Annotated in this window: 55 protein-coding genes and 2 pseudogenes (1 of these 57 running past the window's edge); 15 read left to right on the forward strand and 42 right to left on the reverse strand. The window is 39.9% G+C overall.

What is annotated here, in order from left to right; genetic code table 11:
- The coding region (locus QSJ37_RS17170; RefSeq protein WP_285756421.1) for a SprT family protein at positions 1 to 346 on the reverse strand (346 nt) is incomplete at its 3' end.
- A gap of 88 nt (positions 347 to 434) precedes the next feature.
- Between QSJ37_RS17170 and cmpA the strand changes: the two genes are divergently transcribed.
- Positions 435 to 548 carry a cortex morphogenetic protein CmpA gene (gene cmpA, locus QSJ37_RS17175; protein WP_012748966.1) on the forward strand — a complete coding sequence of 38 codons (114 nt, stop codon included), beginning with the start codon at positions 435 to 437 and terminating at the stop codon, positions 546 to 548.
- Here cmpA and QSJ37_RS17180 read toward each other — a convergent pair.
- The 6 genes from QSJ37_RS17180 to acpS all read right to left on the reverse strand — a co-directional run bounded on the left by QSJ37_RS17180 (position 543) and on the right by acpS (position 6,647).
- Positions 543 to 2,708, reverse strand: a complete 2,166-nt coding sequence (locus tag QSJ37_RS17180; RefSeq protein ID WP_483313624.1) for a Tex family protein — start codon at positions 2,706 to 2,708, stop codon at positions 543 to 545. The two genes, cmpA and QSJ37_RS17180, sit on opposite strands and share 6 nt — an antisense overlap.
- Positions 2,709 to 3,040: 332 nt before the next feature.
- Positions 3,041 to 3,391, reverse strand: coding sequence for a type II toxin-antitoxin system endoribonuclease NdoA (gene ndoA / locus QSJ37_RS17185; RefSeq protein WP_003253417.1), 351 nt, complete (start codon positions 3,389 to 3,391; stop codon positions 3,041 to 3,043).
- Between the two features lie 4 nt (positions 3,392 to 3,395).
- The gene (locus tag QSJ37_RS17190; protein ID WP_003253419.1) at positions 3,396 to 3,677 is read right to left on the reverse strand and encodes a CopG family ribbon-helix-helix protein; all 282 of its coding nucleotides are present in this window, start codon (positions 3,675 to 3,677) and stop codon (positions 3,396 to 3,398) included.
- Between the two features lie 128 nt (positions 3,678 to 3,805).
- On the reverse strand, positions 3,806 to 4,969 hold the full coding sequence (gene alr / locus QSJ37_RS17195; RefSeq protein ID WP_285756432.1) for an alanine racemase: 1,164 nt from the start codon (positions 4,967 to 4,969) through the stop codon (positions 3,806 to 3,808).
- Positions 4,970 to 5,192: 223 nt separating this feature from the next.
- Positions 5,193 to 6,206 carry a LolA family protein gene (locus QSJ37_RS17200; RefSeq protein WP_285756433.1) on the reverse strand — a complete coding sequence of 338 codons (1,014 nt, stop codon included), beginning with the start codon at positions 6,204 to 6,206 and terminating at the stop codon, positions 5,193 to 5,195.
- 81 nt (positions 6,207 to 6,287) lie between these two features.
- Positions 6,288 to 6,647 carry a holo-ACP synthase gene (gene acpS / locus QSJ37_RS17205; RefSeq protein ID WP_285756434.1) on the reverse strand — a complete coding sequence of 120 codons (360 nt, stop codon included), beginning with the start codon at positions 6,645 to 6,647 and terminating at the stop codon, positions 6,288 to 6,290.
- 59 nt (positions 6,648 to 6,706) lie between these two features.
- Between acpS and QSJ37_RS17210 the strand changes: the two genes are divergently transcribed.
- Positions 6,707 to 7,324 (forward strand): rhomboid family intramembrane serine protease, encoded by a 618-nt coding sequence (locus QSJ37_RS17210; protein ID WP_285756435.1) that lies wholly within the window; start codon positions 6,707 to 6,709, stop codon positions 7,322 to 7,324.
- A gap of 38 nt (positions 7,325 to 7,362) precedes the next feature.
- Here the strand turns inward: QSJ37_RS17210 and uvsE are convergent, their stop codons facing one another.
- The 8 genes from uvsE to QSJ37_RS17250 form a co-directional block, all read right to left on the reverse strand.
- Positions 7,363 to 8,331: a UV DNA damage repair endonuclease UvsE gene (gene uvsE / locus QSJ37_RS17215; protein WP_285756436.1), complete on the reverse strand. Its 969-nt coding sequence runs from the start codon at positions 8,329 to 8,331 to the stop codon at positions 7,363 to 7,365.
- Between the two features lie 129 nt (positions 8,332 to 8,460).
- Positions 8,461 to 9,861, reverse strand: coding sequence for a degradosome RNA helicase CshA (cshA, locus tag QSJ37_RS17220; protein WP_012748960.1), 1,401 nt, complete (start codon positions 9,859 to 9,861; stop codon positions 8,461 to 8,463).
- 91 nt (positions 9,862 to 9,952) lie between these two features.
- A complete protein-coding gene (locus tag QSJ37_RS17225) occupies positions 9,953 to 10,663 on the reverse strand; it encodes an alpha/beta hydrolase (protein ID WP_171699450.1) in 711 nt (236 codons plus the stop codon).
- Positions 10,664 to 10,757: 94 nt separating this feature from the next.
- On the reverse strand, positions 10,758 to 12,134 hold the full coding sequence (locus QSJ37_RS17230; RefSeq protein WP_285756437.1) for a UDP-N-acetylmuramoyl-tripeptide--D-alanyl-D-alanine ligase: 1,377 nt from the start codon (positions 12,132 to 12,134) through the stop codon (positions 10,758 to 10,760).
- An 18-nt stretch (positions 12,135 to 12,152) separates the two neighbouring features.
- Positions 12,153 to 13,247 (reverse strand): D-alanine--D-alanine ligase, encoded by a 1,095-nt coding sequence (locus QSJ37_RS17235; RefSeq protein ID WP_285756438.1) that lies wholly within the window; start codon positions 13,245 to 13,247, stop codon positions 12,153 to 12,155.
- 149 nt (positions 13,248 to 13,396) lie between these two features.
- On the reverse strand, positions 13,397 to 14,536 hold the full coding sequence (locus tag QSJ37_RS17240; protein ID WP_012748956.1) for an MGDG synthase family glycosyltransferase: 1,140 nt from the start codon (positions 14,534 to 14,536) through the stop codon (positions 13,397 to 13,399).
- 12 nt (positions 14,537 to 14,548) lie between these two features.
- On the reverse strand, positions 14,549 to 15,145 hold the full coding sequence (locus tag QSJ37_RS17245; protein WP_285756439.1) for a DedA family protein: 597 nt from the start codon (positions 15,143 to 15,145) through the stop codon (positions 14,549 to 14,551).
- 11 nt (positions 15,146 to 15,156) lie between these two features.
- Positions 15,157 to 15,879 (reverse strand): polysaccharide deacetylase family protein, encoded by a 723-nt coding sequence (locus QSJ37_RS17250; RefSeq protein ID WP_285756440.1) that lies wholly within the window; start codon positions 15,877 to 15,879, stop codon positions 15,157 to 15,159.
- Positions 15,880 to 16,226: 347 nt separating this feature from the next.
- Here QSJ37_RS17250 and QSJ37_RS17255 point away from each other — a divergent pair, with 347 nt between their 5' ends.
- Positions 16,227 to 17,300 carry an undecaprenyldiphospho-muramoylpentapeptide beta-N-acetylglucosaminyltransferase gene (locus tag QSJ37_RS17255; RefSeq protein WP_143416207.1) on the forward strand — a complete coding sequence of 358 codons (1,074 nt, stop codon included), beginning with the start codon at positions 16,227 to 16,229 and terminating at the stop codon, positions 17,298 to 17,300.
- A 541-nt stretch (positions 17,301 to 17,841) separates the two neighbouring features.
- Positions 17,842 to 17,925 carry a putative holin-like toxin gene (locus tag QSJ37_RS18005; protein WP_223812257.1) on the forward strand — a complete coding sequence of 28 codons (84 nt, stop codon included), beginning with the start codon at positions 17,842 to 17,844 and terminating at the stop codon, positions 17,923 to 17,925.
- Between the two features lie 370 nt (positions 17,926 to 18,295).
- Here QSJ37_RS18005 and QSJ37_RS17260 read toward each other — a convergent pair whose 3' ends face one another.
- From QSJ37_RS17260 to QSJ37_RS17275, 4 genes are all read right to left on the reverse strand, one after another.
- Positions 18,296 to 18,922 carry a hypothetical protein gene (locus tag QSJ37_RS17260; RefSeq protein ID WP_285756442.1) on the reverse strand — a complete coding sequence of 209 codons (627 nt, stop codon included), beginning with the start codon at positions 18,920 to 18,922 and terminating at the stop codon, positions 18,296 to 18,298.
- Complete coding sequence (locus tag QSJ37_RS17265; protein WP_285756443.1) at positions 18,915 to 19,784, reverse strand: ATP-binding cassette domain-containing protein; 870 nt, start codon at positions 19,782 to 19,784, stop codon at positions 18,915 to 18,917. Before QSJ37_RS17265 ends, QSJ37_RS17260 begins: the two co-directional genes overlap by 8 nt.
- On the reverse strand, positions 19,768 to 21,789 hold the full coding sequence (locus tag QSJ37_RS17270; RefSeq protein WP_285756444.1) for an ABC transporter permease: 2,022 nt from the start codon (positions 21,787 to 21,789) through the stop codon (positions 19,768 to 19,770). The genes QSJ37_RS17265 and QSJ37_RS17270 overlap by 17 nt, the downstream gene beginning before the upstream one ends.
- A gap of 817 nt (positions 21,790 to 22,606) precedes the next feature.
- The gene (locus tag QSJ37_RS17275; RefSeq protein ID WP_143416208.1) at positions 22,607 to 23,200 is read right to left on the reverse strand and encodes a hypothetical protein; all 594 of its coding nucleotides are present in this window, start codon (positions 23,198 to 23,200) and stop codon (positions 22,607 to 22,609) included.
- 513 nt (positions 23,201 to 23,713) lie between these two features.
- On the opposite strand from QSJ37_RS17275, the gene QSJ37_RS17280 reads away from it, so the two are divergent.
- Together QSJ37_RS17280 and QSJ37_RS17285 are read left to right on the forward strand one after the other, a co-directional pair.
- Positions 23,714 to 23,992 (forward strand): transposase family protein, encoded by a 279-nt coding sequence (locus QSJ37_RS17280; RefSeq protein ID WP_285756445.1) that lies wholly within the window; start codon positions 23,714 to 23,716, stop codon positions 23,990 to 23,992.
- Positions 23,993 to 24,170: 178 nt separating this feature from the next.
- Positions 24,171 to 25,232, forward strand: a complete 1,062-nt coding sequence (locus tag QSJ37_RS17285; RefSeq protein ID WP_285756475.1) for a transposase — start codon at positions 24,171 to 24,173, stop codon at positions 25,230 to 25,232.
- 66 nt (positions 25,233 to 25,298) lie between these two features.
- Here QSJ37_RS17285 and QSJ37_RS17290 read toward each other — a convergent pair.
- The 6 genes and pseudogenes from QSJ37_RS17290 to QSJ37_RS17315 form a co-directional block, all read right to left on the reverse strand.
- Positions 25,299 to 26,008, reverse strand: a pseudogene (locus QSJ37_RS17290) (transposase); the annotation flags it as partial.
- A gap of 152 nt (positions 26,009 to 26,160) precedes the next feature.
- Complete coding sequence (locus QSJ37_RS17295; RefSeq protein WP_049624427.1) at positions 26,161 to 27,102, reverse strand: ABC transporter ATP-binding protein; 942 nt, start codon at positions 27,100 to 27,102, stop codon at positions 26,161 to 26,163.
- Positions 27,102 to 27,785, reverse strand: a complete 684-nt coding sequence (locus QSJ37_RS17300) for an ABC transporter permease (protein ID WP_064213618.1) — start codon at positions 27,783 to 27,785, stop codon at positions 27,102 to 27,104. The genes QSJ37_RS17295 and QSJ37_RS17300 overlap by 1 nt, the downstream gene beginning before the upstream one ends.
- Positions 27,786 to 27,928: 143 nt before the next feature.
- Positions 27,929 to 29,254 carry a hypothetical protein gene (locus tag QSJ37_RS17305; RefSeq protein WP_049624429.1) on the reverse strand — a complete coding sequence of 442 codons (1,326 nt, stop codon included), beginning with the start codon at positions 29,252 to 29,254 and terminating at the stop codon, positions 27,929 to 27,931.
- Between the two features lie 6 nt (positions 29,255 to 29,260).
- The gene (locus tag QSJ37_RS17310; protein WP_049624430.1) at positions 29,261 to 29,944 is read right to left on the reverse strand and encodes an ATP-binding cassette domain-containing protein; all 684 of its coding nucleotides are present in this window, start codon (positions 29,942 to 29,944) and stop codon (positions 29,261 to 29,263) included.
- A 172-nt stretch (positions 29,945 to 30,116) separates the two neighbouring features.
- Positions 30,117 to 30,320 (reverse strand): hypothetical protein, encoded by a 204-nt coding sequence (locus QSJ37_RS17315; protein ID WP_049624431.1) that lies wholly within the window; start codon positions 30,318 to 30,320, stop codon positions 30,117 to 30,119.
- 183 nt (positions 30,321 to 30,503) lie between these two features.
- Between QSJ37_RS17315 and QSJ37_RS17320 the strand changes: the two genes are divergently transcribed.
- The 4 genes from QSJ37_RS17320 to QSJ37_RS17335 are packed head-to-tail and all read left to right on the forward strand — an operon-like array spanning position 30,504 to position 34,285.
- Positions 30,504 to 30,668 (forward strand): hypothetical protein, encoded by a 165-nt coding sequence (locus QSJ37_RS17320; RefSeq protein ID WP_167359665.1) that lies wholly within the window; start codon positions 30,504 to 30,506, stop codon positions 30,666 to 30,668.
- Positions 30,669 to 30,674: 6 nt separating this feature from the next.
- Positions 30,675 to 31,625: a polyprenyl synthetase family protein gene (locus QSJ37_RS17325; RefSeq protein ID WP_285756446.1), complete on the forward strand. Its 951-nt coding sequence runs from the start codon at positions 30,675 to 30,677 to the stop codon at positions 31,623 to 31,625.
- Positions 31,626 to 31,632: 7 nt separating this feature from the next.
- Entirely contained in the window at positions 31,633 to 33,696 is a 2,064-nt protein-coding gene (locus tag QSJ37_RS17330) for a sensor histidine kinase (protein ID WP_285756447.1), read from the forward strand.
- Positions 33,686 to 34,285, forward strand: a complete 600-nt coding sequence (locus tag QSJ37_RS17335; RefSeq protein WP_285756448.1) for a response regulator transcription factor — start codon at positions 33,686 to 33,688, stop codon at positions 34,283 to 34,285. The genes QSJ37_RS17330 and QSJ37_RS17335 overlap by 11 nt, the downstream gene beginning before the upstream one ends.
- A 61-nt stretch (positions 34,286 to 34,346) precedes the next feature.
- On the opposite strand, the gene QSJ37_RS17340 is transcribed toward QSJ37_RS17335, so the two are convergent.
- The 5 genes from QSJ37_RS17340 to QSJ37_RS17360 all read right to left on the reverse strand — a co-directional run bounded on the left by QSJ37_RS17340 (position 34,347) and on the right by QSJ37_RS17360 (position 39,082).
- Complete coding sequence (locus tag QSJ37_RS17340) at positions 34,347 to 35,168, reverse strand: undecaprenyl-diphosphate phosphatase (protein WP_285756449.1); 822 nt, start codon at positions 35,166 to 35,168, stop codon at positions 34,347 to 34,349.
- Between the two features lie 475 nt (positions 35,169 to 35,643).
- Entirely contained in the window at positions 35,644 to 36,264 is a 621-nt protein-coding gene (locus QSJ37_RS17345; protein WP_285756450.1) for an SGNH/GDSL hydrolase family protein, read from the reverse strand.
- Positions 36,265 to 36,391: 127 nt separating this feature from the next.
- The gene (locus tag QSJ37_RS17350) at positions 36,392 to 37,348 is read right to left on the reverse strand and encodes a sporulation protein (RefSeq protein WP_285756451.1); all 957 of its coding nucleotides are present in this window, start codon (positions 37,346 to 37,348) and stop codon (positions 36,392 to 36,394) included.
- A 107-nt stretch (positions 37,349 to 37,455) separates the two neighbouring features.
- Positions 37,456 to 38,124 (reverse strand): sporulation membrane protein YtaF, encoded by a 669-nt coding sequence (gene ytaF, locus QSJ37_RS17355; protein WP_285756452.1) that lies wholly within the window; start codon positions 38,122 to 38,124, stop codon positions 37,456 to 37,458.
- Positions 38,125 to 38,233: 109 nt separating this feature from the next.
- A complete protein-coding gene (locus tag QSJ37_RS17360; protein ID WP_352177416.1) occupies positions 38,234 to 39,082 on the reverse strand; it encodes an amino acid permease in 849 nt (282 codons plus the stop codon).
- A gap of 707 nt (positions 39,083 to 39,789) precedes the next feature.
- Between QSJ37_RS17360 and ltaS the strand changes: the two genes are divergently transcribed.
- Positions 39,790 to 41,751: a lipoteichoic acid synthase gene (ltaS, locus tag QSJ37_RS17365; protein WP_285756454.1), complete on the forward strand. Its 1,962-nt coding sequence runs from the start codon at positions 39,790 to 39,792 to the stop codon at positions 41,749 to 41,751.
- Positions 41,752 to 41,769: 18 nt separating this feature from the next.
- Here ltaS and QSJ37_RS17370 read toward each other — a convergent pair whose 3' ends face one another.
- The 3 genes and pseudogenes from QSJ37_RS17370 to QSJ37_RS17380 all read right to left on the reverse strand — a co-directional run bounded on the left by QSJ37_RS17370 (position 41,770) and on the right by QSJ37_RS17380 (position 44,227).
- Complete coding sequence (locus tag QSJ37_RS17370; protein WP_285756455.1) at positions 41,770 to 43,095, reverse strand: S8 family peptidase; 1,326 nt, start codon at positions 43,093 to 43,095, stop codon at positions 41,770 to 41,772.
- A gap of 135 nt (positions 43,096 to 43,230) precedes the next feature.
- Positions 43,231 to 43,917, reverse strand: a complete 687-nt coding sequence (locus QSJ37_RS17375; RefSeq protein ID WP_285756456.1) for an N-acetylmuramoyl-L-alanine amidase family protein — start codon at positions 43,915 to 43,917, stop codon at positions 43,231 to 43,233.
- A gap of 110 nt (positions 43,918 to 44,027) precedes the next feature.
- Positions 44,028 to 44,227, reverse strand: a pseudogene (locus QSJ37_RS17380) (DUF3949 domain-containing protein).
- A 328-nt stretch (positions 44,228 to 44,555) separates the two neighbouring features.
- Between QSJ37_RS17380 and QSJ37_RS17385 the strand changes: the two are divergent.
- Positions 44,556 to 45,020 (forward strand): DinB family protein, encoded by a 465-nt coding sequence (locus QSJ37_RS17385; RefSeq protein ID WP_062679282.1) that lies wholly within the window; start codon positions 44,556 to 44,558, stop codon positions 45,018 to 45,020.
- Between the two features lie 61 nt (positions 45,021 to 45,081).
- On the opposite strand, the gene QSJ37_RS17390 is transcribed toward QSJ37_RS17385, so the two are convergent.
- The 6 genes from QSJ37_RS17390 to QSJ37_RS17415 form a co-directional block, all read right to left on the reverse strand.
- Positions 45,082 to 45,792 carry a DsbA family oxidoreductase gene (locus QSJ37_RS17390; protein ID WP_285756457.1) on the reverse strand — a complete coding sequence of 237 codons (711 nt, stop codon included), beginning with the start codon at positions 45,790 to 45,792 and terminating at the stop codon, positions 45,082 to 45,084.
- A gap of 142 nt (positions 45,793 to 45,934) precedes the next feature.
- Positions 45,935 to 46,627 carry a DUF1129 family protein gene (locus tag QSJ37_RS17395; protein WP_285756458.1) on the reverse strand — a complete coding sequence of 231 codons (693 nt, stop codon included), beginning with the start codon at positions 46,625 to 46,627 and terminating at the stop codon, positions 45,935 to 45,937.
- Positions 46,624 to 46,956: a PadR family transcriptional regulator gene (locus tag QSJ37_RS17400; RefSeq protein WP_285756459.1), complete on the reverse strand. Its 333-nt coding sequence runs from the start codon at positions 46,954 to 46,956 to the stop codon at positions 46,624 to 46,626. The genes QSJ37_RS17395 and QSJ37_RS17400 overlap by 4 nt, the downstream gene beginning before the upstream one ends.
- A gap of 755 nt (positions 46,957 to 47,711) precedes the next feature.
- Positions 47,712 to 48,938, reverse strand: a complete 1,227-nt coding sequence (locus tag QSJ37_RS17405) for a threonine synthase (protein WP_285756460.1) — start codon at positions 48,936 to 48,938, stop codon at positions 47,712 to 47,714.
- A 458-nt stretch (positions 48,939 to 49,396) separates the two neighbouring features.
- Positions 49,397 to 49,846, reverse strand: a complete 450-nt coding sequence (locus tag QSJ37_RS17410; protein ID WP_285756461.1) for an SgcJ/EcaC family oxidoreductase — start codon at positions 49,844 to 49,846, stop codon at positions 49,397 to 49,399.
- A gap of 290 nt (positions 49,847 to 50,136) precedes the next feature.
- Positions 50,137 to 51,342, reverse strand: coding sequence for a trans-sulfuration enzyme family protein (locus QSJ37_RS17415; RefSeq protein ID WP_285756462.1), 1,206 nt, complete (start codon positions 51,340 to 51,342; stop codon positions 50,137 to 50,139).
- A 406-nt stretch (positions 51,343 to 51,748) separates the two neighbouring features.
- On the opposite strand from QSJ37_RS17415, the gene QSJ37_RS17420 reads away from it, so the two are divergent.
- The gene (locus QSJ37_RS17420; RefSeq protein WP_285756463.1) at positions 51,749 to 52,204 is read left to right on the forward strand and encodes a DUF2269 family protein; all 456 of its coding nucleotides are present in this window, start codon (positions 51,749 to 51,751) and stop codon (positions 52,202 to 52,204) included.
- Positions 52,205 to 52,329: 125 nt separating this feature from the next.
- Here the strand turns inward: QSJ37_RS17420 and QSJ37_RS17425 are convergent, their stop codons facing one another.
- The gene (locus tag QSJ37_RS17425; RefSeq protein WP_285756464.1) at positions 52,330 to 53,079 is read right to left on the reverse strand and encodes a MerR family transcriptional regulator; all 750 of its coding nucleotides are present in this window, start codon (positions 53,077 to 53,079) and stop codon (positions 52,330 to 52,332) included.
- Between the two features lie 608 nt (positions 53,080 to 53,687).
- On the opposite strand from QSJ37_RS17425, the gene QSJ37_RS17430 reads away from it, so the two are divergent.
- On the forward strand, positions 53,688 to 54,158 hold the full coding sequence (locus tag QSJ37_RS17430; protein ID WP_285756465.1) for a DUF2975 domain-containing protein: 471 nt from the start codon (positions 53,688 to 53,690) through the stop codon (positions 54,156 to 54,158).
- Between the two features lie 10 nt (positions 54,159 to 54,168).
- Positions 54,169 to 54,390, forward strand: a complete 222-nt coding sequence (locus QSJ37_RS17435) for a helix-turn-helix domain-containing protein (protein WP_181538765.1) — start codon at positions 54,169 to 54,171, stop codon at positions 54,388 to 54,390.
- 297 nt (positions 54,391 to 54,687) lie between these two features.
- Here QSJ37_RS17435 and glmS read toward each other — a convergent pair whose 3' ends face one another.
- Both glmS and glmM read right to left on the reverse strand, forming a co-directional pair.
- Positions 54,688 to 56,490, reverse strand: a complete 1,803-nt coding sequence (gene glmS, locus QSJ37_RS17440) for a glutamine--fructose-6-phosphate transaminase (isomerizing) (RefSeq protein ID WP_285756466.1) — start codon at positions 56,488 to 56,490, stop codon at positions 54,688 to 54,690.
- A gap of 476 nt (positions 56,491 to 56,966) precedes the next feature.
- Positions 56,967 to 57,671: the 3' portion of a phosphoglucosamine mutase gene (gene glmM / locus QSJ37_RS17445; RefSeq protein ID WP_285756467.1), read on the reverse strand. The gene runs 642 nt beyond the window's last position; the window shows 705 of its 1,347 coding nt (coding positions 643–1,347); its start codon lies beyond the right edge, outside the window; its stop codon occupies positions 56,967 to 56,969.

Here is a 57,671-nt window from a genome sequence, read left to right on the forward strand (position 1 = left end):
AAACTTTTTTTGTTCTTTGTTGTGCTTGTTGGGGGAGTGGACGACAATAGCGGGGAGCCTGAACTTGTCGTAATAAATCACGAAAGTCTTGGTCACGATGACGATATCCTTTTCCTTCTAAATGAAGATGATAATGGCATAATTCATGCTTAATAATGGCAATAAGCTCTTCTTCTCCGAACGCTTCGTAATATTTTTTATTTAGTTCAATGTTATGAGTTTGTAATATGTAACGTCCTCCTGTTGTTCGAAGTCTTGGATTGAATGTCGCTGTATGTTTGAACGGTTTTTTGAAAAATTGTAAAGACACTCTTTCGACAAGCCGTTGCAAATCACTTTGTTTCATTTTCGTTACTCCTTACTTTTTTGACACAGGACAGACCAACCATACATACATTATATACTAACCTTTCTGTTACAGGAGGTCGACTGTTATGCCAACATGGTTAAAAAATCAAATGAGACGAGCCTATTATGAAAAAAATCGTTACCAAATCAAATTGCTAAATCAATGCTGGTTTTTTTATCAGAAAAAACACTGCTCATGAAAGCAGTGTTTTTTCTGATTCTTCCGGTGGAATCATAGATAAAGAAATTCTTCCTTTATCGAGATCTACATTGTCAACCCAAACTTTTACCACATCGCCTACTGATACAACGTCAAGCGGATGACGTACATATTGCTTGCTTAATTTTGAAATGTGAACAAGCCCATCTTGCTTAACCCCAATATCCACAAACGCTCCGAAATCGACGACGTTCCGCACCGTACCTTCTAACTCCATTCCCCTTTTTAAATCTTCCATTTTTAAAATGTCTTTTCGTAATAACGGCTTTGGCAGCTCATCGCGAGGATCACGTTCTGGACGAATTAAAGCGTCGATAATGTCTTGTAATGTCAATTCTCCGATGCCAAGTTCAGCAGCCGTGTCAGGAATGGAAAGAGATTGCAATGCCTGACGAAGCTCTTCACTTCCGATATGTTCAGTTGTAAAACCAATTTGGTGCAACAGCCTTTTCACTTCTTCATACCGCTCAGGATGAATCGGCGTACGGTCGAGCGGTTCGTCTCCATCAATAATGCGTAAAAATCCGATACACTGTTCATATGTTTTAGCACCAAGTCGCGGTATCGATTTTAATTCCTCGCGGTTTTTAAATTTTCCTTGTTCCTCACGGCGTTTTACGATATTTTCCGATACTGTTTTCGTAAGCCCTGATACGTATTGCAATAAAGAGACGGAGGCAGTGTTGACGTTGACGCCAACTTGGTTAACAACGGTTTCCACGACAAACTGCAATGATTGCGCTAATTTTTTTTGTGAAACGTCGTGCTGATATTGGCCAACTCCTACTGATTTTGGATCAATTTTCACCAGTTCGGCAAGCGGGTCTTGTACACGCCTTGCGATCGAAACTGCGCTCCGTTCTTCTACCTGTAAATCTGGAAACTCTTGACGGGCAAGGTCAGAGGCGGAATAGACGCTCGCTCCCGCTTCATTGACAATAAGGTAAAAAATTTCTTTGTCTACTTGTTTTAAGGTGTCCGCCACAAATTGCTCCGTTTCCCTTGATGCAGTTCCGTTCCCAATGGCAATCATTTCGACATGATATTCTTCGATAATGCGGATTAACTTTTCTCTCGCTTCTTCTATCTGTTGCTGCGGGGAATGAGGGTAAATGACATCGATTTTCAGCAATTTGCCTGTTTCGTCGACCACCGCCAGCTTGCATCCCGTTCGATAGGCAGGGTCTATACCAAGAACAATCTTCCCTTTTAACGGCGGCTGAAGCAATAGCTTGCGTAAGTTCTCCGCAAAAATATGAATCGCCCGCTCTTCCGCTTTTTCGGTTAATTCATTGCGAATATCCCGCTCGATTGACGGTTCAATAAGCCTTTTGTAGCCGTCCTCAATCGCTTCAGAAAGGAGGGAAGCGGCGGGAGATTGCGGATTTGTAATAATGTGCTTTTGTAAGTATGTCATAATATCTTCTACCGGCGCCTGAATGGAAACACGCAACACTCCTTCTTTTTCGCCGCGATTGAGCGCTAATACACGATGCGGAACAATCCTATGTACTGGCTCTTCATATTCGTAATACATTTCATATACTTTTTTCTCATCATTTTCCGACTCTTTGACAGTCGATATGATCACGCCTTTTTTCCATGTGTGCTGGCGAATCCATTGGCGAAATTGTGCATCATCCGATACCTTTTCAGCGATGATGTCTTTCGCACCTTGAAGCGCCTCTTCGACGGTACGTACTTCTTTTTCTGGTTGAATAAACTCTTGCGCTTTTTCTTCCGGCCGCGGCCTCATTGGACACGTCCATAACCATTCCGCAAGAGGCTCTAACCCTTTTTCCTTGGCAATGGTGGCTTTTGTACGTCGTTTTTGTCTATAAGGACGATACAAATCTTCCACTTGCTGCAGTTTCGTAGCATTGATGATCGCGTTTTTTAGATCATCCGTTAGTTTTCCTTGTTCATCAATAAGGCGAAGGACTTCTTCTTTCCGCTGTTCTAAGTTTTGTAGGTAATTCCATTTCTCCAAAATATCACGAATTTGCACTTCATCTAAGGCGCCTGTCATCTCTTTCCGATAGCGGGCAATAAACGGCACCGTATTTCCTTCCTCAGAAAGAGAAATCACATTGCTAACTTGCTTTGTGGATAAATGTAATTCATTCGCTATCAGGTCCATCAACGCTTCTCTATTTAACAAATCCTTACCCCTCCATGACTAAAAATAAAAATAGCTACAATGATGCAGCTATTCCTAACGAGTCGTATATGAATAAAATAGTTGGACAGATCGATTGTTTGCGACCTGCCCTTTTTTGCGCATAGCAAACTACTCACCACTTTTTATGAAACGGAGGCGATAGGTGGCTCAGTGCATTCTCTCATGGTGAATGAAACTTATATATCCTGAAGGCCGTTTCCGTCTATACTCTTGCTGCAAAAACGGAGTGGGGGTCTCACGAAACAAGTTTTGTTTCGGAGGAAGCAAGTTTACATTTCGAGCGCTACTGTTTAAAAATCTATAAGTCCTAAACTAATTTGCAGCGCTTCGTCCACCTTATCCATCATTTCATCGTCCAAGTGAGTAATTTTGTCTGTTAGCCGCTGTTTATCAATCGTCCGAATTTGCTCTAACAGAATGACAGAATCCCGCTCAAACCCGTAACGTTTTGCATCAATTTCAACATGCGTTGGCAGCTTCGCTTTTTGGATTTGCGCTGTAATTGCCGCCACAATCACCGTCGGACTAAATCGATTTCCGATATCATTTTGAATGACTAATACCGGACGAACGCCTCCTTGCTCTGAGCCCACTACCGGGGAAAGGTCCGCAAAATAAACGTCGCCACGCTTAACAATCAAAGCATTACCCCCCGCTAACTAAACGTTCAACGGTGTGGTCGGCCTCGTATTCTGCAAGAAACGCTTCTGAAGCAATGGATAAATTGATTTTGGCCATTTCCATATAACCGCGTCTCATTGCTTCACGGATTTGACGTTTTTTTCGCTCGCGAATATACATTTTAGTCGCTTGATAAATAAGGTCATTGCGGTTGCCGTTTTCCTGTTTCACAAGCACATCTAATTCGGTTACCAATGCTTGAGGTAAACGAACGACGATTTCTGTTGTTGCGCTAGATTCCGACACGAACATACACCTCCACAAACTGCAGCCGATTCATTACTTCCATTTCATAATACCACTAAATAAAAGCACTGCAAAGTCATTTCTGCTTTTTCTACCTATTATCTTCTGAAAAGTTTTTCAGTTTATACTTAATCATTGCCATCCAAAACAAAATTTCTCACTTCCATTATACTCTTATTTCTGAAAAAAATACGGGGAACGCGATAACTTATTGTACAAGGAACCTCATAGCTAATCGTTCCAAGATGTTGAGCCACGTCATCAACAGAAATATATTCGTCGCCTTGCCGCCCAATCAGCGTCACTTTCATTCCAACCGGCAATTGCTTCGGCAGACGGACCATCAATTGATCCATGCAAATTCTTCCGATAATTGGCGCTTTTTCTCCGTTCACAAGTACATGAAAATTTTGCAGTTTACGCAACCAACCATCTGCATATCCAATCGGGACCGTTCCAACCCACTGCTCCGTTTCCGCCGTATATGTCGCTCCATAACTCACCTTTTCTCCGGGCTTTAACTTTTTCACATGAACGAGGCGGCTATGCAACGAAAAAGCTTCTTTTAGCTCATACGGCAAATATTGTTTGATTTCCGGTGAAGGAGATAGACCATACATTGAAATGCCAAAGCGCACCATATTAAAGACTTTATCCGGAAAACGTAAAGCTGTCGCACTGTTTCCGCAGTGGATAATAGGTGGTTTATATGGAAGCCATTCAAGCATTTGCAAAAAATTATTGTATTGAAAAGAAAAATAATCCGTGTTTATTTCATCAGCTGTGGCAAAATGAGTATATGCTCCTTCCAATGAAAAATACGGATGTCGGTCAATTTGTTCAATGACGCGCTTTGTTTCCGTTTCCTCTCTGACACCTAACCGTCCCATTCCTGTATCCATTTTTAAATGAAATAAAACGGGAACCGTTTCACTGTATACGTTTGCCGCTTGTTCTATCCATTCCGGCTGAAACACAGTGAGCGTAATCCGATGCTTTGCAGCAATATTAATATCGCTAGGCCGGCAAGCCCCTAGCACAAGAATAGGTGCAGTAACTCCTTTTTTCCTTAGCGCAATCGCTTCGTCTAAAAACGCCACTGCTAAATAAGAAGCACCTGCTTCAAGCGCTGTTTTTGCCACTTGTACATCACCGTGGCCGTATGCGTTTGCCTTCACTACCGCCATAATGCGGATGTCGTTTTGCAAAAAGTTTTTTAATTGTGAAACGTTGTAGTAAATGGCATCTAAATCAATTTCTGCCCAAGTATCGCGGTAAAACAAATTGCTCATATCTCGCTACACTTCCTTGTCTATCAAATGAATGCAAATACATTGAAAGATATTTACTCCAACTTTATCTTCCTATCTCGATAAAAGGAAGCATTCCATCTTTTTTTAGTTTACCATTTGCAAAGCAATGAAGGAATATGTACTTATCGTCAATATTTAAGTTCCCCAGATTTTTTAGCAAACAAAAAAAGGCCCAGCAACTGCTGGCCCGTGTCAATAACGGTTATTTCATTGCTTTTCCTTGTACAGAACGAGCAACCATTACCATTTCTTCTGGCGTTAAGTCCTTCGAAGCGAGCGTAAATTCGACTCCTTTATACGACCATGTAAGAGTCTGATCTGTCAACGCGCCGATCGCAAAGCCTAAATCAACCGGTTCGCCATTGACAAGTGTCGGAGTGCTTGTTGCCGGCAATACTCTCGCTTTCTCTTGGACTAACGTGAATGATTTTTCGCCTCCAAATGTCATAATAATTCGCTTCCCATCTTCGGCAGCAACTTCTTTTTCATCTATTTGTTTTACCCCTTCCGGTAAATTGGCCGGATACATTACTTCAATCGCTTTGTCTTCCGCTTTTGCCATCGTTGGTACTTCTAAGCGTGCTCCTGTCATGTTTTTAGAGGTATCAAACGCATCATCATCAAACTTTTTATTAAACTCGACTTTTGAAAATTGTACGGTCAACAAAGCGTTCCGGTCTGTATCCATCACTTTGACGGATACCGGCGATAAATCTTTTTTGTTTAACGTAATTTCTTGCTTTGGAATCATGTTGCTGTTCGGATAGTTTGTTTTCGTTTCAAATACGTAATGATTTTTCGTCGCTTTAAAACCCGCTTTCGGATCGCTTAAAATGTCTTTGACCAGTGACTCATACAAATACGCTTGACTGCTGTTTTTCGGCCAATCACTTTGGAAACGGAAGCTTTTGTTTAGCGCCGGAGTAAAAACAAAAACCCCTTCATCGTTGCGTAAAATCATCTGGCTTTGACCTTTGTCGGCATTTTTTAAGCTGACACGGTAGTACGAAGGCTGCTTATACCAAATTTCGACGTGGTATACTTGTGGCTTAGATCCTGTTTGAAAGGTCATTTTCGCCTCTGCTTGGTAACTTGTCATCTCATCCATCTTTTCATCCAGCGCTTTCATCACGTCTTCTTGTGATTTTGCCCAGCAGCCAGTTAAAGCGACAAGCAGTATGATGCCCATAAATACACTAAACACTTTTCTCCTCATCGTTTCAACCCCTTTGTCTCATATCGATTTCCATCTGTGCATTACAATATATGAGACAACTTAGGGGAATATGCAGACTAGCTATGACAAGCGCTCAATAATGACTTGAGCAATCGCATAATCGCGGCTATGAGAGATCGAAACGTGAATGCGGCAATCCTTCACATTTGAAACAACGATCGGTTTTCCGTTATCGTCGTTCATAATTTGGATATCATGAAATGATACATTCTTTCCGATTCCTGTTCCGATCGCTTTTGCATATGCCTCTTTTGCCGCAAACCGCCCTGCCACAAATTCTACTTTTCGTTTCGGTGATAATTGAAAAAAAATCCCTTTTTCTTCCTCCGTTAAAATTCGATCAATAAATTTTTCATTTTTCATCATTAGTTGTTCAATCCGTTCCAATTCTACAATATCGATGCCAATCCCGATAATCATCGTTCTTCTACCCTCTCTATGTACATACATTTTAATAAACGAATAAAGGAGCGAAGTTTATGTTTGCGCGCATGGAAAATGCCCATACATTTTTTCGGTTTTACCCTGTCGTTTCCATCCTTGTCGCCCTTCACGTAGTGATTTGGTTCACGTTTTTTTTACGCATTCCTATAGCCGAGCCATTATGGGAAAAAATGATTGGTTTTAATGCCGCTGTACAGAAGGGGGAGTATTGGCGGTTAGTAAGCCCGCTTGTTTTGCATGTACGGTTTGAACATATGATCATCAACTCCATTTCCCTTATTTTATTCGGACCTGCTTTGGAAAAAATGTTAGGGAAAAGCAAGTTTCTGATTCTTTATATTGGCAGTGGAATATGTGCCAACATTGCAACATTTTTTGTTCTGCCAGCGATGTATAGTCACGCTGGAGCTTCTGGAGCCATTTTCGGTCTGTTCGGCATGTATGGATACTTGATCGTATTTCGCCGCGATATAATCGAAACACAACACGCGCGACTTCTTTTTGCCGTCATATGTATTAGCCTATTTATCTCATTTACTGCCCCTAATGTAAATATGGTCGCTCACCTGTTTGGTTTTTTAGGCGGTGGGATCATTGCTCCTTTCATTTCTTCCCATCTGCATCCACATCAGCCTTTTCTTCTTCATCGCTAAGATCCCGCTTTCCTCATTCATGAAAGTGGGATCATATATTACCGAATAAGAAAACTTGCGCCATCGATCCATTCGATTTCAGGAAATGACCGCAAATTACTAACAAGATGAAATAATGCTTCATCTTTTTGTTTCGCCTCAATCATACAGTCGAGCTGCTCCACCGTTCCTTTTATTTCATGTAAAAAAGAAAGAAAAAGCTGAGCGTCCACAAAATCATGATGCGCTCGGAACTCTTTGTCGCTTTTTGGGCTAGATATATGCATTTTCATCGGTAAAGGAGAATATTTCCACGTATTTACGACACGATCCCACTCTTTTCTCCAATCTTTCTCTTCTCCGTGATTAGCGAAATGATGATGAAGGTCAAAAACAAATGGTATTCCTAATTTCTCACATAAGTATAATGTATCACGAACCGTAAAAACCTTATCATCATTTTCTAACATAATCATTCGTTGCAGTTCGTTCGAGATATATCCCCAATTATAAATAAACTGTTCAAGTGCTTTTTCTTTATCGTTATACCCTCCACCAACGTGGAGGACACAGCGATGTTGAGGATTTACCTTCATTCCTTTTAACAAAGCCTCATGCATGCGCAACGTTTTTAGCGATGTTTCAAAAATATTACGGTCGGTCGTATTTAAAATGACAAAATGATCTGGGTGAAAATCGATGCGCATCGGGTACATTTGCAAAAACTGGGCTATATCAGCAAGTGGTTGCTCGAGCATCCTCATATAATCCCAATCGTCTAACGCCTCGTGATTTGCTAATGGAATTAAACGGGAACTGAAGCGAAAAAAACGAATATCATGCATTTTGTTATGTTTCAACAACCGTAAACAATTATGCAAATTAGAAATGGCAATCCGTTCTAGTTTTTTTATCGCTTCATCCCGATCATGTATTTTTTGAAATTGCGCAAATGTCATCGTTTGGGAAGGAGAACAATTTTGTAAATGTACACTCATCGCTACATAACCAAGCCGGACAATTGTCATACGAATCACCTTTCATCTATCAGCATATTGTATATTCATAATGTCTACTGTCCGGCTGTCGTTCATGCATACGGATTTTCCCGCTTTATTGGATCGCTCAAATAAAAAACGGCGCTTATGCGCCGTTTTTTAACGGGCAACGCGCCGTTTTTTTGTACGCTCTTTCGGTTGACTGCCTTGACGGTTCCCGCGCTTTTTCTCCCGTTTTACCGGAAGCGGCGGCTCTTCCGTTAATTGCACTGGCGTTGTATCAGGCTCTTTTGTCAACATTTTAATGCACGCGGCGACAAGCGACACGGAATCATGTTCTTCCAATAACTCTTCGGCAGCTCGTTTATAAAAAGAAAGATTTTCCGATTCGACAGTCGCAACCAGCTTTTCCACAGCGATACGCTGTTGGCCTTCTAGCGCCTCATCAAGCGTCGGCGGCTTCATCCGTTCCATTTTTCGTTTTGTCGTGCGCTCAATATTATGAAGCTGTCCAATTTCCCGTGGCGTAACAAACGTCATCGCTACACCTGTTTTTCCAGCGCGCCCGGTGCGGCCGATACGGTGAACGTAGCTTTCCGGATCTTGCGGGATATCAAAATTGTAAACGTGCGTCACGCCGGAAATATCCAGTCCACGTGCCGCTACATCCGTAGCGACTAAAATTTCAATCGAACCTTCTTTAAATTTACGAAGAACCGATAACCGTTTCGCTTGGCTCAAATCGCCATGAATTCCTTCGGCAGCGTACCCACGCAAGTTGAGCGCTTCTGCTAATTCATCCACGCGCCGTTTTGTACGCCCGAAAACAATGGCTAACTCCGGCGCTTGAATATCTAATAAACGCGTTAAAATATCGAATTTCTTCTTTTCTTGCACTTCTAAATAATATTGTTGAATATTTGGAACCGTCATTTCCTTCGCCTTTACTTTCACAATGTGCGGCTCATTCATAAACCGTTCGGCGATGCGGCGGATTGGCTCAGGCATCGTTGCGGAAAATAATAATGTCTGCCGTTTTTCAGGAACATTGCTTAAAATCGCTTCGATATCGTCGATAAACCCCATATTAAGCATCTCATCCGCTTCATCAAGCACAACGGTGTGCACGTTGTCTAACCGAAGCGTCTTACGGTTGATATGATCAATAATTCGGCCCGGTGTTCCTACAATGATGTGCGGGCGTTTTTTTAACGCGCGAATTTGCCGCTCAATATCTTGCCCTCCGTAAATCGGCAACACTCGAACGCGCTTGACTGCTCCAATTTTATAAAGTTCTTCCGATACTTGAATCGCCAGCTCCCGCGTTGGTGCCACGACAAGGCCTTGAATTGCTTCGTTTTTGACATCTACTTTTTCAATGAGCGGAATACCAAAAGCAGCCGTTTTACCGGTGCCAGTTTGCGCCTGCCCAATGACGTCTTTATTTTGTAGACTTAACGGAATCGTTTCCGCTTGAATCGGGGTTGTTTCCTCAAATCCCATCCGGCGAATCGCCTTCATTAATTCATTGCTTAATCCTAATTCATGAAACGTTGTCAATGTTATTCAAACTCCTTTAAATTTCCTTACTATCCGAAATGAATCGAATAAAAATATTTAAGAGTTATCATACCATTTTCACGTTCTGTTTTCAATAAATACCATTTTCTAACTTATTTTCCCGTAAAAATTTTTCTACTTCGCAAAACAATAGATATCGGTCAGGGCCGTGGCAGACGTGATGATATGATTCTCGTAACAATAACAGCTTTTTTTGCGATGAACCGATCTTATTATATAAATAATGGGCGCTTTTTACCGGAACGATGCCATCTTTTTCACCTTGAACAATCAGCGCCGGAATATGTACATTAGGCAAACGCGGCCGGACTTCATTGACTAATTTTCGGAACTCTAATACGGCTGTAAGCGGCGTTGCTAAAATTTTATTTTTGTAACGGATAAAAAGCGGATTTTCGCGAAGACGCCGCCTCCATCCATCACGAACGATTTCATGGATATCTTTTATTAATTGACGCGGATTGACATAATAAAAAGCGGCGCTTAATAGCACAAGCTTGTCAATCTTATATTTTTCCGCCAAATATACCGCGATTACTCCACCCATCGAAAAACCGATGACATAAACCGTTTCGCATATTTCCATTAATGCTTGCAATTCCCTTTCTGCCGCTTGAAACCATTGATCATAAGTAATTCCTTTTAGTTGCAGCCGCTTTCCATGTCCGGGAAGTGTCGGCGTTTTGATCACCCAGTCCGTTCGTTTTTGTAAATATTCCGCCAGCGGAGCTACTTCATCAGGGCTTCCCGTAAATCCGTGTATACATAGACACCCAATCATCATCATCACCATTTTCCAAAAAAAATCAAAAGCGGCAGTTAGAAACGCCGCTTTTATTTTTTCGTGGTTGTTTTCATTTTACACAATGATGTGGTTATTGCAAATCAGGAAGCAACTCTTCTAGCTTCATTCCTCGTGAAGCCTTCAGCAAAATCACATCGCCAGAGGAAACAACCGCAAGCAAGTCTTTTGCCAAAGACTGCTTATCTTCATATGCTTTCACGCGCCCATCTGGAAAAAACGGCTTTGCCGCGAGCGCAATATGGTGTGCTAACGCTCCATACGTAAATACATAATCAACCATTTCCGGCCGCAGCATTGCGCCGATTTCCCGATGAAACTCCACTTCTTGATCGCCAAGCTCCAGCATGTCTCCTAATACAGCAACCTTTTTCTCATATCCCGTCAATTCGTGAAGCAATTGTAACGCCGCTTTCATCGATGTTGGGTTAGCGTTATACGCGTCATTAATAATCGTCCAGCCTTTCTTTGTTTCGATTAATTCCATGCGCATACGCGTCACTTGCAATTGTGAAAATGCTTCTTGAATCTTCTCCCAGCTTACGTGAAAAAAGCGAGCTACAGCGATAGCAGCCAACGCGTTATATACATGATGCTTCCCTAAAATCGGAAGGAAAAAGGAGCGATTTGGCGCTTGATGAACGGTAAACGTAGTGCCATTGGCCTGTACATGGACCGCTTTCGGATAATAATCGTTGTCGCTTCCTTGCCCAAATCTCAAGACGTGCTCAGGCAGCGGCAAGTCTGGAACCCGGTTCACCAGCAAAGGCTCGTCTCCGTGATAAACAAAAAGGCCGTTCTTTTTTAAACCCGATAAAATTTCTAATTTTGCTTGAGCAATCCCTTCGCGTGAACCTAGTTCTTGCAAATGCGATTCGCCAATATTTGTGATAACTGCCGCATCCGGCTCGGCGATGTTAGATAATAATTCAATTTCGCCAAAATTGCTCATTCCCATTTCGACGACAGCCATCTCTGTGTCTTCTTCCAAACGGAGCAATGTCAATGGTACGCCAATATGATTGTTCAAATTTCCTTCCGTCTTTTGTACTTTATAGGTGGTTGCTAATAATGATGCCACCATATCCTTTGTCGTCGTTTTGCCATTGCTTCCCGTAATGCCGATGACTTTTACCGAAAGCTGCTTGCGATACCGATGCGCGAGGCGCTGGAGCGCGCGCAACGTGTCGTCCACGATAATCACCGGCACGCCTCTCGGCGGGGTTCCTTCCGTTTCCGCCCAAAGCACAGCGCTCGCGCCCTTATCGAGCGCATCTTGGACAAACGCATGGCCGTTAAACTTAGCTCCTTTTAATGGAACGTACAAATTGCCTTGTTGAATCGTTCGCGTATCTGTTGAAACCCCATGAACCATTATGTCGAAAAAGCCGGCCGCTAAACCGCGTCCGTCCACCATCGACTGTATATCGCGCAATGTACGAGTGATCATCTTTTTTCACCTTCATTTTTATTTCTCAAACGTATACGTGATTGTTTGCTTTTCTTCATGACGTTCGATCGCTAATTGTACAAGACGTTCAATCAGTTCTGAATAGGAAATGCCGCTATGTTTCCATAACAAAGGAAACATACTATACGGTGTAAACCCAGGCATTGTATTAATTTCATTAATATACGCTTCGCCATCTTCCGTTAAGAAAAAGTCGGCTCGTACGAGTCCAGAAAGGTCAAGCGCCTTAAACGCGGTAATCGCCATTTGTTTAATCGTTTCATACTGTTCTTTTGTAACGTCTGCCGGAATAATTAATTCCGTATTACCGTCTTCATATTTCGCTTGATAATCGTAAAATTCTTTTTTCGGGACAATTTCTCCAACAACCGAACAAATTGGATCATCGTTACCGATGACGCCGATTTCGATTTCACGCCCAACAATCGCTTCCTCAACAATAATTTTTCGATCATACTTAAACGCCTCAGCAAAAGCCGCTTTTAAATCATCGCGCTGCTTGCATTTCGTAATTCCAACGCTTGATCCCGCATTCGCCGGCTTGACGAAACAAGGGTATCCAAGCTCTTGTTCCACCTTGTCATAAGCCGCTTCTTCGTTTCTACTCCATTCCCGCTTCGTAAACGATACGTATTTTGCCTGACGTAATCCTGCTTGCGCAAATAAGTTTTTCATCACCACTTTATCCATCCCGACTGCGGAGGCAAGCACACCGTTTCCGACGTATGGAATATTAAGGAGCTCAAGCAGCCCTTGCACCGTGCCATCTTCTCCGTTCGGCCCATGTAATAATGGAAAAATGACATCGACCATCTCTTCCTCTTGCTTTTTCCCGTCCGAGGGCGCCGGTGTTTGATTTAACGCTACCGGTATAATGGCTTTTGCGTCAGATTGAAACTGCAATTGCTTTATATCATTTACTTTTCCAGTCAACCGTTCTCCCTTGATCCACTGTCCTTCAGTTGTAATATAAATCGGGATGACGTCAAATTTATTTTTATCAATGGCATTCATCACCGCCATCGCCGTTGATAAAGATACGTTATGCTCAGGCGATTTGCCGCCGTATAAAATTCCAACTCTCGTTTTCATTTAGGCTCCTCCTCTTTGTTTACCATAGTTTCTATTTTAACACGTTTCCAGCACAAGCGTATGGTATTTTATATGAGTAATATAGGTTGTTTTGTCACTTTGAAAACAGTAAAAACACCATCTAACCCATTCGTTAGATGGTGAAATCTCTATTTCCAGAGAGCACGGTATTGTCCTTGATACATTGCCACAATCTCTTTTAATGCGTCTTGTGCCGTTTTTTCAATCTGCGAAAAATATTCATGCACCCGTCGATAAAAATGATTTTTTTCTATTTCATCCGTGAGTACATGAATGATTTTTCGTTCGTAATAACGAAACCCTGTCAAATTATAAATCAATCCATGTTTTTCAAGATATTGCAAATTAATTTGTTCTTGACCAGGCAAGTAACCAACCGTAAAAACAGGCAATTGTTTATGCAGCACTTCACTTACCGTAACGCCGCCTGGTTTTGTAATTACCGCATCTACTTCGTTATACAAACGATTCATCTCTTGTGGGCTAGATATGTATGAGAAAGGGCGAATATGTGGTTGCTTCCAGCTTGCGATTTCATCATATAACTTTTTGTTCGTTCCACATAGTACCGAATAGCGAAATAAACGGGAATCTTCTACTTTCTTAAAAAAATCGACAATATTGCCTAGTCCTTGGTTTCCTCCCGCCAACAGCAAATGAAACGGGCGTCTTTTCCCCCTCAACTCGGAATGTTTCGTCATAAACACTTCATGGACGGGAATACCTGTCACAATAATTCGTTTTTCATCAATATGATATTTCGTCATTAACTCCTTTTTTGCGTCCGCATGTGGAACAAAATGATAGTCGATATCCCGTTTCCCCCATACGCTATTGATGAAAAAATCGGTATATACGTTGATTACTGGTATTTGAATCAGCTTCTTCCGCTTTAGCCGTTGCAAAATGCGCGATGGGAACGAATGAGTGCAAATAATGAGTGTCGGTTTCTCCTTCTCCAACATTTTTTTCATTTTATTTTCAAAATAAGGCAGCCATGGCTCAAAAGAAACGAATTCTAACCGATGAACATCATAGTACATAAACGCCTTATAAACACGATGATAGGAAGCTGGATGAGAGCGAATCCATCGTAAATACATTTCAGAAACCATTTTTTCCATCAGTTCATTACAATAGCTTAAAAAGTCGATTTTTTTACAGTATATATCTTGAAATTGCCTTTGCAGAAAATCAATCAACGTATCGGCTACTTTATGATGGCCTGTGCTCATTTGGAACAACGGTAATACAAGAATTTTCATCATCGTTAGCTCCCTTTAATTTTCAAAAGATTTTTTGCGAAATTGCTGTCCAACCCACACTCCAAGCAGAAACAACAAAAATAAAGCAATCCCGATCATCGGAAAATAAATCAGTGGAATTTGCACATGTTGACCAAGCAGCATTCCAACAACGATGATGGGAATCACCCATATCGCTGCGCCAACGGATGCAAGCAATAAAAACAAACGGAAAGGAAAGCGGATCACACCAGCCATATATGGCGAAATTTGCCGAACGCCGGGGACGTAATAGCCAAACAAAATGACCCATTTTCCATATTGATGAAACAACTTTCGTGTTCGCTCCCATTTCTCCTCTTTTATTCCTACATACTTTCCGTACCTTTTAATAAATGGCGCTCCTAAAAAGCGGCCGATGCCGTAGGCGACGATCATTCCTATAACAACACCGCCCCAGCTTACGATAAAACAATATTCCCATAACAGCTGCTTCCTGGCAATAACAATCCCTAGAAAAAACAGCAAACTCTCTTCCGGAGCGGGAATGCCGACAATGCCAAAAAACAGAAACAGAAAAATAATCACATATCCATATGATTGCACGTACGAAAAAAGAATGCTCGTATCCATAGATCCCCCAATTATATCGATGAAATTTGTTTATTAGTTTGCTCGTTCAGCAAATCTGTAATCGTCACCCAGCGCATATTTTTCGCTTCTTCTTCCTTCAATAACAATTCTAACGCCGAAAGCATTTGTTCTGGAGCCAATTCATCAGCGCCAAACGTTTTCCCGCTATCATGAAGAACAATCACCGCTCCATCTTTCATGCTATTTTTTAGCCGATTAAACAATTCCATTGTACCAATTTTGGCATTCCAGTCGCCAAGAATGTCAGTCCACATCACCGTCGAATATTTTTTCTGCAAAAACGGGGTGAACAAATTAAAATGCCCCCAAGGCGGACGATAATACATCGGCCGCGTTCCAACAATTTGTTCAATAATATCCGCGGATTTTTGCAATCCTTTTTCTAAAAAAGGAGGAAAAACAAACCAATTGCTTATATGTCGATAGTTATGCATCCCAATTTCATGACCTTCATCATGCATTCGTTTCACAATATAAGGGTATTGCTTCGCCTTTTTCCCAACAACGAAAAAGGTTGCCTTCACTTGATGTTTTTTCAACAAATCTAACAGTCTCGGTGTATAATATGGGTCGGGACCGTCATCGAACGTTAACGCGATCATTCCTGGTTGTGTTCCTTTGCGGTAAATGCGAAAATTTGTTTTTCGAATAAGAACTGTTGGAACGATGCCGTATAATATCATTACTCCAGCGAACAAAACAATCCATAGCATCGTTTTCACCTCTTTATTTGTACTTTACCAGTACTCTTTTTCTTTGAAAATAGAAAATTATAATCCTATTTATCTTTATATATCATTTTCACGTAACCATTTCCAATTTTACATTTTTTATTAAATGAATAAAATCAGTCATATGTTATATACCGCAAGCACTTTCATAAAAATAAAAAAGAAAAAGATACAAACATTGCCTTGATTCTTCTCCATCTAACGAAATTTTCATGTTTTCGCACCTCAAGCGTCAATTTGCTATAATACAATACGATATTAAAGATAGTAATAATCGTTTTTAAAAGGAATGTAAAATTTCAATATGCTCAAAAAGATAGGTGATTACATTGAATAAAAAAATTATTCTTACCGGCGGCGGAACAGCCGGGCACGTGATGGTCAATTTAGCGCTCATTCCCAAGCTAAAAGAACAAGGCTGGGATATCGCATATATCGGTTCCCACCAAGGTATTGAGCGCGAACTAATTTCGAAGGTGGAAGGCGTGCCTTATTTTCCGATTTCGACAGGAAAACTACGCCGCTATTTCGACTGGAACAACTTTAAAGATCCATTTAAAGTCCTCAAAGGTACATTTCAAGCGTACCGCATCATTAAAAAAGAAAAGCCGAGCATCGTATTTTCCAAAGGTGGATTCGTTTCCGTACCCGTCATTATCGGCGCATGGTTAAATGGCGTCCCATCCATCATCCACGAGTCCGATATTACCCCGGGACTTGCCAATAAAATTGCGATGCCGTTTGCGACAAAAATTTGCGTCACGTTTCCAGAAACACTCCGCCATGTCAAAGAAGAAAAAGGGATTTACATTGGCGCGGTGGTGCGTGAAGAATTAAAACGAGGAAACGCCGACAAAGGGCGGGAGTACTGCCAATTTGAAAAAGGGAAACCCGTTCTTCTCGTCATGGGCGGAAGTTTAGGCTCGAAGCGGATTAACGATGCGCTGCGCGCCAATTTACAAACGCTTCTTGATGATTTTCAAATCGTCCACATTTGCGGAAAAGGAAATGTCGACCCTCAATGGACGAACAAAAAAGGCTACAAACAGTTTGAGTACGTTCATGAAGAGCTTCCTCATCTGATGGCAATGGCGGATATCGTCTTATCACGAGCTGGCGCAAACTCCATTTTCGAGTTTCTCGCATTGCGAAAACCGATGCTGCTCATTCCTCTTTCCAAAGAAGCAAGCCGCGGCGACCAAATTTTAAACGCCCGCTCTTTTGAAAAATCCGGCTACGCGGAAGTGCTGATGGAAGAAAACTTAACGAACGAATCACTGCGCAATGCCATTTATCATCTTTACCAAAACAAAGACCGCTACCGGCAAAACATGGATCGGTCCGACGCGGGAGATGCACTGCAAAAGTTGCTGACGTTGATTGAGGAAGCAAGGAAAAGTTAAGTAAAAAAAGACGAGGTTGACTCAAAAGGTTGCTAAATCCACCTTTTGAAGTCAGCCTCTCTTTCCCATTTTCCCTATTTTTTATTATCTATTATTTATTACACTTACTAATTCCTTTAGTGTGTCATTAATTGGTATAGTTGAAAACCTACAAAAAAGACACCAATTGCTACTAGAGACAATACTTGTCTTGATTCTTCACAAATATCACCTCTTTATATGCACTAGCCGAAAAAGTACCGTCACTTTTTACTATATTTAGAGTCTGCTTTAGCTGAATTTTTTCTTAAAAAGTTAAAGAGCGTAATCTCCGACTCTTCTTCTATTGCGCTTTCCACCGTGATAGCTAAACTATTTAAAATCCCTTGAATATATGTTTTGCTGTCGGAAATAATTTTCCATTTTTGCTTGACACATTACCTTATTATCTCCCGTTTTCAACAGTTGTAAATATATAGTATAATAGGAAGGCAATAGTACGGGAAAACTCAAGGGTGGGTCGGCATTGTACCCCTTTATATGCAGAAAGGGGGTGATGCCGATGACAGTGTTTGAAGCGTTAATGTTTGCGATAGCTTTTGCAAGTCTCATCGTTTCAATACTGTCTTACAACCAAAAGAAATAATCCACCCTTGAGTTGTCGGAGCTACGGGTGGATTATTTCTGCCCTGCTGCCGATCCCCCTTGCAGGGAACCGTTCTATTGCAGGACCGAGGGTGTTGCAGCACCCTTGGTCTATTTTATTTATACGAACCTTCTGTATATATTATACATGATAAGTGTCGTAAAATGAAGGCTTATGTTTGATGTTGATCAAGTCCTAACGATTGTGTAAAATTTCGCTCTCAGTCCATTGAACCTGGATCACCGGAAAACAAAATCGTTTTTTGCCGTTTTCTTTTTACACAAATTTCGAGACTTAATCTTTTTTGGATTACTAAATTGATACTGATTAAACTTTAAGCGGAAACGATGTAACAAAGTAGTCACTAGACTTATTTAAACTTCCGCCATAATTGTATTGCTGATAATAAAATGCCTACCCCTAGTGATAAGAAGGTAAGTCGAATCGGGATGTCATCGATGGGTTCCCGAAAAATAAATAAGTGTGGCCATGGCATAAAAGTACCCTGAGTCGCTACTTCCATAAAGGTATAGGTCGCTACAATCGCTAGCGCAATATCTAAACTTTGGACGGCACTTAAAACCGCAATTCCTATAATTTGGTAAAAAATAAACAGCATGATGAGATGCACAATTAAAGTGCTGGTAAAGAAATCCGGCCCATTTATCCATACGGTCAAACCAACTAGCAGTGAAATAAAAATCGCGTGTAAGAGGGCGTAACGTATTATGTCGATGACGAGAACCTTGCGATAATAAACAATTAATGTCTCCTTCGCTCCCTCTTCATAAAGGCTGTTATACAGAAAGACCAAATGCCAACCGGCTATCGGCACAGCGATGCCTTGTACGACGATATACGGCATAAATGGAGCATCGGATCGCGATCCGAAACTTAGCATAAGCAAAACACACAGCGCGTAAGCCACGAAAGGGAAGCTATATAAATAGCGCAACAGTTTGATATCGAATTTGAATAAGTGAACAAGCTTATTCATAGGCGGCAGCCTCTTTTAAAAGCGCTAAATATCCATCCATTAACCGTGGGCTGACGCGCTGACCAATGGGCTCATCCGACAACACACGCACTACAATATGGGAAGGTTCCTCGCTCATCTGTACGACCTCTTTCGTCGCCATGATTTCGTCGAGCTCTTCAAATGGAACGTTGATTTCATATGTGCAATGGGTCGCTTTTTTCTTTAATTCCTCCGGTCCCCCTTCAAATAGAACTCTCCCATTTTCGATAATGCCGATTTTCGTGCAAAGAAACTCGATATCTTCGACAATATGGGAAGAAATAATGACCGTATGGCGCTTTCCGAGCTGCTTCAACAGATTGCGAAAACGCACGCGCTCCCGAATATCGAGCCCTGCTGTCGGCTCGTCAAAAATGAGAACAGACGGCTTGCGCAATAACAGCTGGGCGATGCCTACCCGTCGACGCATTCCGCCGGATAATTCCCGCATTTTTTTATTCACATGGTCAGATAAATTAACCTGTTCGACCACTTCCTTGATTTGGTGGTGATACGAAGTAGAAGGCTTGCTTCCTTGAAGAATGGCGATATGCTCAAGCACCTCATACACTGTGAGCTCCGAATAAATCATAAAGTCTTGAGGGAGATAACCGATATGATTCGTTCGCTTGACGTAAGTGTTGGTGCTGATCATCTCCTCCCCGAGAAACACACGCCCTGCATTAAAATCCGTCAAACCGGCTAATATCTTCATTAAGGTCGTCTTGCCAGCACCGTTCGGCCCTAGTAGCCCGTAAACTCCTGAAATGGAAAGCGTAACATTGGATAAGATTTGCTTCTTTTTGATGACTTTCGTCAATCCCTCAATGTAAATATCCAATGGGCCCCGACTCCTTTACTAATTGTGATACTTGATCCCATGTCCATGTTTCGTCCATTTCCTGATACCATTTTCGCAAGAATTGCTGCTTCTGTTCTAAGCTCAATTGCTGAAACGCAATGTAAATGGATTTAATGAGTTCCTGTTCTGATTTTGGTAAAACATATGATTGAAAACTCCTCGACCAATCGATCACTTGCAGCCCTCTTTTTTGCATGAGAAATCGAGTGGCCATATGAATCCATTCATTATACATGACGTATGATCCTTTTTGTTGCACCGAAAGCCGAAGCATTTTTTCATAAAAATCTTGTCCCATGTGGTATTTATCTATTGCATATGAATCTTGTGTGTTGTATACGAGGTGATCGTTCGCCATGAAAGAAGACAGACCGAAGCTGGAAAACACAATGGCTTTAGGCAGCGATGAAACCGTTGTCGGCGCAATCTGCCGCACGTCCTGAAATGCCTCTTTCAGCTGCGGCACCACCGTTGAAACCCTCTCATCCATCTTCGGCCAGTCGGCCGGATATGTAATCTGATAACCTTTATAAACGAGCCGGTTGCCCTGACCCTTGATCAGCGTGACCGCTTGCGCCTCGCCGCTGTAAACCGATCCCCGCTTCGGCAAATTGCAAAACAGCACATCGCCATCCACTTTCAAGGTAAAAGCATGTTTTTCTCTCGGCAAAAATTGGTCCGTGAATTCGTCCCACCATATCCGTTCCTTTGTTCCGTAAATGGTAAACTCATATATTTTATACATTTGTGACGCCCTCTTTTTCGGATACCACGCTTTATCGGCGAGAAGAACCGTTCGTCCGTTCGTATAAGGGATGAAGCTTGTATCCACGATGTCATACCGAAACGTGAGAGATGTCGTGCCTTCAGGCAAATAAACAGTAACAATATCTCCCTCTCTTGCAAACTTGACTCGTTTATGATTTGCTTGAATCCATTTGATTGGATAAGCATGGTACAATTGAAACGTCGGCTTTGTTGTGTCCATACGGGAAAACATCACATGCACAGTGGCCTGTTTTTCTTTCAATGAAATGGAGTAAGATTGAATATCATACCGCAAGTCTGTCTTGACGTCTCTGTTCATCTTTCGATAGTCATTAATCTCCGTTGTTTGATCCGCTCGAGTAAACGCTTTTGTGTTTGACTGCAAAGAACTATAAGCTGTCAAGACAATAAGGAACGGGAGCATAAGCAGCACTTTCATGACAACATTCCGTTCTCTCGTTGTAAGCGTCCAACGAAGCGACAACATCAAAATCATTCCAAAAAGGACGAGAAACCATGTGAGCAGCTTCCATTCATTTCCCAGATCCACCTCAAAACCAATATAGGAGTCATATACAGATTGGACACCGTGGTTTCCGATAAAAAGCAGCGATTTCCAGTCATTCGCATGAACTGTTTCAAAGAAATCAATAAATAGTTCCGTCGTCATACTGCTGGTTACAATCCACACGACTAACATCACAAAAAAGCTGCTCTTTTTTGTCCCAAGAAGCATCGCCACCATCAAGCCATACATTATGCTGAGCGACAACGGAGCGAACATATATACGATTAAAAAACGAAACAGTGACAAATAAAAATCCGAAGGCTCAATTCCTACAACAAAATAAACAATGGAAAAAATGCCATAGGCAACAACCGCCATAACTCCTTGGCATAAAACATGAACGGCAAACATCGCGCTCATTTTCTCCAACATAATGCGATAGCCATCCGTAAAAAACGACTGGACGCCATAAAGAAGTTCCTTTGAATGGAGAAGATAGAAAAAAACGATGTAAAAGATCGATACCATTTGCACAAGCATGAAAACTTCATGTGGCAGTTGTCCATACGCTTCCATATCATATGGATCTGAAAAGAACAAAATGAGCCTGCTGATTAGCAAAATGAAAAACAATACACTTGCCCCAATATATAGCTTACTTTTAAATATTTGTTTGATATAAAAAATAAATAGACGCTTCCATCGCACTTCATTTCACCCGTTTCCCTAAAAGGTGCCTCAAAAAGATCAGAAATCTCCACAAAAAATAAAGATTGGTGGGATGGAATAGCCGCGATGATATGGATTTCATCGATATTTACTGCATGTGTTATGCTGTATCCTTATGCATAACTTTGAGTGTTTACTTTAGTTTTGCAACACCATCCATATTTAATTAGATCAACTTTTCTACTCAATGCTATTCTCCACCTTTTGGTACTGAAAAAAATTACCTGTCTTTATCCCGTAATTTATCAAGCCCGCCAACCTTACTTTCAATCTATCAAATAAAAAAGGGGGAAACATCCACATTTTCCATAATTTATCATAAAAATACTTGTCTGTTTTTCGATATAAATGCGATTAATTTAACGAATGGTCACTTTCAGCCAACAATGGTTTTTTGGTTGGTCTTATAAAATCACTTAGAAAGGGAGAAATCATTTTGAATATGAAAAGAGAGAGATTTTTTCAATAAGAAATTTTGATAATAAGTTAACGACACAAAAAACAAGAATTAAACATTATTATTAAGGCTATCGGAGGATTTAAAAAAAGAGTTAAACAGTTGAAACAAAAATAAGAAAAGAAATCCAATTAAAAAATATTTAATCGCAGTTTCCTTCTTTTATAGATACTTTCACATGAATTTAGAATGCTTGGTAGTTTAAAGTCCTTCAAACACTTTCTCCATTTCATCTATCACACGCCCCATTATCACTACGATTATAAAAAATAACCTTTATCGTGTGTCCGGGGGCTAATGAGTAAAAACCCTATTTTTAGTATATATTTCACGTAGAAACTAATGATATTCATGCCATTGTATTGTCCTTAGATCATCATATTGTTCATCTTTAGAAAAACCATAGTAATATTTTGGCTTTTTATCGGCAGAAAGAGCTATTGGGTTGATATCTCTTTCATTAAACTTCCCTTCCCAGTAAAAAATCTCGATATTCCCTAGATGCATTGGACGCAAAAATCTTTCTCCGTCCGGACCAGCTTCAACATATTTAATGTCATTTGTATTTGTTTTAAAAGCCAACATAAGCATATTAATGGTTTGATCATTTATCTTGGCGTAGCCAACTGTTTCAATATCATTTTTTAAATTTGATTGATAATTAAATGCTATCTCACTTTTCCAGAATGGTCCAAAAGGCTTAGATATGACAGTTTTATAGGATTGATCGTTATCCTGAAAAATATATATTTTGTTTTCACGAGCGTTTATTTCTTTTAGTAATACAGCATTCTTATGTATATAATTGTTTTTCTTAGCAGCGTTTAAAGGAGTAAGATATAAATCCAAAAAAAATACAGTACATGCAAATACAAAAACTAATATAAAAAAGACGATACCTATAAGCTTTTTAACAGGTTTCCTTTTGTTCATAAAGATCCCTTCCTCATTCATTATCTTGTCAAGCCGCTCAGCTTCCCCCCATTGTATCAAAACGAATTAGAAAAAACATCCGTATTTACCGCAAATTTGATTGCAGAAAATGCGGATGTTTAAGGATATCCATGAGATTGAACAATCGGTGGCAGCATTTTAGCGTACATCGAGCATCACAAAGAAAAGTTTTTCAGTGCTTAGGACGTTTCACTTGAGAAGCAACAAGCAGAGGGAGCTTGATCTATTATTTTCTAATTTTTAAGAAAAGTTTTTACTTCCTTTCCCATCCCTTGTTCTTCAATGATCCTGAAAAAGCGCAAGCAGCAGCTCTATATGCTACTGAGGTTTCCTGTCTGCTCTCTGAATGAAAATAACTGTTGTAAAGGTTCTTACGCTAATTTGGGGAGATGACTTTCTATTAACTACATGGGTACAATAAAAATAAAGGGGTTCATAACGATGATTAACCTTTCTTGGTCTCCTCTTGATTCAACTATCGAGTTACTAGATGTGTCTGATGCCGGTGATCATTTACGTTTAACGGTAAAAAGCAACCGAGAGTCTTCTTCCTGTCCTGCCTGTCATCATGCTTCCTCCCGCCCGCATAGTCGGTATACACGTGTGATTCAAGATCTTCCTATCGCTGATCAGCCTGTTCGACTCCTGCTTATTTCTCGAAAATGGTTTTGTGATGATTCTTCCTGTTCCGTTAAAGTGTTTACAGAGCGTTATGACTGGCTAGCGCCGCATGGCCGTCGTACGCTTCGGGCAGAACACACTTTGCGTTAAATTGCCTTTTCCACGAGTTGTTTAGCTGCGGAAAAGATTGCACAGGCGATTCATCTGCCTATCAACCATGATTCATTGTTAACGATGATTCACAAAACTCCTATTCCTGTAGAGGTGTCTCCCTTTCCTCGGAGTCGATGATTTTGCTTTTCGAAAAAGCCATACGTATGGAGCGATAATTTGTGATCTTTGCAGTCATCATCCTGTTGCTCTCTTGCCAAATCGGCTGCCGCAAACACTTACTGAATGGCTGAAAACCTATTCCCATGTACAAGTGATGAGCCGGGATGGATTTACAGGATTCCGTCAAGGGATTGCCAATGCCAATCCTTCCATCCTTCAAGTGTACGATCGATGGCATTTTATCGGGAATGCGAAGAAGAGACTAGATTTCCTTCTTTTATCCCTCGTTCCTTCTGTGATGACATGGAGTGAATCGAACACATCTGTTCGTGAAATCGAAATGACAAAGGCAGAAAAGAGGAAAAAGCAGCGCCAGGAACAAAAATGGACACTCATTCAAGAAATCCAAATGGCTCATCAATCAGGCAAGAATATTTCTAGGCTTGCGAAGGAATATAAGCTGGATCGGAAAACGGTGAAAAAATATCTCCAGTTGACAACTCCGCCACTGATTCATCGACGAAAAAGAAAAACACCGATTTCCCCTTTTTTGAACCGTGTCATCGAGTTAGAAGCGCAAGGTCATACCATTCCGTCTACTGATTCTATTCTTTCTATTCTTCGCAAAGAAGGATATTCCGGCACGTTTTCGGCGGTACGAACCACGGTAGAAAAGATTCGACGGAACCGAAAGAGGAATGATCCATCGATGCTGGAACATCGTATCTCAAGGAAACAACTCGCTTATTGGATATGGACTCCGCGTCATCAACTTTCTGAGAAGGAGATCATGGGTTTGGAACGATGTCTGGAAAGTTACTCCAATGTTCGCCCCATCTATGAAATGGTTCAAGATTATCGCGAAGCGATTCGTCAAGCAGACTACGATCGTTTTTTGCGTTGGCTGCGTCATCAGCTTTCGGATTCAAAACAGCCGTTTTATCCATATACTCGGCGTTTGCGCAGCGATTTGCAGGAAGTAAAACACACTTTTCTTCTCCCATACAGCAATGGTGTGCTGGAAGGGCAAATCAATCGGTTGAAAACTATTAAACGAATGATGTATAGCCGAGCTGGATTAGCTCTGTTAGAAAAACGTGTTCTCTATAGACTGTAATCATAATTTTAATAAAACAATAAAAATCTCCAACAGGATGATAGGTAATCATTCACCAAAAGAACGTAAGAACCCGTTGAATAATTGAATCACATGAAAGTGGTCAAGAACGTGAACGGCTTTTGGACATACCTTTTCAATGGCTTTTCTCATGGCAGGAGCCAAGTCACTGACAACATACTTCACTTTGGAGCGACGGGTTGAAGCGCCTCCACAATGGCTTCTTCATTTTTTCCAGAAGCAATGGAAAGAACATTCCGAGTCTGTGTGTCCATCACCGCTACTCCGTAATCATGTCCCTTTCGGAAAGCGAATTCATCCACATATACTACTGTAGGATTCGATGTTGGTAAAAGAGCTGGGGCATATTGATAAAACCAGCGTTCTACTGTTGTGTAGGCGAGTTGTAACAAGCGAGCGACTTCTTGAATCGTTTTTCCGATGCATAACTGGGCGACCCATTGTTGAAACGATTCCGTCGCGATACTGTGAGACGAAAGTCCCGGATAAGAAACGGTGAACATCAGAGAACAGGCTTGGCAACGCCGTCTTTCTATGGGAAGTTCAATCCAAAATAGACCGACCGTATTGGTATAGCCATGAATCCATTGTTTTCGTTTCGATGACATTTTGATGGTTCGTCCAAAGCAAATAGGGCAGACCGGACAATGAGAGGGAAGAGAAAATTCGACAATCCAGCGTTCTCCCTCTTTTCGTTCTCCTTGAATAAGAAAGCCTGGTAAAGCGATCAAATCTTTGATAAACTGAGATTGTATGCGAAATTTCCTCCGTGGTTGATGGTTTGGTCACCTTTACCATACAGGAAATTTCGCATTTTTTGTACCCTTAATCAGAAAACAACCTGATTGTCAAGTACATTTTGTGGTGAAGAGCCTTTTTAATGTAATTAGTCCATAATATGTAAAAATTAAGTTTTGATCATATCTATCGCATCCCTAGATGTCCGATCAAAGAAAATATCTTCTAGTGTAGCTTTTTCCGTTTTTACTTCATATATATCAATGTTTTGGCTGGATAAATAATGAATCAATTTAGGTATATCAGCTTCCTTATACAGATAACAATATAAATATTGGTCTTTTACTTGTATATCAGAAACATAATCGACTAAATTATTTTTCATGGAATGGGCAATAAAAGAATCCTCTTTCTTTATTTTGATGGAAAGTCGTATAGTACGTTGATGTAAAGCTCTTAATTCTTCCATGCTCCCGATTTTAGATATTATACCGTTTTCCATAATAGCTATTCTGTCACAGATTCTCTCAACTTCAATAAGATTATGTGAAGTTAAAAAAATAGTCATGTGATCTTGAGATAGCTCTTGAATAAGTTGCTGAATTTCAACGGCTGACTCCGGATCTAAACCAGAGGTAGGTTCATCCAGAAAAACGACTTGTGGCTTCCCTAGAATAGCCTGGGCAATTCCTAGCTTTTTTTTCATACCAAACGAATAACTGCCAACCTTTTTCTTTTCATGACCTTTCAGCCCTACTCTCTCCAATATAGCAAGCAAATCACTATTTTTCATTTTTAATTTTTTTAATTTTGAAAAAAATATGAGATGTTCAATAGCAGTTAAATCATAGTAATAGTTTGCAGCATCAGGCATTACTCCAATGATCCTCTTGATTTGATCGATTTCTTGATTCGTTTTTCCACCTATAGTAAAACTGCCTTCAGTGGGCAAAATAATACCTGTTAACATATTCATTGTTGTCGTTTTTCCCGCTCCATTTTTACCTAAAAACCCGAAAATTTCACCTTTTTTTACATCAAAAGTAACACCTTTCACGACATAATGATCTTTAAATTTCTTTTTTAGGTTATATACCTCTATGATTTTCACTACAAATCTCTCCTTTGAAATATAGCCAAAGCTATCAACAGCATAAGAATAGAGAGAAAAAACGGAAAAATGATATAGTAACCGCCTTTAAGAATATAGTAATACGGGAGTATATACTTAATGATTTCCGATATGAATTTAGTCGAGCTAACAGACCACAATCCTAAAACAGGTAGCGCAATACCTAACAAAATACTTACAAATGTAGTATGAGACGGTTTTTTTATTACTAAAGATATCAAGATGGTTAGACTGACAGCATAGGCAATGAAACACATAATTTGCAGAAAGTCAAAAACAAATATCTGCTTAGCAAATAAACCAATAACAATAAATGAGCATAAAATACAAATCAGCCAAAACAAAAAAATCCCTAAAAACTTTCCAATAACAATAGAACTTCTAGAGGATTTAGTAACCAAAAAGCGGATCGTTTGGTTTTCAACTTCTCGGTTGATTGCATCATGGGATAAAGACAAGACAAAGAGAAACCCTAAAAACATAACTAGCCCTCGAATACTAGAGACGTAAGCTGATTCAGCATGATCTTTTTGTAATATATCCAGGTTATTACTGAAAAATTTAGAAGCAGCAAAACACACTACAAGAAAAAATGCAATCACAGCAATAGACTTAAAACCTTTGAACAAGCTTTTAAATTCTTTCTCGACAATTGCTTTCATAATAGTCACCTATTTTTGCTTTCCTTTGGAATTAAATACAGATATTAAAAGTAACGCAATAATTGCTATAAATATAAAATTTTGTGGAGACTGGTTACGATAAATAAAATAGGCAATGGTAGCAGCAATTAGTAAAACGTACTTCATAGTGTATTTTCAGTCCTCTCTTCTCTATATATTTTGTAATAAGTGAAAATACATAAGATTATTAAAACTAAGATATTGAAGAATATCCCTAGTTCCAACAACATTAGACCAATAAATAGGCATAAAACAATATATTTAATTGAAGTAATAATTATCCCTTTCTTTGTTGCAGATTTTCGTACTTTAAAATAAACACTGATAATATAAAAAACACAAGAAATTGTCAAATTAGTTAACATAATAGATAAATCGACTTTTAACAAAATGCTATAGAAGGCCAAAGCTAATAAACTAAACAAGATATTTAAACAACCTGCAATAAAATCGATTGAAATAGTTTTATAGCGATTTAATATAGGAAAAAAGTCATCAAGATCATTCGAATAGAGTAATCCTAACATTCTAATTTCATAGAAAAAATAAAAATTCATCATAAGAGTTAAATAAAAGCTAGAAATTTTATCTTCAGAACCTTGAAAAGTGTAACTAATCCAAGAATATATTATAGATAAAGTGGTGATTACTAAATATTTAAAGAGTACGAATTTATCTCTTATGTATATCTTTATGTAAGTTTTAATAATGTTCTTTAACTGCTTATTAAATAATACTAGACTGCTCACTCCTGCTATAATATTACTTAGCTTTATAATTGGTGTAGGGATACTAGTCTTTTTAGTGTTTAACAATTTATTAACAAAAAACGGACTTATAACTAATAATATAATAAATCCTAATAAAATGATATCATCGTATAATTTTATTAAATTCTTTAATAAAAGATTAATACTAAAAAAGTATGGTTCTTTTTTCCCTAATAAAAATAAAATAAATAATAGAAGCAAAGGAACCAAGAAGCGGGAAAAATATTTTTCTTTTACTACGCACACCATATACTCTATAACTTGAGAAATCATTATTAGAAAAAAGATTCGAAAAAAATAGAGTCCTATTAATGATAATGGGATTTTAAATGCAATCAACACAAAAAAGCTACAGAAATAAAAACGAATTTGGTCTTTACTGAATAATTTACACAGAAAGTTAAAGACAATAATAGTAAAAGGGGGTATAGGAGTTGTCTTTAAAAACGCAAATAATAAGTTGATACTTTCTCTTTGATTTTCATTCATAAATATTGCAACTAGATGTAAAAGGAAAATGACTGCTGGAACACCCTTTAATACAATGTCATCTTCAAACATATATAACATAACGGCTAACATTCCACCAAAAAGGAAAGCTGTACCCCACGATAGTAATTTATTAACATGCCCTTCTACTAATTTCGAGTAAATTTTAAAATATTGGTTTATGAGCATGCTATCCTATAGCACTCCTTTTTGTGAAGTGTCAACTTCTATAATTTTTCTATCCACTATTTGATAACATTTATCCGTAATAGTGATGGCCTCATCATATAAATGAGTGGTAAAAAGAATAGAATGTCCGATTTTTTTCTTGTTTAAAAACAAATCTTGAACTTCTCTTACAGATTGTTCATCCAATCCTTCGAAAATCTCATCACAAACTAGAAGAATAGGATCATACAATAAGGTGCCTATCAACACAATTTTTTTTCTTGTACCAAAGGATAAATTCTCAATGAGTTCATCTAGATAGGGCTGTACTGCTAACTTCTCAGCTAAATATTCAATTTTTTTCCTTGTTTCTTTATAAGGTAAGGAAAAAACACTTTGTATAAACGAGAAATATTCATTAGGGGTTAACAATTGGCAAAATGAGTAATCATCACTTGGAACAAATCCACTGTATTTTCTTATCTGCCGTCTTTCCCGTATATTATAATCTCCAATCTTAACCACACCAAAATCAAAATCTGTATAACCTAGTATACATTTTAAAAATAGGCTTTTCCCCGTACCATTTTTTCCAAAGAGGGAACATATCTCTCCTTTTTTTATTGTAATGTTACACTCTTGTAAAATAACTTTATTATTTATGGATTTTGTTAAGTTGCGTACATATAATACATTATTACTCATTGACATATTACAAAAACTCCATTATAATTATTATTAATAAATGGTTTATATTTAGATGTAGGCTAGAACGCATCGTTTTTTGTGAATTAATTGTGAGTTAACGATGTGTTCTAGTTATTCCGGCAAATTTGGATTGGCTCAAAAGAACTTTCATAGAGTTCTTTTGTAGCCAATTTTTTTATAGACCTAATAATTTTGCAATAGCTTCGATAACGGCAGATGATAAGGTAGAAAGATAATTAATGAGCGCATTAAGACCTCGAGCAATCGCGTCTACAATTGCACTACCCGCGAGAGTGATGATAGCCTGTTTTAGCCAGTTGCTCATTTTAGGCCAGTATTTGAGTAAGTATTCTGCGATCTTTCTAATTACACTTGACATTTTTCATCCTCCTATTAAGATGCGTTCATAGCCTACGACTACAATTTACTACATTTAAAAACAAAAAACATCCGTATTTTCCGCAAATTTGATTGCGGAAAATACCTATTTTTTAGAAAATGATGACAAAAGCTGTAATATAGTGTAAAATTTTGATAAAAATATTGGTTGGAGGTAGGTATTATGAACCAAAACTTATGGAATGTTCTTCAAACACTACTAGGGAAAGATTCCATCGGAACAACGGAACTTGCGTTAGCAAGGGAGAGTTTAAGTCCAGAAGTCTTCTCAGCATTGGTAGAGTATCTGCAAGATGGATTGAAAGCGAAAGGAAATCCGTGGGTGTAAGGTTGAATGAATATTGTTGGAAGAAGCGAAATAAAGACCTTTTTGCAAAATCACTTGTCCACTAATTGTATGTTAGAACAAGAGATCATACAATATATTTTCCATATGCTGCACCGCAAAGGAAAAATATTTAATAATGATGGAACTTATTTTTCTTGGGGAGAGTTTTATGCATACGTATCCTCATTCCATTTTGATGAGGATACGTGCAGCCAATCTGTTATCACTCACGCTGCTGCTATTGAACTTCTTATTTTAGCAACAGACATTTTTGATGAGATTTCCGATCATGATCAAAGTGATGAGATAATCAGCCAGTTATCTATAGGTGAAGCGATCACCATTGCTAATGCAATTATGATGGAAGCGTTTCGTCTCATTCTTCATAACTCTAAGACAGATGTGTATGAAAAATTCTCTATTATCATCCATGAGTTGCAAAACGCTTGTAATGGACAGTGGAGAGATTTACATTTTGTCATTTCTGAACATGTTCCGACAGAAGATGATTATTTTCGTATTATCAAACAAAAGTCTTCGTCCTTAGTAAAACTAGTTTGTGAACTCAGCGATATCAATAATCAAAACATATGGGGATCCATTGCAACTGACATCGGCATTGCCGGTCAACTGAAAAATGATGCAAAAGATATTCTTTCTGATTATAAGAGTGATTTAACGAACAAAAAGGCCACTCTTCCTTTCATTAAAGCCGTTGAATATAGTTTCGAAAAAGATAATGGATGGCTACTAAAGAAACTTCATCAATTGAAAGCAAATGATCACAACTCTCTATTAATGCAGAAGATTAAGAACTATATACGTAAAACCGGGGCAATCGACTACTGTTTCATTCTCTCCAAAGTTTATATGAATAAAGCATTGGACCAGCTTGCTGCCCATTTTCCTGAAAAACAAGTTCAAGTGAATCGTTTAAAAAGTTATCTAGAAAGCTAGGGATAACATGAACAAAAAAGCTTTTCCTTTTGTCATGCTACTCATTTCTGTCTTCATTATTTGTTATATTTTATTAAAAATGTACAATGATCACTTTTCTTTTCAGCATTATTTCACGATATTCATTGGAATGACATTTTTGTTCATTGGCATCTATAGCTATCTGCAAAAACCGAACTCGATCGTTGTTCAACATTTTTTAGCGTTAATGTTTATTAGCGGACTGGCTATTGCTTTGTCAACTCCTTCTAGCTGGAATATAAAACCGGCAAAAGAATTGGAAGTGATCACCGCTTCGTTTGCTCCTTACGTCCTTATGAAATTTTTTGAGCATTTTCCTTCATCTACAAAACCAGCATTTTTTCGTCAGGTGCGTATAATCACATTATTTATCGCTATTTTCGTAACGCTCAATTATTTTTTAATAGGTATTCGTCACGATGTCATCGTCAGCACGATCGTTCGCCCATGCATTGTCGCAAACATGGTTCTATCGTTACTATCTTGTATTGTCCTATTTTATTTACACCTTCGATCTAATTCCGATAAAATAAAAAATCAAATGTATCTTTTAATCGCTGGCCTGATTCTATCGTTTGCTCCTGTTGTCATTTTTAGCTTAATTCCAGATGTATTTTTTTCTTTTTCGGGCGTTCCTTTTCATTATAGTCTTAGCAGCATCATTGTCTTTCCTATGACACTGTCATATCTATTAACAAAGCAAGAAGTCGTTGATTTTCGAGAAATCTTTCGAAAAATTAGTTTTCAATTATTAGCAGTGATTTTGAGTTTAGTTGCATTTAACCTATTATTGGCTATGTTTTACAAATTCAACTTAAAGTCAGCTGTCTTAATAAACACCCTGCTCGTATGCACCTTCGTTGTTTATGACCTGATCCACAAAGGGTTGGAACCTTTAAAAATGAAAAAATGGGATCTTAAGAATCAAGAAATACAAAAAGAAAAATTGCTCATCCTTCAGCAATTACTGAACGGGAAGCATTTGGAATATTGCGCAAAGCTCATTGCTGATTTAATACACAAAACGATCGATGTTAGCGGAGTATGCCTGATATGGAAAAACGATAACATCCCTATGATTTTGCATAAAACAGGAGTTTTTCTCCATTTCAACGATACGGAACTACTGACTTACGTTCATCCAAGTTGCCATCCTGAAAAAATGAATATCAATGGAAAGAACTTTTTTTTCTATCCTATGAATATGGAGGATGTAACGATCGGATGGATCATCATCGGGGAAAAAACGAACGCAACGGTTTTTGAAAAAGAAGAAATAAAACTCATAGAAAAAATTCGAATCGACGCGACAGAATTATTTGCCAGCTCTAAATCGTTACAGCAAATCGAAAAACAGCTAAAGGAAACAGTGAAAGAATCCCTCACTTCCGAACAATTTCATTTGTTGCTAATTAGTGAACAAGAAGAGGAAAAAAAGAAACTATCTGTTTTCCTCCATGATGAGGTGTTGCAAAATTTAATCCTGCTTTTTAATAAACTTGAATTGCTAAGCAAAAATAAAAAAATGGATAACGGAGTTTTCGAAGACATTAAAGAGTCACTCCGCAACAGTATTTTTGAAATAAGGGAAATGTGCCATGAGTTATATCCGGTTATAGTAGAAGATTTGGGATTGGAGAAAAGTCTCTATTCATTAAAAAGAAAATGCCAAACGAACCATAATGTGATCATTGAGATTGATTATAATACGAATCTGAGAGTCATTCCCGCTTCCCTCTCTATTCAAGTGTTTCGAATGATCAAAGAATTGGTTTGCAACGCTATCAAGCATTCTTCGTCAAAGAAGGTTTTCGTTTCTGTTGTAGAAACGAACAATTTCCTAAACATAAAAGTAAAAGATCATGGTATTGGATTTAAGGTGCCGAATCGTTTATCAGAGTTATCGCAAAACAATCATTTAGGATTGATTACGATTCAAAAACGAGTCAATCAGTTCAAAGGCACACTTGACATACAGTCTGAACCAGGAGCTGGAACTTGCGTTTCGATTACTCTGCCAATGGGTGGGGATGGGAAAAATGAAAATTAAAGTATTATTAGTAGATGACCATTTATTAGTGATGCTCGGGATTCAACAATTGTTAGAAAATGAAGCTGATTTAGAGGTTGTAAATACGATTTGTCATCCCGCCCGTTTAGAGGAGGAAATCATCAAGCACAACCCTGACGTCATTGTCATGGATATAAGAATGAAAAACGATAACGGAATTGAATGGACGAAGAAAATCGCTGAAACATATCCAACATGTAAAGTCGTTATTTTATCAGGGTATGACTATGACGAATACATTCACGCTGCTTACGAAGCCGGGGCTTATGCGTTTGTGACAAAAGAAAATTCCGCCTTTGAATTGGCCAATGCGATTAGGCAAAGCCATTTAGGAATCAAATCTTTTCCAGTTGACCGATTATCCAATTATCATCCCCCTCTCACAAACGTAGAATTAAAAATTCTCCAACTCATTTCCGAGGATAGAACAAACGCAGAAATTAGCGAACTGTTAAACATCAGCAGAAGAACGGTCGAACACCATGTATCTTCGATTTTGCGAAAATTGGACGTCGACTCACGGGTCGGAGCGGTCGTCAAAGCGATGAAGCTCGGACTATTGGAATAAAAACAGCCCGATGGAATGTTGTCCATCGGGCGTAAAAGCGTATTCCCCTTGCTAAATTATTCTAGAAATACAAGATGTAAATGACCAGAGCCAAGACAATGCGGTACACCGCAAACGGCACGAGGCGGATTTGGTTAATCAGCTTTAAGAAAAAGCGAATCGCGAGCAAGGCAAACAAAAATGCGCTAATAAACCCAGCGATGAAAAACGGGATATCGGCCGCCGTCACGTACTGCCAGTTTTTTAACAGCGACAAACCGCTTGCGCCGGCCATAATCGGTACAGCCATAATGAACGTGAAGTCGGCCGCGGCACGGTGGCTCATTCCCGCCAGCACCCCGCCGGAAATCGTCGAACCAGATCGGGAGAATCCTGGCCATAATGACAAACATTGAACAAGACCGACGATAAGCGCCTGCTTATATGTAATTTGGTCGACCGTTTGCGCTTTTGGCGCCTTTTTGGCAAATACATCGGCGGCGATCATCAATAGCGCCCCGAGCACTAATCCGATCAACACGGTTGCGGTCGAAAATAAGTGCTCGTCAATATAATCCTCAAACAACACCCCTAATACCCCTGCCGGAATGAGTCCGACAATCACTTGCGTCAGCTTCAAGCGCGGCTGTCCATCGCGATGCCTTCCGCGCAAACCAAGCAAGTCGATAAAACGGTCTTTAAACACGACAACGACCGCCAAAATCGAGCCAAGTTGAATGACAACTTTAAACGTGTTTGCCGCATACTTCCCTAAAAATTCCTGCGATTTCAGCCACGTATCGTCGACAATAATCATATGGCCTGTCGAGGAAACCGGGGCAAATTCTGTTAATCCTTCAACCATTCCTAAAATGATCGCTTTCATAATCGTAATAATATCCATTGCCAGCATTCCTTTCTCTTCAAAAGATTACTTTCTTCATGACAACGTTGAGTTTTAATATCACTTTTATAAGAATACGAGAAATCCACTTCATAATTGACCTATTTTTCAAAACGTTGAAACTTGCTCCTGAATAAATTTTCTTTTTCTAATATATTTATTTATAAGGAGAAAATCGATTGTCTTGCCATCCACCTCATCTGCATGCCAATCCGAAACAAAAAAGCGATCAAAGACAAATATGACGTTTTCCATTTGGGAAAGTGCAAAAAGCTTGTTTATATTTACAATGTTCATCTCGTTATATGCCTTCATGTCCACGTGAATGGCAAATATCTTTGAAAAGTAAAATCAACCTGTTTTATTGTACTACAACGTTTTTCTCCTTGCCACTGTATGAAACATTGAAAAAATCCACTAGGATCATGAAAATAGAAAAGCTCGATGAGTTGCTGCTCATCGAGCTTTTTCTTGATTAAAACTTTTCCACCGCACGAATCCAAGTGCGTGCCATAAGCATGTTGCCGATCGAATTCATATGGACACCATCTGTGGTCAGTCGATATGGAGAACGTGACTGTAAATATTCAAGAAACACGCGATGTGTAGGAACGAGAATACCATGAAACCGCCGTGCCATCTTTTGCACAATTTCTACATAAGGAAGCAGCTTTTTGTTTCCTTCCGAATGAATGTCCTCTCCAATAATAGTCGGCTCCATAAACACAAGACGCGCTTTAGTTTTTTCTTTTGTTTGTAAAGCAAGTTCGGTGTATATCTGTTCGAATTGTTCAGGATATACTTGTTCTTTCTCTGGATGGTCAAGCTGCCGCCATACATCGTTAATACCGATCGAAATCGAAACGATATCTGGCTGAAGATCAATGACGTCCTGTTCCCATCTAGCGAGCAAATCAGGAATGCGATTGCCGCTGACACCGCGGTTGATCACATCAAAAAAACGATTTGGATAAGAGGTTATGAGATAATCCCGAATCAGCCGAACATATCCATAGCCGATTTGTTCCGGGTCTTTCCATCTTCCCGATTCAGTAATGCTGTCGCCGATGAACAAGATTCTTCCTTCAAGTTTCATCTTTTTGCCCCGCTTTCTTAGCGTAAAATATTATTAATAACTTATAACATTTTGTGCTCACAATGATTGATGCAGAAAAAAGGGTGTCTCCACCATTCGCTTTTGGAAACACCCTCTGTGATGGCAATTATATAATATCGTCTCCACCGTCGAACCAATCGTCGACATCCAACATGTCTCCTAGGTCATGATCATCAAGCGCTTCCTCAATGGCATCCTCGAGCAGCTCCTCCGCTGCCATACCTGCAAGCATTCCTGCCGCAAATCCTCCAATCGCTCCTGCCATTCCATGTCCGTGGTGATGAGATACATGTTGCGGAGGATAAGAAGCATGTGGAACGTACGTTGCGCCAGCATAAGAATGTGGCTGCTTGATCATTTCTTCGATAGCTATGCGCAATTTTTCAGCGGTTCCTTCCACATCCTCTATTTCTTCATCGCTCAAGAAGATTTCTCGTTTTATTTCTTTTTCATGGAAGCCGCCAAATCCGCTCCATACATCCACTTCAAGGAACAATCGAATACCGTTTTCTTCGATGAATACCGAAAATTCTACTTCTTGAACAGTGCCTTTAAACACTTCCGTTGGGAAAAACGCAAATTCCTGACCATATGCCATTATTTTTCCAGATGAAGGCTTTTCGCGGAAGCCGAGCTTTTCAAACGCATGAAATAGTTTCTCGAGCGACAGTGGAGGAAGAATACGGATTGCATCTTGGTCAAAAGCATCGACTCCATCTGCAATATCTAAACGTGTTACAAACGTATAACCCACGCTAGGACGAGTAATTGGCAAATGCAGTGGAAGCACATACGAAAACGGCAATACTTTTCTTTCTCCAGGCTGAATCGTAAATGAAGGGGAAACCGGAATGACAGCAACCGTTCGGCGATATGCTTTTTCATTCGCTTGAACGATAAGCTGTAGTTCCACTTCTAATTTGCGAATGCGTTGTTCTACTGTTCCTCCTTCAATAAAAAACTCCCCTTCCAACTTCTCCCCAAGGCGTACATGAGGATGATGCAGCACAAGATCGACTTTCGCAGCTCCTACTCCAAGCTTAGACAATAGCTTTTTCAACATGGCACCGATCTCTCCTTATGGAATAATGTTTATTTCAACAATGGTTACGAACCAACCGGCAAAAAGGATTCAACATAATAAATCCTAAAGGCAAATAGATAGTACCTTTAGGATATTCTAAAAAATATTTTTACAATCCCAAGAAAGATTAAAATCATCCCAGGGATGACAGTTGCTTTTTTCATTACCTTTGTCTTGGCAAACATACTTCCGGCTCTGAATCCCAAGCGAATGAAAATGATATTCCATGTACATACAAGCAAAGCAAGCATAAACGGTGAATAGCCTAAAAATGAGGCGCTTAATCCCGCTCCAAAAGCATCCATCGATAGCGCGAAACCAATAAGCAGCGCCTCTTTTATGCTAATGCTTCCCGAACGATCTAAATCCGCTAACGTTGGGCGTTTCAGCACTTGAATAACGATACCAAACCGTTTTAAATCGAATCGCCATACTTTGATTCTAAGTTGTTTTGGCAATGGTTCGGAATAATCGCATTCATCCTCATCTTTTTTAATAACATTATAAATCGCCCAAATGCCGAGCGCAATTAGCAGACATGAGGCGATCCATCGTTCCGCTTGCACCGGTAACAACAATAGAAGAAAGCTGCCAATATACATAGACAGTAGTAACATCACGCTGGACATACACGCAATAATCATAACGGATCGAAGCGGAAATTTAATATTTCTCATTCCATATGTCACACCGACACCGAAACTATCCATACTCACGGCAAAAGCTAACATGAACATCGATATATATTTCCACATATTCGTTCCTCCTGCGTTACTATATGCAAACAGTAACGCGGAGGAAACCATTTTGTTTCATTCGACACATATCGATTTCCAAGGAAATATTTCCGCTTTTATCGACACATTACTCTTTTAAATGATACGGCAACGTCGCAATGACAATATCTTTTTTCATGATAAAGAAAAATCGTAAAATAATCGCGGTTTGGTTATGCAGGAACGCATGCCACCATTTTTTTACGATAAATTGTGGCATTAAGATCGTAACCGGTGAACCGTTTGCTTGTTTTTCCGCCTCGTTAATATAGTCTAATAATGGAGACAAAATCGTCCGATAAGGAGAATAGATCACCTTCAATGGAATATCAGGATAAAATTTTTCCCATTTTGCTCTTAACTTTTGTTCCTCCTCCTCATGGAAAATCACAGAGACCGCCGTAATATCATTTGAAATGCTTCTAGCATACTGTACAGATTGCGCGACCAGTTTGCTTACTCCAGAAATAGGGATAATCACTTTTGGTGTCAACATTTTTTCCCGGCATGCCCACTCTTGCTCGTCGAGTTTTAGCTGTTCTCCTAATTTTTCATAATGATCGTGAATACGATAAAACATCCATACTAACAATGGAATGGCAACAATCACTAGCCAAGCTCCTTGCGTAAATTTTGCAACGACCGTAATAATGGTGACTAGCCCCGTCGCAATCGTTCCTGTCATAACAGTCATTAACGTCGCTGCATTTCGCTTTTCTTTCTCTTTCCATATTTTCTTTAACAATCCGCTTTGTCCAATCGTAAACGAGAGAAACACGCCTACCGCATACAGCGGAATAAGGGAATGCGTTTCACCATGAAAAGCGATAATCAGCACGATCGCCAATATGCTTAGAAGAATAATCCCATTAGAAAATACAAGACGATCGCCGCGAGCTGATAAGCTTCTTGGCAAAAATCGATCATTGGCAATAATGGAATTTTGCTTATTTTATGGCTGCTGTTTTTTCTTTCTCACTCTTTTGCTTATTTTTCGCTTCTCGCTTAACCAATCATCATTTTTTTAGATAACAAAACAAATCATGTTTGCGATGCAATGTGGCCAGCCTAAGGCGATCGGTCCAACTCTTCCTCGCAAATATTGTAATGTTAAATCACCAGCATTCAATGTATTCAATCCAGCTGTTCGCGGTGCTGCGGCCTGATAAAGTCCGCATAGTTGTACATCAAGCATAGAAAAACATACAAGTACGCTCAATTTTTCATTGCTTTATTTTTAATCATAATAAGCAATTCCATTAATAAAATGATTAGAGGGCATGACCATTCCCTTTTATAAATTTACATAAATGATGAAACTATTTGTCTTCCATTTTCGTCTATATAAAATGGAAAGAAATGCTTGGCCATTTTAAACCGATGGGGGAGGGAGAGGTTCACCGCAAGAAAACAAAAAAAGAAGTGGAAATATGATAAAAACATTCCAATTGACTTTATATAAAATAGATATTATGCTACTTGACGTAGAGACTTTTCAATGTAAAATGGTGACATAACGTTTTTTTTGCATGCTGCACGGAACTTTGTGCAGCTGTTGTTCATATATTCATATATTCATATATTCATATATTCGTAGTTATTTGCGCCAGACGTTGGAATAACGAATAAGGAGGCGAAGAGGACGTGAAGAGGATTGGTGGAAAGCTATTAGAAAAATACCGTTCTCTCCCTAATCAATATATTGGTTTTTTTATTTTTACCGTATTTTTATTTTGGATGAAAACATATGTAGCTTATCAAGCTGAATTTAATTTAGGCATTAGCAATTCCTTGCAGGAATTTCTATTATTTATCAACCCAGTTAGTTCGGCAATTTTCTTTTTTGGATTAGCGTTACTCGCGAAAGGGAAACGAACATATACTTGGCTCATTATCATTAATTTCATTTTATCGTTTATTTTATACGCCAATATTGTTTATTATCGTTTCTTTAGCGATTTTATTACGTTGCCGACGCTCACACAAACGAAAAACTTTGGCGATCTTGGCGGAAGCATCTGGGAACTAATAAAGTGGTACGATATTTTCTACTTTTTAGATACGATTATTTTAATTGCTATTGTCGTTTCGAAACGTTTTTCGTTGCCAGCAGTTCCGGTCGGACGTTATAAAAAAAGCATTGTGTTCGCCATTTCTGCTCTCATTTTCAGCGTAAACCTTGCGCTAGCGGAAGCAGACCGTCCACAATTGTTAACAAGAACGTTTGATCGCAACTATATCGTGAAATATTTAGGTGTTTACAACTATTTGATTTATGATGCTGTACAAAGCATGAAATCGTCGACACAGCGTGCTTTTGCGAATAAAAGCGATATCACAACCGTTCTGAACCATGTACAAGCAACATATGCAAAACCAAATCCAAAGTATTTCGGTGTAGCAAAAGGAATGAATGTGATTTACATTCATTTGGAATCATTCCAAAACTTTTTGATTAACTATAAATTACATGGTGAAGAAGTAACGCCGTTTTTAAACTCGCTCGTTCGTGATCCGAATACGTTTTACTTTGATAACTTTTTCCATCAAACAGGTCAAGGGAAAACATCCGATGCTGAGTTTATGCTAGAAAACTCGTTGTTTGGATTGCCGCAAGGAGCCGTGTTTACGACAAAAGGACAAAACACGTACCACGCAGCTCCGGCTATTCTTTCCCAGCACGGGTATACGACAGCGGTATTCCACGGCAACTATAAAACGTTCTGGAATCGCGATGAAATTTATAAATCGTTTGGTTTCGACCATTTCTTTGACGCAAGCTACTATGACATGAGCGATGAAAATGTGCTTAACTACGGGTTAAAGGATAAACCGTTCTTTAGAGAGTCGATTCCGTTGTTAGAATCATTAAAAGAGCCGTTCTATGTAAAATTTATCACGTTATCGAACCACTTCCCTTATCCAATCAGCGAAGAAGAGGCAACAATTGAACCAGCTGAAACGGGAGATGGCTCGGTAGACCGTTATTTCCAAACGGCTCGCTATTTGGATGAGTCATTAAAAGAGTTCTTTGATTATCTCAAAAAATCCGGTTTGTACGACCGTTCCGTCATCATTTTATATGGTGACCATTATGGAATTTCCGAAAATCATAACAAAGCAATGTCACAAGTGTTAGGAAAAGAAATTACACCATTTGAACATGCACAATTGCAGCGAGTGCCTTTATTTATCCGTGTTCCGGGTGTCAAAGGCGGAATTATGCACCAATACGGCGGACAAATTGATTTATTGCCAACAGTTCTTCACCTATTAGGAATCGATACGAAAAACTATGTTCATTTCGGTACAGACTTGTTGTCACCAGAACATCAGGAAATCGTACCATTCCGTAATGGTGACTTTGTCACTCCGACGGTGACAGCAGTAAATGGAAAATATTATGATTCGAAAACGGGCGAACCAATTAAAGAAACTCCGGAAATTAAACGGCTTGAGCAAATCGCCCGTACAAAACTCGATCTTTCGGACAAAGTCGTATACGGAGATTTACTGCGGTTCTACACACCAAAAGGATTCAAACCGGTCGATCCTACAAAATACGATTATAATAATCGTGAAGATAAAGAAAAGGGAAGCGAATAACAGCTTCCCTTTTCTTTTTTATTTTTTCAATAACTCAATCGCCCTTTTCGCATTGACATATCCCGCGCCATATATATTTGGGTCACGATCTTTCCATAAGGCTGCACCTTCTTTTAGCGCACTTTTTATCTCATCTGGCGTTGCATTCGGTTTATATTCGAGCATTAAAGCAACAATGCCAGCGCAGATTGGCGTCGCCATCGATGTTCCTGACATGCTCGTATAGTATTGCCCAATGCGATTTTGCTTTTGATATTTATCGAATGTTGATTTTGGCGCACGTAAAGAAATAATGTTTACTCCTGGAACGACAATATCTGGTTTCCTAACTCCATAATAAGTCGGCCCACGGCTAGAAAATTCCGCAATTTCATCATCTTCTCTTGTCTCTGCTGTATCGCAGTCGTCTAGCGCTCCAACTGTAATAATTTTATCGCTAATTCCAGGGCTTGAAATCGTTTTATATTCCGGCCCCTCGTTTCCAGCTGCAGCACAGACGACTATGCCCCTGTCCCATGCCTCTTCCACTACTTGAACAAGCGGATCGTCATTTTCCGCTGGAAACGGCTGTGATTCCCCACCCAATGACAATGAAATAACATCGATCTTTCTATCTTTATTCGTTTCATTATATTGGATGCACCATTCAATCCCGCGAATAATCGTATCAAGCGTGCCAGCGCCTGTTTTGTCCAACACTTTTACTCCAACCACATTTGCCTCATACGCCGGTCCCGCATACAATCCGGAAGAAACCGAGCCATTCCCTGCTGCGTCCCCCGCGCAATGGGTGCCATGTCCATTATCATCATATGGAGCTGTACGCCCATTGACGAAATCGACAAACTCGACAATCCGTCCTTCTAAATCAGGATGCGGATAAATCCCTGTGTCGACAATCGCAATTGTCACTCCTTTTCCGCTTAACGTTGTTCCGTTCACCGCCACATGTTTCGCATTCGCTGATGGAACAGCGTTATTTAATAGCGCGCTTACTTTTCGGTTTAAGTATACTTTTTTCACATCAGGCCGCTGTAAAATTTGTTCTAACGCTTGCGGAGTCACTTCGGCACTGCACGAAGAGATATAGCGGAATTGATGGTGGATTTTCATGCGGAAGTGTTGTTTTTCAATTTCCTGGAGAGCGAAAATACTATTCTTTTCATGAAAATGAATGATAACCGGAATTTTTTTTGCCTTTTTCATCCATCTTTCTAGCTGCTTATGAATCATACAAGGAGTATACATAAAAGGCTTATACATACTTACCATAAAATAGCGCAAAGGACGGTCTAATTTATGTGTATAATTGCGCGCTAGTTGAACGATAGAATACCCAAACATTCGATCTCCCCCTCTTGTGAAACCTTGATATACTCTATGAAAAAGGAGGAGCTTGGCAACGGCTTGTATCTTGCGACAAACTAATCAAAAAAGCCTATCACACTTAGTAAAGTGCGATAGGCTTGCTATACGAATTTATCTTTTCACTCGTTCCAACTCGATTTTATTAGCCTTTCCTAAATAGTACTCAACTTGTTTCAATACATTTTCTTTTTTCTCATAGGCACCGATTTGCTTTCCATCAACAATGACACGAATCAAATCGTTCGAATCCGACTTTTTCGTTAAATGAAAAGCTTTCTCTAACCCATTCACATGTCCTCTTGCGATCTTTTGAAGAAACGCAGGGTCTTTCAACTTTTCCGCATCTTCCTTTCGATCGACAAATCCGTTTTCCGTAAGTATCGCTGACATGATTGTTTCCCTTAGCACATAAAAGTTTGCTTTCTTTTTCCCACGATCGCGGAATCCTGTCGCTCGTATCACTTCTTCGTGAATGATATCGCGAATCCGCGCTGTTGTTGAATGATCCGAAAGTCCTTCATAAATGTAATCCTCATACCCCGTTCCTCCGCCAGCATTCACATGAATCGATACGTAAACATCGGCGCCCCAGCGGTTCGCTTTAGCCGCCCGCTCGCTTAACGGCACGGCTATATCGCTTGTTCGACTTAATTGCACAGATACGCTTTCATATTCGTTTTGCAATATACGCCGCATCTCCAATGCAATGGACAACGTAATATCTTTCTCTTGCAGTCCGTTTCCAAGTGCGCCTGTATCTTTTCCGCCATGTCCCGGATCAATAAAAATTTTCAGCATATGCTCCTCCCTATCAATTCATCCTAGAACCTCAAGCACAATGTATAGTAATGGAAGACGTAACGGAATTAACATTGAAATAAGTAAGAAAAGCGGTTGCGCCTTTATCTCTATGATCTTCCTTTGTGATGGCAAATATGATACAGTGCATTCGCGACCAATGCAGCAGGGCGATTCAAATGTTTCCTTGTATATGGAAGTGTAGCTGCTCTTTCTCAAACGATATGTTTACATACATTTGCTCTTGTGAAAACTTCAATTTTTTTGTCCGCTCTTTTGCTCCATATAAATATTGAATCAGAACCATCATAAGGAAATACAACAGTGCAATAATGCCGAAAAACCCTCAATGACGATGTCATTCTCATTTTCCCTTTTATTATATTACGAACGGTATTTCCAAAAGTTTCATTCGTTGTTTAATCGATTTTACCGCACTGATGAGTCAAGAACGTGCAAGCAGGGCGACTGGGGGCTTTCGATTGCGAAAGAATTCGTATTGTCCCTCGATGACACGACCGGCATAGAAAGCTCCTCAGGGCAAGGGACGACCTTTATTGTCAAGCCGCCTTACTAACTATATCCTGTCCTTCTTTGATATAATCGAAAGGGAAACAAACCTAAAGGGAGGAATACACATGAGCCGCGCACAGCAATTCGTGCAACACTTTTTATCCCATCGCAATGTCACGGTGGAGTTAATTAATAAAATCGAGGAAAAGCATTATGACTACAAACCGACACCAACGTCGATGTCGGCAAAAGATTTAGCCACTCATATTCTTTTTAGCTTTTATAAATTCGCCAACACCGCAAAACAAGGGGATCCAGCGTTATTTACACAAAAAATCGAGGAAGCGGAGACCAATTTGCAAAAGCTTGCTGAAACATATACAGAAAAAACGAAGCAATTGCTCGAATCCCTTACCGATGAAGATTTCGAGCGCGTTTTAGATCTCACAAACGTATTTGGCGCAAAAATCCCAACAGCGCAATTTTTGCAAATGGCGATGGACCACGAAATCCATCATAAGGGCCAGCTTTTCGTATACGTCCGCGAAATGGGGCATACCGACTTGCCATTGTTTGTCAAACGAGGATAATGAAAAAAACAACCAGGCGTCTCTCTCCAAAGACCGTCTGGTTGTTTTTTCATACGCTTACCTATTCGATTTTGCAGTTGCCGTCCATGCATTGGCCTCCTCCATCCGCTGCCAGCGGCTGCAATGGAGAGTTTGCGTTTTCCTCTTCCCATACTTTTTCAAGCGCCTGCATAAACACTTCGGTCGGCTGTGCGCCGGAAATCGCGTATTTGCGGTTCAGCACAAAGAATGGCACGCCGCGGACGCCGAAACGAGCCGCTTCCGCTTCGTCTTTTCTCACCTCATCAGTATAGCGGTCGCTTTCAAGAACTTGTTTTACTTTATCGCGATCCAGCCCAGCTTCGCCAGCCAACTCGATAAGCACGTCATGGTCGCTAATCAGCTTCGAATCGGTAAAATACGCTTGAAACAGCCGCTCTACCATTTCCCGCAGTTTTCCTTGTTCTTCGGCATATTTGGCAAGACGGTGGGCGTCAAACGTATTCGTCGGCTTCATCGTGTCAAAGCGGAACGTCAGCCCGACGGACTCTGCCTGTCTGCCAATATCAGCATTGACCCTTTTCGCCTCTTCAACTGAAATACCATATTTTTGCGCAATGATTTCGTGAATCGTCATATCATAATGTTTTTTTGCGTTTGGGTCCAGCTCAAAACTGCGGAATATGACTTCGACTTGGTCTTTATGCGGAAACTGCTCAAGCGCTTTTTCCAACCGGCGTTTCCCAATATAGCAAAAAGGACAGACAAAATCAGACCAAACTTCTATTTTCATCGTATATGCACCTCGGTTTAGGCTCTCCGTTGCATAAACAACAAGAAAGCAAAATTTCATGTTTCCACCTTATTGTAGCGAATCGCCATGCCGGTATTCAAATAAATGAACTTGGCATGCATAAAGGAAATGCCGCTCACAACTATTTTGTAATGCGAAACTTCTTATTAAGCAACCATGTCATAGCTAATACAAACAAGCCGAAAAGGATCCGAACCATTCCTCCCGCTTCGATGCGGTAACCAAATTCAGGGACAAGCCTTTCCACTAGGACAAACATACCGATGACAAGGCAAAAAGCAAACAAGACAACCAAAAACTCTTTTACCTTGCTGCCAAAGGTGCTCAAAACATCGCAGAAAACAGATTTTCTAACCGAGAGCATGACGAGAGCAACCACTAACAAAATAACAGCACATTCAATCACAAAAAGGACAAACTCTTTTCCAAGATAGACGGTATCATCCACATCTGTAAACAGCTCTGCTACTAGTTCCACTGCACCTGTCGCCAAGGTAATGAGAGCGAATAATTGGATCATTAAGTAGCCAATAAAAGCATATATATTTCTCTTTTTTTCCTTTGGCAGCTGACCAATCAACTCATCGCAATACGCTTTCGTATCTTTGCCGAATACATCTTCCGCACTTTTGCCATGTTTCTGTGCCTCCAATAAATGATCTAACAATTCCATCAACAATTCTTCGCTTTGCTGTTCCGATAGCAACAAATGGGAACGGATATAAACGAGCATATCCTCATAGTAGTTTCGATTATGTTCATTTAATTGTTTACGCTTTTCATTATTAAGCGCAATCAAATCTTTCGCATTCATGTTACCTCTCCCCCTCGTAAAATCGCCTCTACCGGCGTCCGAATACTCTCCCACTCGGTGATGAAGTCTTGCAGCGCTTTCTCCCCTTTTTCTGTCAGATGATAATATTTCCTCTTCGGACCTGAAGGGGAGTCACGCATTTCTCCCTCAATCAATCCCGCTTTTTGCAGCCGAAGCAAAAGCGGATAAATGGAGCCTTCACTTACGTCATTGAGGCCAAATTGCTGCAGCTTTACTGACAATTCATAGCCGTACACGGATTCTTGTTTAATAATGGCCAAAATGCATCCTTCCAGCACCCCTTTTAACAACTGGCTTCTTAGCGACATGTTTTCCAGCTCCTTATATACCTTGTAATGCAAGATAGTCAGCAAAAGAAAATGTATCTTGCAATGCAAGATACCTACATGTTTATTATATATCCACTTCCATCTGAATTTCAACCAAAATATTCCTTACATTTCAGTGTTGATTTTAGACCACAGACAAAAATAGATCTTGTTCAACGAAACCCCCGTTAGCCAACTATGCCACATTTCATGGCACCACAGATGATGGAAGTTAATTCATTCTTCCATACCGCGTCGCATCATCAGTAAATAAATGATCGTTGAACAAGATAATCAATCACATTTTTTATCAAGACCTAAAATCTAAAAATCCCTAAAAAAATAAAGGTAAGCACATATTAGTCATGTTTAATATGTTTGCTTACCTTTTATTTCACTATATTGCAGCAGAGTCTATTTTTTTATTATGATAACGAATAACTATAACAAAAAACAGAGTAGATATCATAATCGAATAAATAGTAGAAAGCATATCATCTACATTAGTTAAGACGAATAAAGAAGGAAGATTTTCGAATACACTGTTTTCATATGTCAAAAAGATACATAAAAACATATTTTCCAAAAGAAATTAAACAACCTGGATCCTTATGGAATATAGGACTCATGTTGCTTAAATGTGCTTTTTTATTCCTTTCTACTTGACATGAGGCACTTCAAAAGAAGATCACTTTCTTCATTAATACAACATCTAGTTCCATATTACACTACAAACCTTTTCCTGTCCTAAATTTTTAAGAATAATCTTCCCTCTCAGGTAAATGATCACCTGGTTGCAGAATTGGCACCTCGATACTCACGGTATGCGTATATTTCAATCCAATTCCTGTATTAAGAACGACAACCCTTTCTCCCTTGCGAATCCATCCCCTCTCGCGCAGACGACGGGCAGCTAGAAACGCCGCAGCTCCTTCTGGACAAATAAAAGCCCCCTCGAGACTGGCAACGTTTCGTTGCTCATTAATGATAGCATCGTCTTCTACAGCAATCGCGCACCCATCTGTCTTATACAGAGCATCTAATACGAGGAAGTCCCCCAAAGCTTTCGGCACATTAATCCCGAAAGCAACAGTCGAAGAGTTTGGCCAGAATTCCGATACCTGTTTCTTTTCATTCCAGGCTTTTACAATTGGAGCACAATTTTGCGCCTGTACAGCCACCAGCCTTGGCAACTTTCCTTGCACCCATCCAAGATCCTGCAATTCTTTCAGTGCCTTATAAATCCCTATCAGACCGACGCCTCCGCCAGTCGGATATAAAATCACATCAGGGAGTTGCCAAGAGAATTGCTCCGCTATCTCCAATCCCATTGTTTTCTTACCTTCAATACGGTAAGGCTCTTTGAGTGTAGAGGCATCATACAGATTTCGCTCCTGGATTGCTTTGCTAACTATGGCTCCTGCATCGCTGATTAAACCGTTTACCAAGTAAAGATCGGCTCCAGCGATGGCGCATTCGTTCCTTGTAATCGTAGGAGCGTCCACTGGCATTACAACAGTTACTTGAATCCCTGCCCTAGCTGCATAAAGCGACCACGCCGCTCCTGCATTTCCATTCGTCGGCATAGCCAGCTTTTTGACTCCCAGTTCTTTTGCTTTTGATATACCAACAGCTGCCCCTCTTGCTTTAAAGGTTCCTGTCGGAATTACTCCTTCGTCCTTCATATATAACTGCTCGATATCCATGTCTTTACCAAGTCGAGGCATAGGAACAAGCGGCGTCATGCCTTCTCCTAAAGAAACGATATGTTCAGGATTTTCTACGGGTAATAATTCGTGGTACCGCCATAGGTTAGGCTCTCTGCTTGCAATCATTTCAGGCCTTAGATCTGCGCGCAATGCGTCAAGATTGTATGCAACAAGCAGCGGCGAACCGCACTCGCATAGCTGATGCTTTTTATTTGTGCCATATGTTTTTTGACACTTCGGACAGTACAAATGGGATACATAACTGAATGGCATGGTATCCTTTCTCCCTTATTATTAAAATATGTAATATCGTATTGGATTAATATGTTTTTATGTCCGTAATAATATAACCATATTTATCCGCTGTCAATATATGATGTGTGCTTTATTTATCGTATACGAAAAAACATGTTTCGTTTTCTCCCCGTTACGTTAGCGAACGGAATCTTCCCGCCATCCCTTTATGTAGCGCATATCAACACCTTTGTTTTATCGGGTTTTTCTGCTGACATTCTAACTTCCAACTCCTCACATCACATTCAAAAAGAAGTGCAATAGCGTAAACTTATAATACCTAGTGGATCCTTCTCTGTAAACATCCCTTTAGAACCTAAAACACACTAAACCCTAGGCCATAATTACCTGGGGTTTAAAATAAATTATTGAATTTTTACCTAGCAAGAGATAAAAATAGGTGTTTATCCCACAAACGTGCTCGATTACGGCAAGACTCACTTAAGCAACTGCCTTAATTCCTCTGTCATTTGCTCGACCAACTCGGGTCTTCCATGAAACTGAGCAGGGGTATTCTGAAAAAGCTCGATCCGCCAGCCCTCTTCGCTCTTGACTGCGACAAGTGTATGATGTGCGTTGAATTTTGGATCGATGTCCGAGTGTCCAGGTGGCACCATTCCTGCTATAGCGCGTAAAATGGCAATGTCAGAACCGAGAAAACGCACATCTTTCACTTTGCTCACATATGGGGGAGTAGGATGACTTTCAAAGATCGGTTGAAGATGAGAAAAAATCTCCTCCCGTCCAATCGCCTGGCTTCCGTCAAACCCGATCATCTCGCCCTTCTCTGTAAACTGCTCGGCCATTGCAACGGCATTTCGGTTATTCCATCCATCTAACAGCTTTTGATAGAGTGCGATGACTTCATTGGATGCAGAAGATGTCACAATAATTCCTCCTTGAAAAGTTTAACTAAGATACCATTCATTTTTTAAAAAATCCTTTCTTTTATTCATAGCAGCCAATTTAAACGAATCACCTCCATTCAAGCCAATTCTTGAACATTGCTCTTCAACTAAATGGCCCATTTGTGGATAAGATGTTAGTCTAGAAATTGGATACGCCATCCTTCTCTACTTGATGCGATGGTTCTTATAGAACATACGTTTCGTTTCTATGGATCAAAAACCTCCCTCCTTTTCTTCATTTTGAGGAGGGAGGCTTTCTGGGAAAAATGTTAAACTACCTGCAGAGCCTGCCATACATCCGCTTTCAGGTCCTCGATGTGTTCGATGCCGACCGAGAATCTCACGAAATTGGACGGAATCCCAGCTGTCTTCATCTGCTCCTCGGTCATTACTCCTTCCCACATCGCCGCTGTATGTACCACAAGGGAATCGATCCCTCCCAGACTCACCGCATTAGGCGGTAGTTTCAATGCGGAAACGAACCGCTGAGTTTCTTCATAACCCCCTTTAATGGCAAAGGCAATAACCGCTCCGAACCCTTTCATCTGCCGTTTTGCCAATTCGTGTTGCGGATGGCTAGGAAGGCCAGGATAATACACACGCTCTACTTGCGGCTGCTCCTCCAAAAACTTTGCCAATGCTAAGGCGTTGGCATTAATGCGTTCCATCCGTATCGGAAGCGTGCGCAGACCGCGCAATAATAGCCATGCATCCATTGGTGAGAGGACGGAGCCGATGGAAATATGCGTATGCCAAATACGCTCGGCTAACTCCTCGCTGGTGCAGATGACACCAGCTGTCAAATCATGGTGTCCACCCAAATATTTTGTCGCGCTATGAATAACGATATCAACGCCTAGATCGTGAGGACGCTGATTGATCGGAGACGCGAAGGTGTTATCAGCCACGACGATAATTCCATGCGGGCGCGCCAACTCCACCACAGCAGCTAAATCGGTCAACACCAAAGTCGGATTAGCTGGCGTTTCTACCATGATAAGCTTTGTGTTAGGCCGTATCGCTTCCGCAAAGGCGTTGATGTCCGCTTGTTCGACCAGAGTCACTTCCACACCAAATCGCGGCAACATTTCATCCATGATCTTGGCGGTGCTCATATAATGCCGCGTCTGTGCAATCACATGATCCCCTGCGCTGACCAAAGCCAAAATGGTCGTAGCAATTGCCCCCATCCCAGAGCCAGTTACCATTGCAGTTTCTGTACCTTCCAGTTCAGCCATAATCTTCGTTACACGCTCATGCACTGGATTGCCGTAACGCGTGTAATATCGAGGATGACGGGGTGTTCCCGCCATTTTCGCAAATTCACTGGAATTATGCGCACGAAACGTAGCTGTGTAATAAATTGCCGGAGCTATCGTCCCATCATTAGTTACCCAGTCATCGCCATGTACAACTAAAGTTTCGGTTCGTAGTCCTTCAAGATTCATCTCTTCACGATGATCACGTTTGTTCATCTATTCTCTCTCCTTTACTTTTCTAGATAAGCGGCGCCGGTCTATTATTGGGCCTATATGGATCTACTTTACAATTAACATAACCTTCATTTATTTCAGAATTTAATAGATATTATATAATTTTTCTTAAAAAAAAGTAAACCCATCGTTATAGATGTATTAAGTCAAGAGGGCGTGTGATATTCTCCCTTTCTCCTTTTTGTTTGCCATTGTGTTTTATTGCCAGTATCACCATCTACTTAAGCAAAAACTTATTTTGCGGTATAAGCAGCGAAAGCAGAGCAATCCCCTGCTTTTGTTCACATTATTTTCTTGTTTTGTATGAAATATCACTGCGTTATATAAGAATAAATGGTGTATGATAAGGTAGAAAGCGTAACTTGCCTCAACAGAGAGGAGGATTCTCATGACATCACTTTATAAAATTCTTGTTTTTATACATATTTTTTCAGCGATATTAGGTATGGGACCGGGTTTTATTTTAATGCATGTCGTAAAACCCGCGAAAACAATGACGCAACTTAAATATGCTTACGCAATTAGACGGCAGCTGCATACGTTCACTATGATCGGAGGTACACTTTTACTTATTACAGGTTTGTTAATGGGATTTTTAAATAGAAGCTTATTTCAGATGGGCTGGTATGTGACAAGCCTTGTTCTCTTCTTAATTGCACTCGCGATGGGGCCGATTGTATTAGCGCCTAAATCAAGACCAATAAAACATTTGTTAGAAACTTATAAAGGAGAAGACATACCAGAGGAATATACGCGTTTATCCAATCAGCTTTTTCGTTATGAGCGCATAGAAAACGGTATTTTTTTAATCATTATTGCACTTATGATTCTAAAACCATTTTGAGCATGTGGTGATATGCAGAAAAATTCATAAATAGCCTTTTTCCTTCATCCGTCTATTTAGCAAAACCCGGACTCTCAAATTACCAGTCTGAACAAAAGCGGGGCATTGCCCTGCTTTTGTTCACATCATTTTTTGTTTTTATCCGCAAAGACTACCATGGCGTCGCGCATAAATTTCGCCAGGCCTTCTCCAAATTGGTCGATGTTTTTGGTAAAGCGTGCATCATCCACGTACATTTGCCCTAATCCTTTGAACGCTTCAAGCGAGTAATTGCCGAAGTTATTGTTCAAAAAATCATACCATTCTTTAATTGCCGCTTGCGCCTCTTCTGATTCAGGCGAGCCATGGCGAAGGGCTGCAAGTTTTTGATAGATCGAATTCATTGCTTTAACCATAGCTTCTTGTTCATCTTTAGACATGCTTTCGATCTTAGCGTTTGCTTTGTCGACCGCTTCATCTCCCCAGAGTTTACGGGCTTCTTGTTCATATGGATTATGACGAAAATCAAAACCTTCAAATTTCTCTTTGTTTGTCATTTGAATTTCTCCTTTCATGTGCTGAATGGTCTTATCAATCGTCGCAATCATTTTATCGAGCCGCCTGCGTTTCTCCAGCAGCATTTTCCGCTGCAGCACCAACGCCTCATATCGGTCAAACGAAGGATTATTGATAATTTCTTTGATCTTTTTTAAAGGGAAGCCAAGCTCTTTGAAAAATAAAATTTGTTGCAATTTCTCAAGATCAGCATCTGTATAAAGGCGGTAACCAGCTTCGGTTGTCTTCTCTGGGGTTAATAGCCCGATTTCATCATAATAATGCAGTGTGCGCACACTAATGCCAACTAAATCTGCCACTTCTTTCACTCTCATTGCCATCGTTTTGGCCCCCCTTCACCATTCACTATAAAGTATCACGCAACGTGAGAGTCAACATGCGTTTTGAAAAATAAACGTATAAAAATTGTATAAAGTTAAGGGGTGCGGCTGATAATATAATCGCAAACAGGCTTAGGTTTTATGGTAATGGCTTTATTAGGAGTAACCATTGGCAACACGGGTGGCGGTATATTAGACTTCTTAATCTTCGGTATACTACAAGGATTCTCGATAAAGTGGTATCTTGTTCCTATTGTAGGTACTGTATAGTTTTCTATCACTAAAGGAATACTTGAGACGATGCTTACCCGATGGGTAGGCTTTTTTTGTAGAATAGTCAAATAAACAGAAAAGGATGCCTAATCGACGGAATAACCAAAATCGAAGAGACTAACAGCACAAAGGTAAGCAAAAGAGTTTCATTTTATTCTCCTCGCATGTTGGAAATAAATAAAACTTAATAATATATTAAATTCCTTTTTTGGAATGGTTTAATCATATTATGTATATTCGTTTACACAAAAATATCGTAAAAGGATAAAAATATATTGTAAAACGATAAATTGTGTATTAAAATCAGATTGACAAAATAAGCGGAGGTGCTATATATGAAACCAGAAACTCTCTTTTTAAAGATAGTTGTTTGTCTCATTGGAATTACGGTACTTGCTATGTTTATATTTGTGTCGCCTTTTATAGCAAATGAATTAGCAAAAGGGTTGGAATGGTTGTTAGTTTTGTTTGTAATAGATTTGTATGCATCGGCAATACCGTTTTTCGTTGCATTGTATCATACTTTAAGACTTTTAAGCTATATTGATAAGAACATTGCTTTCTCGGAATTATCTGTTAGGTCTTTAAAGTATATAAAATACTGTGCATTCACATTCAGTATGTTGTATGTGTCAGCCTTGCCAATGTTCTATCGCTGCGCGAAGGATGAGGATGCGCCAGGTGTCATGTTATTTGGATTGGTCATTATTCTTGCTTCAATTGTGATTGCAGTCTTTGCTTCTATTCTTCAAAAGCTATTAAAAAATGCCATCGATATAAAATCAGAAAATGATTTAACGATCTGAGGTGAAAACAATGGCGATTATAATCAATCTTGATGTGATGCTGGCTAAAAGGAAAATGAGCCTTACAGAACTTTCGGAGAGGGTTGGAATAACGATGGCTAATCTTTCTATATTAAAAAATGGAAAAGCAAAAGCGATTCGATTATCAACTTTAGATGCGATTTGTAAGGCTTTAGAATGTCAGCCTGGAGATATTTTAGAATACAAAAGTGACGAAGACAGTCAGGGATAATACCCAATCTTCAACTAACGCGGGTTAATTGAACAAGACCAGCACTATAAAGTTAAAACGCTTGGGGTTTTTTGAAATTCCCCAAGCGTTTTTATGTTTTAATTGTATTGTTATTCTGTTATTTTAGTTGTTATTTGATGTGTCATTTACACTGTTATTTAGCTTTTTCTCCACATTATCAGAACTACTTAGGCATAAACCTATGCCAACACCTTTTCCCAGTTACCATTATTATTTTCTAGTTGCCAACTTTATTTTTCGCGAACAACAACAGATGTGTGTTTTTTGCCTTTTATTTTATTCGACCGTCACGCTCTTTGCTAAGTTGCGCGGTTTGTCGACATCGCAACCGCGGTGCAGTGCCGCGTAGTAGGCGATGAGCTGCAACGGCACGACGGAAACGAGCGGTGTAAGCATTGGATGAACCGCTGGAATGATGTAACGGTCTTCGTCTGTTTCCAAGCCTCTCATCGAAATGATGCAAGGGTTGGCGCCGCGGGCAACAACTTCTTTAACGTTGCCGCGAATGCTTAAGTTGACGTGTTCTTGTGTCGCCAAGGCGATTACTGGGGTGCCGTTTTCGATAAGAGCGATCGTACCGTGCTTCAATTCTCCGCCAGCGAATCCTTCTGCTTGAATGTAAGAAATCTCTTTTAATTTTAACGCGCCTTCCAAGCATACATAATAGTCAACGGTGCGGCCGATGAAGAAACAGTTGCGCGTTGTTGATAAATACTCGAGAGCGATTTTTTCCATTTCTTCTTTCGCATCGCACAACATTTCCATTACGTTGGCGATAATACCAAGCTCTTTTTTCAAGTCAAAGTCAAGCGCAATGCCTTTTGCTTTCGCCGCAGCTGTCGCTAAAATCGCAAGCACAGCGATTTGGGCCGTATATGCTTTTGTTGATGCAACAGCGATTTCCGGGCCGGCATGAAGCAATAACGTATAATCCGCCTCACGGGAAAGAGTAGAACCTGGTACGTTCGTAATCGTAATCGCTTTGTAGCCAAGTTCTTTCGTTTGGACAAGCACCGCACGGCTGTCCGCCGTTTCCCCGCTTTGAGAAATGTAAATGAATAGCGGTCTTTCAGACAACAGCGGCATATTGTACGAAAACTCGCTTGCAACATGTACTTCGACAGGGATTTTCGCCCATTTCTCGATCAATTGTTTTCCGACTAACCCCGCGTGATAACTTGTACCACAAGCGATAATATATAAACGATCCGCATTGATAACTTCTTTGACTATTTCTGGATCAATCGTAAGCTGACCATTTTCGTCTTGATATTTTTGAATAATGCGGCGCATGACAAACGGTTGTTCATCTATTTCTTTTAACATGTAATGCGGATATGTTCCTTTCTCAATATCGCTTGCGTCTAGTTCCGCTGTATATGGAGCGCGCTCAATAATGTCACCGTTCAAGTTTTTAATTGTAATGCTTTCTCTTGTCACAATGACCATTTCTTTATCCATAAGCTCGACAAATTGTTTTGTCACTTGCAGCATCGCCATCGCGTCGCTCGACACAACATTGAAACCATTGCCGAGTCCGACAAGCAACGGGCTTTTATTTTTTGCGACATAAATAACTTCTTGATTTTCCGCATCAATCATTGCGATGGCATAAGAACCTTTCAACAATGTTAATGTTTTGCGGAACGCTTCTTCGACAGAAAGACCGTCGTTTACAAATTTTTCAACAAGCTGCACGATAATTTCCGTATCCGTATCACTCTTTAGCGTCACATCTTGTAAATACTCCTGTTTTAAAAGCGCATAGTTTTCAATAACCCCATTGTGCACTAATGTAAAGCGGCCAGAAGCGCTTTGGTGCGGATGCGCGTTGGTGCGGCTCGGAGCACCGTGTGTTGCCCAGCGTGTATGGCCGATTCCAAGAGTAGCACTTACGCTCGGATCAACGACATTCCGTAAATCGGCAATCCGTCCTTTTTCTTTAAAAAGGTGAATTCCTTCATCATTTAGTACCGCAATGCCTGCAGAGTCATACCCGCGGTACTCCAATTTTTCTAATCCGCGCAGTAAAATTTCTTTTACGTCCTGTTGACCGATGTAACCGACAATTCCACACATAGATCCGTATCCTCCTTAATATTCAGGAAGACTGTCGCACAAAGGAATTCCTCTATATTTTCTTGTCAAGGAACGTTGTCAGGTGTCTGACCCCTTTTGCGCGGACAGACTCCCCATTCCGTATTTTTGCGATTATGTCCTTCCCTTTGTCCAAAGAGTCACCTCTTTGTTTTAAGAAAGGACTTGCGGTTGTAATCGCAGCAACCGGGAGGCATCCGCCGAAACCTCGATAAACCTCCTCCTCGTCAACTAAGCGTTTTTCCGTCCACGCTTAGTCCAGGCGCTTTGAAAAATAAATTTAAAAAATAAATAATAAATAAAACCTCTACCCACCTTTCTTTTTTAAAATAATAACAAAATAATATTACAGTACATCTCTAGAAGCGTCAACTGTTAGAATTACTTCATAAAATAATCTATGCATAAATGGAATAGAATGTTCCATTTATGCATAGATTGGTTATGAGCGTTTTATTTTATTCGACTCCCATTTCTTCGCGAACGACAGAGGCGATCCGTTCGACATAATTCCGGCATGCTTCTTCCGTCGGCGCTTCTGCCATCACACGTACAACCGGCTCCGTTCCAGACGGACGAACAAGAACCCGGCCGTTTCCGTTCATTTCTGCTTCCACTTCTTGAATAACAGCTTTTACTTTTTCATTTTCCATTACTTTATGCTTATCCGCCACTTTTATGTTTACCAGCTGTTGCGGATATTTTTTCATTTCACTGGCAAGCTCAGAAAGCGTTTTTTCTTTGACTCTCATAATGTTCACAAGCTGCAATGCCGTTAGTAATCCATCTCCTGTTGTATTGTAATCGAGGAAAATAATATGCCCTGACTGTTCTCCGCCTAAGTTATAGCCATTTTTTCTCATTTCTTCTACGACATAACGGTCGCCAACGGCTGTTTGTACACTTTGAATTCCTTGCGCCTCAAGCGCTTTGTAAAATCCGAGATTGCTCATCACAGTGGAAACGACGGTTTGATGTTTAAGACGACCAGTTTCTTTTAAATACTTCGCGCAAATGTACATAATTTGGTCGCCATCCACGATATTTCCGTATTCATCTACCGCAATCAAGCGATCCCCGTCGCCGTCAAAGGCAAGTCCAACATCTGCTCCTTTTTCTTTCACAAACGCCGCTAATGCTTCTGGATGTGTCGAGCCAACTCC

This window comes from Parageobacillus sp. G301, assembly GCF_030268025.1.
GTDB classification, from domain to species: domain Bacteria; phylum Bacillota; class Bacilli; order Bacillales; family Anoxybacillaceae; genus Parageobacillus_B; species Parageobacillus_B toebii.

Excerpts from the sequence above, each read along its gene's own strand:
- cmpA (WP_012748966.1), top strand. The coding sequence starts at position 435 with ATGCCAACATGGTTAAAAAATCAAATGAGACGAGCCTATTATGAAAAA.
- QSJ37_RS17180 (WP_483313624.1), bottom strand. The coding sequence starts at position 2,708 with ATGGACCTGATAGCGAATGAATTACATTTATCCACAAAGCAAGTTAGC.
- alr (WP_285756432.1), bottom strand. The coding sequence starts at position 4,969 with ATGAGCAATTTGTTTTACCGCGATACTTGGGCAGAAATTGATTTAGAT.
- QSJ37_RS17200 (WP_285756433.1), bottom strand. The coding sequence starts at position 6,206 with ATGAGGAGAAAAGTGTTTAGTGTATTTATGGGCATCATACTGCTTGTC.
- acpS (WP_285756434.1), bottom strand. The coding sequence starts at position 6,647 with ATGATTATCGGGATTGGCATCGATATTGTAGAATTGGAACGGATTGAA.
- QSJ37_RS17210 (WP_285756435.1), top strand. The coding sequence starts at position 6,707 with ATGTTTGCGCGCATGGAAAATGCCCATACATTTTTTCGGTTTTACCCT.
- uvsE (WP_285756436.1), bottom strand. The coding sequence starts at position 8,331 with ATGACAATTGTCCGGCTTGGTTATGTAGCGATGAGTGTACATTTACAA.
- QSJ37_RS17225 (WP_171699450.1), bottom strand. The coding sequence starts at position 10,663 with ATGATTGGGTGTCTATGTATACACGGATTTACGGGAAGCCCTGATGAA.
- QSJ37_RS17230 (WP_285756437.1), bottom strand. The coding sequence starts at position 12,134 with ATGATCACTCGTACATTGCGCGATATACAGTCGATGGTGGACGGACGC.
- QSJ37_RS17235 (WP_285756438.1), bottom strand. The coding sequence starts at position 13,247 with ATGAAAACGAGAGTTGGAATTTTATACGGCGGCAAATCGCCTGAGCAT.
- QSJ37_RS17240 (WP_012748956.1), bottom strand. The coding sequence starts at position 14,536 with ATGATGAAAATTCTTGTATTACCGTTGTTCCAAATGAGCACAGGCCAT.
- QSJ37_RS17245 (WP_285756439.1), bottom strand. The coding sequence starts at position 15,145 with ATGGATACGAGCATTCTTTTTTCGTACGTGCAATCATATGGATATGTG.
- QSJ37_RS17250 (WP_285756440.1), bottom strand. The coding sequence starts at position 15,879 with ATGCTATGGATTGTTTTGTTCGCTGGAGTAATGATATTATACGGCATC.
- QSJ37_RS18005 (WP_223812257.1), top strand. The coding sequence starts at position 17,842 with ATGACAGTGTTTGAAGCGTTAATGTTTGCGATAGCTTTTGCAAGTCTC.
- QSJ37_RS17260 (WP_285756442.1), bottom strand. The coding sequence starts at position 18,922 with ATGAATAAGCTTGTTCACTTATTCAAATTCGATATCAAACTGTTGCGC.
- QSJ37_RS17275 (WP_143416208.1), bottom strand. The coding sequence starts at position 23,200 with ATGAACAAAAGGAAACCTGTTAAAAAGCTTATAGGTATCGTCTTTTTT.
- QSJ37_RS17300 (WP_064213618.1), bottom strand. The coding sequence starts at position 27,785 with ATGAAAGCAATTGTCGAGAAAGAATTTAAAAGCTTGTTCAAAGGTTTT.
- QSJ37_RS17305 (WP_049624429.1), bottom strand. The coding sequence starts at position 29,254 with ATGCTCATAAACCAATATTTTAAAATTTACTCGAAATTAGTAGAAGGG.
- QSJ37_RS17310 (WP_049624430.1), bottom strand. The coding sequence starts at position 29,944 with ATGTCAATGAGTAATAATGTATTATATGTACGCAACTTAACAAAATCC.
- QSJ37_RS17315 (WP_049624431.1), bottom strand. The coding sequence starts at position 30,320 with ATGTCAAGTGTAATTAGAAAGATCGCAGAATACTTACTCAAATACTGG.
- QSJ37_RS17320 (WP_167359665.1), top strand. The coding sequence starts at position 30,504 with ATGAACCAAAACTTATGGAATGTTCTTCAAACACTACTAGGGAAAGAT.
- QSJ37_RS17325 (WP_285756446.1), top strand. The coding sequence starts at position 30,675 with ATGAATATTGTTGGAAGAAGCGAAATAAAGACCTTTTTGCAAAATCAC.
- QSJ37_RS17330 (WP_285756447.1), top strand. The coding sequence starts at position 31,633 with ATGAACAAAAAAGCTTTTCCTTTTGTCATGCTACTCATTTCTGTCTTC.
- QSJ37_RS17335 (WP_285756448.1), top strand. The coding sequence starts at position 33,686 with ATGAAAATTAAAGTATTATTAGTAGATGACCATTTATTAGTGATGCTC.
- QSJ37_RS17340 (WP_285756449.1), bottom strand. The coding sequence starts at position 35,168 with ATGGATATTATTACGATTATGAAAGCGATCATTTTAGGAATGGTTGAA.
- QSJ37_RS17345 (WP_285756450.1), bottom strand. The coding sequence starts at position 36,264 with ATGAAACTTGAAGGAAGAATCTTGTTCATCGGCGACAGCATTACTGAA.
- QSJ37_RS17350 (WP_285756451.1), bottom strand. The coding sequence starts at position 37,348 with ATGTTGAAAAAGCTATTGTCTAAGCTTGGAGTAGGAGCTGCGAAAGTC.
- ytaF (WP_285756452.1), bottom strand. The coding sequence starts at position 38,124 with ATGTGGAAATATATATCGATGTTCATGTTAGCTTTTGCCGTGAGTATG.
- QSJ37_RS17370 (WP_285756455.1), bottom strand. The coding sequence starts at position 43,095 with ATGTTTGGGTATTCTATCGTTCAACTAGCGCGCAATTATACACATAAA.
- QSJ37_RS17375 (WP_285756456.1), bottom strand. The coding sequence starts at position 43,917 with ATGCTGAAAATTTTTATTGATCCGGGACATGGCGGAAAAGATACAGGC.
- QSJ37_RS17385 (WP_062679282.1), top strand. The coding sequence starts at position 44,556 with ATGAGCCGCGCACAGCAATTCGTGCAACACTTTTTATCCCATCGCAAT.
- QSJ37_RS17390 (WP_285756457.1), bottom strand. The coding sequence starts at position 45,792 with ATGAAAATAGAAGTTTGGTCTGATTTTGTCTGTCCTTTTTGCTATATT.
- QSJ37_RS17395 (WP_285756458.1), bottom strand. The coding sequence starts at position 46,627 with ATGAATGCGAAAGATTTGATTGCGCTTAATAATGAAAAGCGTAAACAA.
- QSJ37_RS17400 (WP_285756459.1), bottom strand. The coding sequence starts at position 46,956 with ATGTCGCTAAGAAGCCAGTTGTTAAAAGGGGTGCTGGAAGGATGCATT.
- QSJ37_RS17405 (WP_285756460.1), bottom strand. The coding sequence starts at position 48,938 with ATGCCATTCAGTTATGTATCCCATTTGTACTGTCCGAAGTGTCAAAAA.
- QSJ37_RS17415 (WP_285756462.1), bottom strand. The coding sequence starts at position 51,342 with ATGAACAAACGTGATCATCGTGAAGAGATGAATCTTGAAGGACTACGA.
- QSJ37_RS17420 (WP_285756463.1), top strand. The coding sequence starts at position 51,749 with ATGACATCACTTTATAAAATTCTTGTTTTTATACATATTTTTTCAGCG.
- QSJ37_RS17425 (WP_285756464.1), bottom strand. The coding sequence starts at position 53,079 with ATGGCAATGAGAGTGAAAGAAGTGGCAGATTTAGTTGGCATTAGTGTG.
- QSJ37_RS17430 (WP_285756465.1), top strand. The coding sequence starts at position 53,688 with ATGAAACCAGAAACTCTCTTTTTAAAGATAGTTGTTTGTCTCATTGGA.
- QSJ37_RS17435 (WP_181538765.1), top strand. The coding sequence starts at position 54,169 with ATGGCGATTATAATCAATCTTGATGTGATGCTGGCTAAAAGGAAAATG.
- glmS (WP_285756466.1), bottom strand. The coding sequence starts at position 56,490 with ATGTGTGGAATTGTCGGTTACATCGGTCAACAGGACGTAAAAGAAATT.